At 60.7% G+C, this 56,239-nt stretch carries 54 protein-coding genes (1 of these 54 cut by a window edge); 22 read left to right on the top strand and 32 right to left on the bottom strand.

Annotated features, from left to right (window positions below; all coding sequences use genetic code 11):
• Positions 1-537, top strand: partial view of a cytochrome c oxidase subunit 3 gene (locus BFQ03_RS03155; RefSeq protein WP_032862634.1) — the 3' portion only. It extends 351 nt beyond the left edge of the window; 537 of the gene's 888 nt are visible here — the last part of the coding sequence; its start codon lies beyond the left edge, outside the window; the stop codon is at positions 535-537.
• Between the two features lie 5 nt (positions 538-542).
• Here the strand turns inward: BFQ03_RS03155 and BFQ03_RS03150 are convergent, their stop codons facing one another.
• The gene (locus BFQ03_RS03150; protein WP_065942460.1) at positions 543-746 is read right to left on the bottom strand and encodes a twin transmembrane helix small protein; all 204 of its coding nucleotides are present in this window, start codon (positions 744-746) and stop codon (positions 543-545) included.
• A gap of 84 nt (positions 747-830) precedes the next feature.
• Here BFQ03_RS03150 and BFQ03_RS03145 point away from each other — a divergent pair, with 84 nt between their 5' ends.
• Genes BFQ03_RS03145 through BFQ03_RS03125 form a run of 5 tightly spaced genes read left to right on the top strand, consistent with a single transcriptional unit; the run spans position 831 to position 4,739 of the window.
• Positions 831-1,571: an SURF1 family protein gene (locus BFQ03_RS03145; RefSeq protein WP_065942459.1), complete on the top strand. Its 741-nt coding sequence runs from the start codon at positions 831-833 to the stop codon at positions 1,569-1,571.
• Positions 1,537-2,130: a hypothetical protein gene (locus BFQ03_RS03140; RefSeq protein ID WP_065942458.1), complete on the top strand. Its 594-nt coding sequence runs from the start codon at positions 1,537-1,539 to the stop codon at positions 2,128-2,130. The genes BFQ03_RS03145 and BFQ03_RS03140 overlap by 35 nt, the downstream gene beginning before the upstream one ends.
• A gap of 10 nt (positions 2,131-2,140) precedes the next feature.
• Positions 2,141-3,220, top strand: a complete 1,080-nt coding sequence (locus BFQ03_RS03135) for a COX15/CtaA family protein (protein ID WP_032862637.1) — start codon at positions 2,141-2,143, stop codon at positions 3,218-3,220.
• On the top strand, positions 3,208-4,107 hold the full coding sequence (gene cyoE / locus BFQ03_RS03130) for a heme o synthase (protein WP_032862638.1): 900 nt from the start codon (positions 3,208-3,210) through the stop codon (positions 4,105-4,107). The genes BFQ03_RS03135 and cyoE overlap by 13 nt, the downstream gene beginning before the upstream one ends.
• The gene (locus tag BFQ03_RS03125; protein ID WP_065942457.1) at positions 4,104-4,739 is read left to right on the top strand and encodes an SCO family protein; all 636 of its coding nucleotides are present in this window, start codon (positions 4,104-4,106) and stop codon (positions 4,737-4,739) included. Before cyoE ends, BFQ03_RS03125 begins: the two co-directional genes overlap by 4 nt.
• A gap of 157 nt (positions 4,740-4,896) precedes the next feature.
• Here BFQ03_RS03125 and BFQ03_RS03120 read toward each other — a convergent pair whose 3' ends face one another.
• Genes BFQ03_RS03120 through BFQ03_RS03110 form a run of 3 tightly spaced genes read right to left on the bottom strand, consistent with a single transcriptional unit; the run spans position 4,897 to position 7,402 of the window.
• Positions 4,897-5,670: a MetQ/NlpA family ABC transporter substrate-binding protein gene (locus tag BFQ03_RS03120; RefSeq protein ID WP_032862640.1), complete on the bottom strand. Its 774-nt coding sequence runs from the start codon at positions 5,668-5,670 to the stop codon at positions 4,897-4,899.
• A 50-nt stretch (positions 5,671-5,720) separates the two neighbouring features.
• A complete protein-coding gene (locus BFQ03_RS03115; protein WP_029290333.1) occupies positions 5,721-6,395 on the bottom strand; it encodes a methionine ABC transporter permease in 675 nt (224 codons plus the stop codon).
• Positions 6,395-7,402: a methionine ABC transporter ATP-binding protein gene (locus BFQ03_RS03110; RefSeq protein ID WP_032862641.1), complete on the bottom strand. Its 1,008-nt coding sequence runs from the start codon at positions 7,400-7,402 to the stop codon at positions 6,395-6,397. The genes BFQ03_RS03115 and BFQ03_RS03110 overlap by 1 nt, the downstream gene beginning before the upstream one ends.
• 193 nt (positions 7,403-7,595) lie before the next feature.
• Between BFQ03_RS03110 and katE the strand changes: the two genes are divergently transcribed.
• Positions 7,596-9,809 carry a catalase HPII gene (katE, locus tag BFQ03_RS03105; RefSeq protein ID WP_275656691.1) on the top strand — a complete coding sequence of 738 codons (2,214 nt, stop codon included), beginning with the start codon at positions 7,596-7,598 and terminating at the stop codon, positions 9,807-9,809.
• Between the two features lie 114 nt (positions 9,810-9,923).
• Here katE and BFQ03_RS03100 read toward each other — a convergent pair whose 3' ends face one another.
• From BFQ03_RS03100 to zur, 4 genes are read right to left on the bottom strand one after another with little or no spacing between them, the layout of a single operon-like run.
• Positions 9,924-10,643, bottom strand: coding sequence for a PA5502 family lipoprotein (locus tag BFQ03_RS03100; RefSeq protein ID WP_032862643.1), 720 nt, complete (start codon positions 10,641-10,643; stop codon positions 9,924-9,926).
• A gap of 37 nt (positions 10,644-10,680) precedes the next feature.
• Positions 10,681-11,469: a zinc ABC transporter permease subunit ZnuB gene (gene znuB, locus BFQ03_RS03095; protein ID WP_029290341.1), complete on the bottom strand. Its 789-nt coding sequence runs from the start codon at positions 11,467-11,469 to the stop codon at positions 10,681-10,683.
• The gene (znuC, locus tag BFQ03_RS03090) at positions 11,462-12,247 is read right to left on the bottom strand and encodes a zinc ABC transporter ATP-binding protein ZnuC (protein WP_065942455.1); all 786 of its coding nucleotides are present in this window, start codon (positions 12,245-12,247) and stop codon (positions 11,462-11,464) included. Before znuC ends, znuB begins: the two co-directional genes overlap by 8 nt.
• Positions 12,247-12,741 (bottom strand): zinc uptake transcriptional repressor Zur, encoded by a 495-nt coding sequence (zur, locus tag BFQ03_RS03085; protein WP_174553319.1) that lies wholly within the window; start codon positions 12,739-12,741, stop codon positions 12,247-12,249. The genes znuC and zur overlap by 1 nt, the downstream gene beginning before the upstream one ends.
• Positions 12,742-12,787: 46 nt before the next feature.
• On the opposite strand from zur, the gene BFQ03_RS03080 reads away from it, so the two are divergent.
• Positions 12,788-13,717 (top strand): zinc ABC transporter substrate-binding protein ZnuA, encoded by a 930-nt coding sequence (locus BFQ03_RS03080; protein WP_065942454.1) that lies wholly within the window; start codon positions 12,788-12,790, stop codon positions 13,715-13,717.
• A gap of 107 nt (positions 13,718-13,824) precedes the next feature.
• On the opposite strand, the gene BFQ03_RS03075 is transcribed toward BFQ03_RS03080, so the two are convergent.
• Together BFQ03_RS03075 and BFQ03_RS03070 are read right to left on the bottom strand one after the other, a co-directional pair.
• A complete protein-coding gene (locus tag BFQ03_RS03075; RefSeq protein ID WP_065942453.1) occupies positions 13,825-14,778 on the bottom strand; it encodes a homoserine kinase in 954 nt (317 codons plus the stop codon).
• A gap of 56 nt (positions 14,779-14,834) precedes the next feature.
• On the bottom strand, positions 14,835-15,125 hold the full coding sequence (locus BFQ03_RS03070) for a DUF2782 domain-containing protein (RefSeq protein ID WP_017528747.1): 291 nt from the start codon (positions 15,123-15,125) through the stop codon (positions 14,835-14,837).
• Between the two features lie 74 nt (positions 15,126-15,199).
• On the opposite strand from BFQ03_RS03070, the gene polA reads away from it, so the two are divergent.
• On the top strand, positions 15,200-18,001 hold the full coding sequence (polA, locus tag BFQ03_RS03065) for a DNA polymerase I (protein WP_065942452.1): 2,802 nt from the start codon (positions 15,200-15,202) through the stop codon (positions 17,999-18,001).
• A gap of 272 nt (positions 18,002-18,273) precedes the next feature.
• On the opposite strand, the gene yihA is transcribed toward polA, so the two are convergent.
• Entirely contained in the window at positions 18,274-18,915 is a 642-nt protein-coding gene (yihA, locus tag BFQ03_RS03060) for a ribosome biogenesis GTP-binding protein YihA/YsxC (RefSeq protein ID WP_065891259.1), read from the bottom strand.
• A gap of 192 nt (positions 18,916-19,107) precedes the next feature.
• On the opposite strand from yihA, the gene BFQ03_RS03055 reads away from it, so the two are divergent.
• From BFQ03_RS03055 to BFQ03_RS03030, 6 genes are all read left to right on the top strand, one after another.
• Positions 19,108-19,398, top strand: coding sequence for a c-type cytochrome (locus BFQ03_RS03055; RefSeq protein ID WP_032862651.1), 291 nt, complete (start codon positions 19,108-19,110; stop codon positions 19,396-19,398).
• A 46-nt stretch (positions 19,399-19,444) separates the two neighbouring features.
• Positions 19,445-20,059 (top strand): c-type cytochrome, encoded by a 615-nt coding sequence (locus BFQ03_RS03050; RefSeq protein WP_032862652.1) that lies wholly within the window; start codon positions 19,445-19,447, stop codon positions 20,057-20,059.
• A 187-nt stretch (positions 20,060-20,246) separates the two neighbouring features.
• On the top strand, positions 20,247-20,882 hold the full coding sequence (gene dsbA / locus BFQ03_RS03045) for a thiol:disulfide interchange protein DsbA (protein WP_032862653.1): 636 nt from the start codon (positions 20,247-20,249) through the stop codon (positions 20,880-20,882).
• Positions 20,883-20,892: 10 nt separating this feature from the next.
• On the top strand, positions 20,893-21,771 hold the full coding sequence (locus BFQ03_RS03040) for an endonuclease/exonuclease/phosphatase family protein (protein WP_032862654.1): 879 nt from the start codon (positions 20,893-20,895) through the stop codon (positions 21,769-21,771).
• Positions 21,768-23,831 carry a diguanylate cyclase gene (locus BFQ03_RS03035; RefSeq protein ID WP_065942451.1) on the top strand — a complete coding sequence of 688 codons (2,064 nt, stop codon included), beginning with the start codon at positions 21,768-21,770 and terminating at the stop codon, positions 23,829-23,831. The genes BFQ03_RS03040 and BFQ03_RS03035 overlap by 4 nt, the downstream gene beginning before the upstream one ends.
• Before the next feature lie 89 nt (positions 23,832-23,920).
• Positions 23,921-24,697, top strand: coding sequence for an N-acetylmuramoyl-L-alanine amidase (locus BFQ03_RS03030; protein WP_065942450.1), 777 nt, complete (start codon positions 23,921-23,923; stop codon positions 24,695-24,697).
• 64 nt (positions 24,698-24,761) lie between these two features.
• Here BFQ03_RS03030 and BFQ03_RS03025 read toward each other — a convergent pair whose 3' ends face one another.
• Together BFQ03_RS03025 and algB are read right to left on the bottom strand one after the other, a co-directional pair.
• Positions 24,762-26,549 (bottom strand): KinB sensor domain-containing domain, encoded by a 1,788-nt coding sequence (locus BFQ03_RS03025; RefSeq protein WP_032862657.1) that lies wholly within the window; start codon positions 26,547-26,549, stop codon positions 24,762-24,764.
• Positions 26,550-26,559: 10 nt separating this feature from the next.
• On the bottom strand, positions 26,560-27,906 hold the full coding sequence (gene algB / locus BFQ03_RS03020) for a sigma-54-dependent response regulator transcription factor AlgB (RefSeq protein ID WP_032862658.1): 1,347 nt from the start codon (positions 27,904-27,906) through the stop codon (positions 26,560-26,562).
• A gap of 396 nt (positions 27,907-28,302) precedes the next feature.
• Between algB and BFQ03_RS03015 the strand changes: the two genes are divergently transcribed.
• The 5 genes from BFQ03_RS03015 (at position 28,303) to BFQ03_RS02995 (ending at position 32,662) form a co-directional block, all read left to right on the top strand.
• Positions 28,303-28,587, top strand: coding sequence for a hypothetical protein (locus BFQ03_RS03015; protein ID WP_065942449.1), 285 nt, complete (start codon positions 28,303-28,305; stop codon positions 28,585-28,587).
• A 78-nt stretch (positions 28,588-28,665) separates the two neighbouring features.
• Positions 28,666-28,830 (top strand): DUF1328 domain-containing protein, encoded by a 165-nt coding sequence (locus tag BFQ03_RS03010; protein ID WP_003170804.1) that lies wholly within the window; start codon positions 28,666-28,668, stop codon positions 28,828-28,830.
• Between the two features lie 2 nt (positions 28,831-28,832).
• Positions 28,833-29,300 (top strand): inhibitor of vertebrate lysozyme family protein, encoded by a 468-nt coding sequence (locus BFQ03_RS03005; protein WP_032862660.1) that lies wholly within the window; start codon positions 28,833-28,835, stop codon positions 29,298-29,300.
• 706 nt (positions 29,301-30,006) lie between these two features.
• A complete protein-coding gene (gene gltP / locus BFQ03_RS03000; protein ID WP_032862661.1) occupies positions 30,007-31,338 on the top strand; it encodes a glutamate/aspartate:proton symporter GltP in 1,332 nt (443 codons plus the stop codon).
• A gap of 94 nt (positions 31,339-31,432) precedes the next feature.
• Complete coding sequence (locus BFQ03_RS02995) at positions 31,433-32,662, top strand: nucleoside recognition domain-containing protein (RefSeq protein WP_032862662.1); 1,230 nt, start codon at positions 31,433-31,435, stop codon at positions 32,660-32,662.
• 92 nt (positions 32,663-32,754) lie between these two features.
• On the opposite strand, the gene BFQ03_RS02990 is transcribed toward BFQ03_RS02995, so the two are convergent.
• The 19 genes from BFQ03_RS02990 to BFQ03_RS02900 all read right to left on the bottom strand — a co-directional run bounded on the left by BFQ03_RS02990 (position 32,755) and on the right by BFQ03_RS02900 (position 53,453).
• Positions 32,755-33,366, bottom strand: a complete 612-nt coding sequence (locus BFQ03_RS02990; RefSeq protein WP_065942448.1) for an ABC-type transport auxiliary lipoprotein family protein — start codon at positions 33,364-33,366, stop codon at positions 32,755-32,757.
• On the bottom strand, positions 33,363-34,301 hold the full coding sequence (locus BFQ03_RS02985; protein WP_032862666.1) for an MlaD family protein: 939 nt from the start codon (positions 34,299-34,301) through the stop codon (positions 33,363-33,365). The genes BFQ03_RS02990 and BFQ03_RS02985 overlap by 4 nt, the downstream gene beginning before the upstream one ends.
• Before the next feature lies 1 nt (position 34,302).
• The gene (locus tag BFQ03_RS02980; RefSeq protein ID WP_032862667.1) at positions 34,303-35,106 is read right to left on the bottom strand and encodes an ABC transporter ATP-binding protein; all 804 of its coding nucleotides are present in this window, start codon (positions 35,104-35,106) and stop codon (positions 34,303-34,305) included.
• A complete protein-coding gene (locus BFQ03_RS02975) occupies positions 35,103-36,257 on the bottom strand; it encodes an ABC transporter permease (protein ID WP_065942447.1) in 1,155 nt (384 codons plus the stop codon). The genes BFQ03_RS02980 and BFQ03_RS02975 overlap by 4 nt, the downstream gene beginning before the upstream one ends.
• A gap of 55 nt (positions 36,258-36,312) precedes the next feature.
• Complete coding sequence (locus BFQ03_RS02970; protein ID WP_065942446.1) at positions 36,313-37,344, bottom strand: DUF5924 family protein; 1,032 nt, start codon at positions 37,342-37,344, stop codon at positions 36,313-36,315.
• Positions 37,345-37,416: 72 nt separating this feature from the next.
• Positions 37,417-38,799 (bottom strand): M16 family metallopeptidase, encoded by a 1,383-nt coding sequence (locus tag BFQ03_RS02965; protein ID WP_065942445.1) that lies wholly within the window; start codon positions 38,797-38,799, stop codon positions 37,417-37,419.
• Positions 38,800-39,089: 290 nt separating this feature from the next.
• Complete coding sequence (locus BFQ03_RS02960) at positions 39,090-40,748, bottom strand: Na/Pi cotransporter family protein (RefSeq protein ID WP_032862671.1); 1,659 nt, start codon at positions 40,746-40,748, stop codon at positions 39,090-39,092.
• Positions 40,749-41,039: 291 nt separating this feature from the next.
• Positions 41,040-41,807: a TerC family protein gene (locus BFQ03_RS02955; protein ID WP_032862672.1), complete on the bottom strand. Its 768-nt coding sequence runs from the start codon at positions 41,805-41,807 to the stop codon at positions 41,040-41,042.
• Between the two features lie 65 nt (positions 41,808-41,872).
• Positions 41,873-43,180 carry a CitMHS family transporter gene (locus BFQ03_RS02950; RefSeq protein WP_032862673.1) on the bottom strand — a complete coding sequence of 436 codons (1,308 nt, stop codon included), beginning with the start codon at positions 43,178-43,180 and terminating at the stop codon, positions 41,873-41,875.
• 377 nt (positions 43,181-43,557) lie between these two features.
• Positions 43,558-45,519 carry a DUF7844 domain-containing protein gene (locus BFQ03_RS02945; RefSeq protein ID WP_065942444.1) on the bottom strand — a complete coding sequence of 654 codons (1,962 nt, stop codon included), beginning with the start codon at positions 45,517-45,519 and terminating at the stop codon, positions 43,558-43,560.
• The gene (locus BFQ03_RS02940) at positions 45,516-45,836 is read right to left on the bottom strand and encodes a DUF2388 domain-containing protein (protein ID WP_032862675.1); all 321 of its coding nucleotides are present in this window, start codon (positions 45,834-45,836) and stop codon (positions 45,516-45,518) included. The genes BFQ03_RS02945 and BFQ03_RS02940 overlap by 4 nt, the downstream gene beginning before the upstream one ends.
• Before the next feature lie 26 nt (positions 45,837-45,862).
• A complete protein-coding gene (locus BFQ03_RS02935; RefSeq protein ID WP_032862676.1) occupies positions 45,863-46,171 on the bottom strand; it encodes a DUF2388 domain-containing protein in 309 nt (102 codons plus the stop codon).
• Positions 46,172-46,351: 180 nt separating this feature from the next.
• Positions 46,352-46,672 (bottom strand): DUF2388 domain-containing protein, encoded by a 321-nt coding sequence (locus BFQ03_RS02930; RefSeq protein ID WP_032862677.1) that lies wholly within the window; start codon positions 46,670-46,672, stop codon positions 46,352-46,354.
• A gap of 330 nt (positions 46,673-47,002) precedes the next feature.
• Positions 47,003-47,218 carry a DUF1127 domain-containing protein gene (locus BFQ03_RS02925; protein WP_007911656.1) on the bottom strand — a complete coding sequence of 72 codons (216 nt, stop codon included), beginning with the start codon at positions 47,216-47,218 and terminating at the stop codon, positions 47,003-47,005.
• 318 nt (positions 47,219-47,536) lie between these two features.
• Positions 47,537-49,030 carry an acetyl-CoA hydrolase/transferase family protein gene (locus BFQ03_RS02920; protein ID WP_065942443.1) on the bottom strand — a complete coding sequence of 498 codons (1,494 nt, stop codon included), beginning with the start codon at positions 49,028-49,030 and terminating at the stop codon, positions 47,537-47,539.
• A 180-nt stretch (positions 49,031-49,210) separates the two neighbouring features.
• Positions 49,211-50,647, bottom strand: a complete 1,437-nt coding sequence (locus BFQ03_RS02915) for an NAD(P)(+) transhydrogenase (Re/Si-specific) subunit beta (RefSeq protein ID WP_032862679.1) — start codon at positions 50,645-50,647, stop codon at positions 49,211-49,213.
• Positions 50,644-50,967: an NAD(P) transhydrogenase subunit alpha part 2 gene (locus tag BFQ03_RS02910; RefSeq protein WP_065942442.1), complete on the bottom strand. Its 324-nt coding sequence runs from the start codon at positions 50,965-50,967 to the stop codon at positions 50,644-50,646. Before BFQ03_RS02910 ends, BFQ03_RS02915 begins: the two co-directional genes overlap by 4 nt.
• A 15-nt stretch (positions 50,968-50,982) precedes the next feature.
• The gene (locus BFQ03_RS02905; RefSeq protein WP_065942441.1) at positions 50,983-52,104 is read right to left on the bottom strand and encodes a Re/Si-specific NAD(P)(+) transhydrogenase subunit alpha; all 1,122 of its coding nucleotides are present in this window, start codon (positions 52,102-52,104) and stop codon (positions 50,983-50,985) included.
• Positions 52,105-52,553: 449 nt separating this feature from the next.
• Positions 52,554-53,453 (bottom strand): LysR family transcriptional regulator, encoded by a 900-nt coding sequence (locus tag BFQ03_RS02900; protein WP_032862681.1) that lies wholly within the window; start codon positions 53,451-53,453, stop codon positions 52,554-52,556.
• Between the two features lie 157 nt (positions 53,454-53,610).
• On the opposite strand from BFQ03_RS02900, the gene BFQ03_RS02895 reads away from it, so the two are divergent.
• Positions 53,611-54,792 (top strand): acyl-CoA dehydrogenase, encoded by a 1,182-nt coding sequence (locus BFQ03_RS02895; RefSeq protein ID WP_029290432.1) that lies wholly within the window; start codon positions 53,611-53,613, stop codon positions 54,790-54,792.
• 13 nt (positions 54,793-54,805) lie between these two features.
• A complete protein-coding gene (locus tag BFQ03_RS02890) occupies positions 54,806-56,026 on the top strand; it encodes a CaiB/BaiF CoA transferase family protein (protein WP_032862682.1) in 1,221 nt (406 codons plus the stop codon).
• Positions 56,027-56,239 lie beyond the last annotated feature (213 nt).

The raw sequence follows: 56,239 nt of genomic DNA, 5'->3' as shown, positions 1-56,239 counted from the left end.
TTGGCCGGTGAAGGCTCCAAGGGCATTGCGCACATGCTGTGGCCGAATTTCGAGTTCGCCTGGCCGTTGCTCAACAACCCGGACCCCAAGCTGTTCCCGGCGCCTGAAGGCACCATCAGCCCGTGGGGCTTGCCGCTGGTCAACACCATCTTGCTGGTGAGCTCCAGCGTGACCATCACCATCGCCCACCACGCCTTGCGCAAGGGCCATCGCGGCGCGCTGAAAATCTGGTTGGCGCTCACCGTGTTGCTGGGGGTGGCGTTCCTCGGGTTCCAGGCCGAGGAATATATCCACGCCTATAAAGAGCTCGGCCTGACCCTGGGCTCCGGGGTGTATGGCGCGACCTTCTTCATGTTGACCGGGTTCCACGGTGCCCACGTAACCATCGGCACGATTATTTTGTTCGTGATGCTGATGCGCATCCTCAAGGGGCATTTCAATGCCGAGCACCAGTTCGGCTTTGAGGCGGCCAGTTGGTATTGGCACTTTGTGGATGTGGTGTGGATCGGTTTGTTTTTCTTTGTCTACGTGCTGTAGCGGGTTTACCAGGGCGCGTGGGACACCAGCTGGCCGCTGAAGAACCCCCAGGTGATCAGCACCAGGGTAATCACGGCCAGCACCACGCGCACGGTCAAGGCAGTGACAAGACGATTGGAGTGGCCTTCGTCCTTGACCAGAAAGAACAAGCCACTGAACAGGCTCACAACGGTAGCGATCAGCATCAGGGCAATAGCGGCTTTGAGCATGGTCAGGCTCCAGGGCTCTTTTTTTGAGGGGCGGGCAATGAGATTCAGTATAGCCAGCGCTGCATCGATCTTCGCGGCAACGCCATGAAACGCTTTCGCCCCGGGATTGCGCCGACGCTGGTGGTGCTCGTGCTGCTGCCGTTGATGGTGTTTCTCGGTTTCTGGCAACTGTCCCGTGGCCAGGAAAAACAGGCGCTGCTCCAGAGTTACGCCGAGCGCCGGGCGGCACCGCCTATCAGTGTTGAACAGTTGGATGCGGTGGCTGATCCGGCCTTTCGCCGGGTGCAGTTGCGCGGGCAGCTCGACGCCAGGCACAGCGTATTACTGGATAACCGCATGCGTGACGGCAAGGCCGGCGTCGAGTTGCTGCAACCCTTTCATGACCAGGCCAGCGGCCAGTGGCTGTTGCTCAATCGAGGCTGGCTGGCGTGGCCGGATCGACGCACGCCGCCGGCCTTCACCACGCCCGACCAGCCTTTGAACATCAACGCCTGGGTGTATGTCGCGCCAGGCGAGACGTTCCAGTTGCATGCCGACCCGGCAGCCGCGCAATGGCCGCGCTTGTTGACGGCGCTACATCCACAGGCGCTTTGGGCTGAGTTGGACCGTAGCGGGTTTGCCTTTGAACTGCGGGCCGAAGCCGGCCCCGCGACCTATGAAACCCAGTGGTCGGTAGTGGCCATGGGGCCGGAAAAACACGTGGGGTATGCCGTGCAGTGGTTTGCCATGGCGCTGGCGCTGCTGGGTCTTTACCTCTACCTCGGATGGCACAACGCAAGGGAGAAGCACCATGGGAGCGGCCATGAATCCACTCAACATGTCTGATACGCCAGCAGCGCCCAACCGGCGCAAGGGGCGCTGGCAATTGATCCTGATCCTGATGATGGTGATCGGCCCGATGGTGCTGGCGACCCTGATGTACAAGTGGCAGTTCTGGGTGCCGGACAATCGCAGTGATCACGGCGAGATGATCGGCAATGGCCAGACCCGTGCCGATATCGGTGTGCAGGCTGACGAGGACCGCTGGCAGCTGTTGGTGACGGCGCCTGCGGCCTGCACTGCCGATTGCCAGCAATTGGTCTACCTCGCGCGCCAACTGCAGATCGGCCTGGGCCGTGATGCGTCCCGCGCCAGTCATGCCTTGGCCAGCGCGCAGCCCGTCAGCGCCGAATACGAGACCAAGCTGAAAGCCGAATACCCGCAGTTGCAGCGTTTCCCCCTGGACCTGCCGACCTTCAAGCAAAACGCTGCCGCGCCCGGCGATGCCCAGCTGTGGATCGTCGACCCCCACGGCAACCTGGTGCTGCGCTATGACGCACGGGTCAAGGGCAAGGACTTGCTCAACGACCTGCGCCACCTGCTGAAACTGTCGAATATCGGATAAGGGCATCGTCATGGCCAAACCTGGATTTCGCCTCGCGTTGTTTGCCACGTTGCTGGCGCTGATTGTCGTGCTGCTTGGCGCCTACACCCGCCTGACCCATGCCGGCCTCGGTTGTCCGGATTGGCCGGGCTGCTACGGCTTTATCAGCGTGCCTAAAAGCGAGGCCCAGTTGGCCCATGCCGAGTTGCATTTCCCGGACACGCCGGTGGAGGCCGACAAAGGCTGGAACGAGATGATCCACCGCTATGCGGCGGGCACCCTGGGGCTGCTGATCGCGTTGCTGGCCACCCGCGCCTGGACCCATCGCCGGCATCCGGGGCAGCCCTTGAAGCTGCCGCTGTTCCTGCTGGCGGTGGTCTTCGCCCAGGCGGCCTTTGGCATGTGGACAGTGACACTCAAGCTCTGGCCGCAGGTGGTCACCGGGCATTTGCTGGGTGGGTTTGCGACGTTGAGCCTGCTGTTCTTGCTGACCCTGCGTTTGTCCGGGGTGTTGCCGGCGCTGATCGTACCCAGGCGCTTGCAGTACTGGGCCACGGCTGGCTTGGTATTGGTGATCGGGCAGGTGGCCCTGGGTGGTTGGGTCAGCTCCAACTATGCGGCGGTGGCCTGTATCGACTTGCCGACCTGTCATGGGGAGTGGTGGCCGGCGGCGGACTTTGCCAATGGCTTTCACCTGACCCAGCATATCGGCCCCAACTATCTGGGCGGGCAACTGGACAGCGACGCACGCACGGCGATTCACCTGACCCATCGCATGGGCGCGCTGGCGGTCACCGTGGTGCTGCTGGGGCTGGCCTGGCAGCTCAAGGCGGTGGGCATGACGCGCCTTGCCGGGTTGCTGCTGGTGGCGCTCGCGGTACAGATCGGCCTGGGCCTGAGCAATGTGTACTTTCATTTGCCGCTGCCGGTGGCAGTCGCCCATAACGCCGGCGGTGCTGCGTTGTTGCTAACCCTGGTTTTGGTCAATTACCACGCCCGTACCAGCCTGGTCCGGGTCCGCCATCAAGTGCCGTTCGGTTGGCGCTTCAGCCCGCGTAAACACGTTTCGGGCCTGACCACCCTTAAAGGAGAGATGCCATGGCGACCTTGATTGGCGAGCGTCACAGCCAGGCGATCTGGCGTGACTATTTGGAGCTGACCAAGCCCAAGGTGGTGGTGTTGATGCTCATCACCTCGCTGGTGGGCATGTTTCTCGCCACCCGCGCCGGTGTGCCGTGGACGGTGCTGATCTTTGGCAACCTGGGGATTGCCCTGTGTGCCGGTGGCGCGGCAGCGGTCAACCATGTGGTGGATCGACGGATTGACGCGGTCATGGCGCGCACCCATAAGCGGCCCCTGGCCGAGGGGCGGGTTTCGCCGGCCGCCGCGCTGACCTTTGCCCTGGCGCTGGCCGTGGCCGGGCTGGCGTTGCTGCTGGCGTTTACCAACCCATTGGCGGCCTGGCTGACGCTGGCTTCGTTGCTGGGCTACGCGGTGATCTATACCGGCTTTCTCAAGCGCGCGACACCGCAGAACATCGTGATCGGCGGCCTGGCTGGCGCCGCGCCGCCTTTGCTCGGGTGGGTGGCGGTCACCGGCCATGTCAGCGCCGAGCCACTGTTGCTGGTACTGATCATCTTCGCCTGGACCCCGCCGCACTTCTGGGCCCTGGCCATTCATCGCAAGGAGGAATACGCCAAGGCCGATATCCCGATGCTGCCGGTGACCCACGGTGAGCACTACACCAAAGTGCATATCCTGCTCTACACCTGCGCGTTGCTGGCAGTGAGCCTGATGCCCTATGTGATCCATATGAGCGGGCTGTTGTACCTCGGTTGCGCACTGGTTCTGGGCGCGCGCTTTCTGCAATGGGCCTGGGTGCTGTACCGTGGCAGTCGGCCGCACGCGGCGATCAATACCTTCAAGTACTCTATCTGGTACCTGTTCCTGCTATTTATCGCCCTGCTCGTAGACCACTACTTATTGTTGAACCTATGACTCGAACTCAAAAAACTGTCTTTATCCTGGTGGCCCTGGTGGCGTTGATCATGGGCCTGACCGTCAACAAAGTACTGTCCGGCAAGGACCAGGGCGACCCGACGGCGCTGATCGACGCAGGCATTATCCTGTTGCCGCAAAGCCGCCAACTGCCGCCCGTGACCATGACCAACCAGGACGGCCAGCCAGTGCTGGTCAATGAGTTGAAGGGAAAGTGGAGTGTGCTGTTCTTCGGTTATACCTTCTGCCCGGACATCTGCCCGACCACCCTCGCCCAACTGCGCCAGATCAAGAGCGAGCTGCCCAAGGACGTGGTGGATAAGCTGCAGGTGATCCTGGTCAGCGTTGATCCGCATCGCGATACCCCGACGCAGCTCAAGCAATACCTGGGCTACTTCGATCCGCAATTTGCAGGCCTGACCGGCGCGAATGTGGAGGATGTGCAGAAGGTGTCGAATGCGGTGAGCATTCCGTTCATTCCAGCCGATACCAGCAAGCCGAACTATACGGTCGACCATAGCGGCAACCTGGCGCTGATCGGCCCGGATGGCACCCAGCGTGGGTTTATCCGCGCGCCGTTGAACAACCAGAAGCTGGTGGCGCAGTTGCCGGGGTTGTTGCAGCGCAACTAGTTCTGGAGCAAATCCAGCCGACAACACAGATCAACTGTGGGAGCTGGCTTGCCTGCGATAGCGTCAGGTCAGCCAGCCTTTTGGTCGCTGATCCACCGCTATCGCAGGCAAGCCAGCTCCCACATTCGATCTCCAGTGTTTTGGAGACAGTGCTCGATCAGAACGCCGGCAGAATCGCGCCTTTGTACTTCTCGTTGATGAATTTCTTCACTTCTGGGGTGTGCAGGGCTTTGACCAGCTTTTGCACCGCGTCCGAATCCTTGTTGTCCTCACGGGTCACCAGGATGTTGACGTAAGGCGAGTCGCTGCCTTCGATCGCCAGGGCATCCTTGGAGGGATCCAGCTTGGCTTCCAGGGCGTAGTTGGTGTTGATCAGCGCCAGGTCGACCTGGGTCAGCACGCGCGGCAGGGTGGCGGCTTCCAGTTCGCGGAATTTCAGGCCTTTTTCGTTGCCGGTGATGTCCTTGATGGTCGACAGGATATCGGTCGGGTTCTTCAAGGTGATCAGGCCCTTGCTGGCCAGCAGCAACAGCGCGCGGCCGCCGTTGGTGGCGTCGTTGGGGATGACCACGTTGGCGCCGTTTGGCAGCTCGGCCAGGGTCTTGTACTTGCTGGAGTACGCGCCCAGGGGTTCCAGGTGCACGCCGGCCACACTCACAAGGTGAGTGCCCTTGGCCTTGTTGAACTCATCCAGGTACGGCTGGTGCTGGAAGAAGTTGGCGTCCAGGCGCTTCTCGGCCACTTGTACGTTCGGCTGCACGTAGTCGGTGAACACTTTGACCTTCAGGTCCACGCCTTGCGCGGCCAGGGCCGGCTTCACGAATTCAAGGATCTCGGCATGCGGCACCGGTGTGGCGGCGACCGTCAGGGTCTCGGCGGCATGGGCGGAAAACGCGGCAACCGCGGCGAAAGCAACCAGTAGTTTTTTCATCCAACAAGCTCCTTGTTCGGGCATCTGCCGGCGGGGGCCGGCAATGGCCGTTATTTTCGTGAGTAGTGTGTCACCAGCTTATCGCCGATGGTTTGCAGAATCTGTACCAGCACAATCAACATCACCACGGTGACGACCATCACGTCATCCTGGAAACGCTGGTACCCATAACGGATCGCCAGGTCGCCCAGGCCACCGGCACCCACCACACCCGCCATGGCGGTGTAGCCCACCAGGGCAATGGCGGTCACGGTGATTGCTGCAATGATGCCGGGCTTTGCCTCGGGCAGCAGCGCCTTGGTGATGATCTGCCGGGTGGTCGCGCCCATGGCCTGGGTCGCCTCGATGATGCCGCGATCGACCTCGCGCAGGGCGGTTTCCACCAGCCGGGCGAAGAACGTCGAAGCGCCTACCACCAGCGGTGGAATGGCGCCGGCGACACCCAGCGAAGTGCCCGTGAGGAACACCGTCGTCGGGATCATCACAATCAGCAGGATGATAAACGGCAGGGAGCGGATGGCGTTGACCACGAAGGCCAGGGCGGCATAGGTGGTTTTCTGCTCCAGCAACTGCCGTGGGCTGAACAGAAACAGCAGGATGCCCAGCGGCAGGCCCACCAGTACGGTGAAAAACAGCGAGGTGCTGAGCATCAGCATGGTGTCGCTGGTGGCCACCCAGATATCAGCCCAGTCGACGTTGTCGAAATAATGCAGTAACACGTCCATTAACGCAGGACCTCCATGTGCACATCGGCTGCGGTAAAGCGTGCGAATGCCGCTTCCATGTCACCGCCGGTGATGGCCAGGGTCAGTTGCCCGTAAGGGGTATCTTTTATGTGGTCGATGCGACCGGCAAGGATGCTGTAGTCCACGCCCGTTTCGCGGGCTACGGTACCCAGCAGTGGCGCGTAGGTCGCTTCGCCCTGGAACGTCAGGCGTACGATGCGCCCAGGTACATGGGCGAAGACATCACGCTGCTCGCCTTCATCGACTTGCTCGGCTTCCTGCACGAACCGTTTGGTGGTCGCGTGCGTGGGGTGCAGGAACACCTGGGCAACCGGGCCTTGCTCGACGATCACACCGGCATCCATCACCGCGACCTGGTCGCAGACACGGCGGATCACGTCCATTTCATGGGTGATCAACACGATCGTCAGGTTCAGCTCGCGGTTGATCTCGGCCAGCAGTTGCAGGACCGAGGCGGTGGTCTGCGGGTCAAGGGCGCTGGTGGCCTCGTCGCACAGCAGGATCTTGGGCTTGGTGGCCAGGGCGCGGGCGATGCCGACGCGCTGCTTCTGGCCGCCGGACAACTGCGCCGGGTACTTCTTGGCGTGGTCGGCCAGGCCGACACGGTCCAGTAGTTCGGCCACGCGTGCATCGATCTCGCGGCGCGACAACTCGCCCGCCAGGGTCAGCGGCAGCGCGACGTTGTCGGCGACGGTCTTGGAGGCCAGCAGGTTGAAGTGCTGGAAGATCATCCCGACCTGTTGCCGGAAACGGCGCAGGCCGTTGGCATCCAGGGCGGTGACTTCTTCGCCGTCGACCTTGATCTGGCCGCCCGAAGGTTCTTCCAGACGGTTTATCAGGCGCAGCAGAGTACTTTTTCCCGCACCAGAGTGGCCAATCAGGCCGAACACCTGGCCGTTCTCGACGCGCAGGCTGGTGGGGTGCAGTGCGGGGATATCCTTGCCGGCGACCCGGTAGGTTTTATGGACGTTATGAAACTCGATCACGTAGCGAACCTTGTGGGGCGCATTGAAAAGGGATCAGCGGTTAGCCGGGCGCGCATTTTAGCCTGTCCATCTAGTGTTTCTTAGCATTTATTTCGTATTCAACCAGTGATTTGGCAATAACGCGATCAAAGGTCATAAAAAAGGAACGGTCAAAAACCGTGTCAGTCACTACTTAGGCAACTCGACTTCCCAGGTGCCGTGCCTGGGGTTTTGCTCAAACGAGCCAGGGACCGCTCTGGCCTACGCAAACGAGGAGTTTTGTCTGATGAGTACCAAGAAACCCGCAAGGGCGGCCAAGAGCGAGCTTGCCGGCACCGATACCCTGGACCGTGGCAACACCAATGCCAAGCTGCAAAGCCTGGAAAAATTCCGTTCCGACGCCACTGGCCAGGCGCTGCGCACCAATCAGGGGGTGAAAATCTCCGATAACCAGAACAGCCTGAAGGCCGGCGCTCGCGGGCCTTCGCTGCTGGAAGATTTCATCATGCGTGAAAAGATCACGCACTTTGACCACGAGCGTATTCCGGAGCGCATCGTGCACGCCCGCGGTGTGGGGGCTCATGGTTACTTTCAATCCTACGAGAACCATTCGGCGCTGACCAAGGCCGGTTTCCTACGCGACCCTGGGCATAAAACGCCGGTATTCGTACGCTTTTCCACAGTGCAAGGGCCGCGCGGTTCGGGCGATACCGTGCGCGATGTGCGCGGCTTTGCGGTGAAGTTCTACACAGAGGAAGGCAACTTCGATCTGGTCGGCAACAACATGCCGGTGTTCTTTATCCAGGACGCCATCAAGTTCCCGGACTTTGTCCATGCGGTAAAACCCGAGCCCCATAACGAAATGCCCACGGGCGGTTCGGCTCACGATACGTTCTGGGACTTTGTGTCGCTGGTACCGGAATCGGCGCATATGGTGATCTGGGCCATGTCCGACCGGGCGATCCCGAAAAGCCTGCGCAGTATGCAGGGGTTTGGCGTGCACACCTTTCGCCTGATCAATGCCGAAGGCCAGTCCAACTTCGTCAAGTTTCATTGGCGTCCTACGGTGGGCACCTGCTCGTTGGTGTGGGATGAGGCGCAAAAACTCGCAGGCAAGGACACTGACTTCCACCGACGTGACTTGTGGGAGTCCATCGAGGGCGGTGACTACCCCGAGTGGGAGCTGGGGGTGCAGGTCATTCCTGAAGAAAACGAGCATAAGTTCGATTTCGATATTCTTGACCCGACCAAGCTGATCCCCGAAGAGCTGGTGCCGATCATGCCGCTGGGCAAGATGGTGCTCAATCGCAACCCGGACAACTATTTTGCCGAGACCGAGCAGGTGGCTTTCTGCCCTGGTCATATCGTGCCGGGTATCGACTTCTCCAATGACCCGCTGTTGCAAGGTCGGCTGTTTTCCTACACCGATACGCAGATCAGTCGTCTAGGTGGCCCGAACTTTCATGAGTTGCCGATCAATAGGCCAGTAGCGCCGTTTCATAACGGCCAGCGTGATGCGATGCACCGCTCCACCATCGACAAGGGGCGTGCGTCCTACGAGCCGAACTCGATCGATGGCGGCTGGCCGAAAGAAACCCCGCCGGCAGCGCAAGACGGCGGTTTCGAGTCCTACCCGGAGCGCATCGACGCGCACAAGATTCGCCAGCGCAGTGAGTCTTTCGGCGATCACTTTTCCCAGGCGCGCCTGTTCTTCAACAGCATGAGCCAGCACGAGCAGGAGCACATCATCGCGGCCTACAGCTTTGAACTGGGCAAGGTCGAGCGTGAGTTTATCCGGGCGCGCCAGGTGAATGAGATCCTGGCCAATATCGATCTGGGACTGGCCAAGCGCGTGGCGCAGAACCTGGGCCTGCCAGCGCCGAAAAAAGGCACCGTGCCGGTGCGCAAGACTGCGCCAGAGCGCTCGCCGGCCTTGAGCCAGGCCAACCTGCTGTCGGGGGATATCAAGACGCGCAAGGTGGCGATCCTGGCGGCCAACGGTGTTGATGGTGTCGCGATTGCTGCACTGAAAAAGGCGCTGGCCGCGCAAGGTGCCCATGCCAAATTGCTGGGGCCGACCTCGGCGCCGGTGACCACCGCAGACGGTAAGAGCCTGGTGGTGGATGCTTCGATGGAAGGCTTGCCGTCGGTCGCGTTCGACGCAGTGTTTGTGCCGGGTGGGGCGAAGTCGATCCAGACGTTGAGCGGTGATGGCGTGGCGTTGCATTACCTGCTGGAGGCGTACAAGCATTTGAAGGCGATTGCGTTGGCCGGTGAAGCGAAGCAGTTGCTGGGCGTGTTGAAGCTGGAAGCGGATGCGGGGTTGATTGTTGGCGGGGATGCCAAGGCGTTGAAGGCGTTTTTTGTGGCAATTGCCCAGCATCGGGTTTGGGAGCGCGAGCCTCGGGCCAAGGCGGTTCCAGCCTGATCTTGTAGGAGCCAGCTTGCTCGCGAAGACCGCCAACGATAGCGCAGGGCTGTCAGTTAGCCTGCGGTGGCTATTGGTTTTTCGCGAGCAAGCTCGCTCCTACAGGGGTTGGCGTCAGTCCGCCTTGCGCGGAATCAGCACAACCTGGGCCGGAATATGCTTGAGGATCTGCCGGTGGATCTTCAGGTCGTAGCCTGAGTCGAGGCGTTTCACCCGCTTGGTCAGCAGCGTGTTCAGCCACGGGTAATCCTCGGTGCGCGGCACCTGGATGCTCACATCACACTGGTAATTCACCACATCGGTGGCGATGGCATCCAGTTGATGGCGCAACTCCTGAATATCCGTGAGGTTCAGCGCAACCGTGGTGCTCTCGGCAGTGGGGTCGATCACCTTGGCCGGTGGCTTGGCTTCGGCGGCCTTGAGGGCGGCTTCGGCTTTATCCAGCTCGGCCTTGCGTGCGTGGGCGATGGCGCTGTTGACCCCACCCGTCAGCGCTGGCGCCTTGGGCATCAAGGCGCGGGCGCGGCTCAGGGCGGTGGCGGCGGCGTTGACATCACCTTTTTGCAGGACGATCTGGCTGCGCTGCAAATAGGCTTCGGCCAACTGACGTTGATAAGGCTCCAGGGCCGGGTCGTCGGGCGACTGGGCCTGCAACGCAGCCAGTTGGTCCTCGGCGGTGGCCAGCTCGCTGCTGGCCAGGTTTTGTTCCAGTTGTGCAATGGCCGCAGCGCGCGCATCCGGAACCTCAGGGGCGACGGGCGGGGTGCTTTGGCAGGCGCCCAGCAGCAGGGAAAATGCGGCAAGGAGCAGATAACGGGAGGTGAACGGCTTCATTCCTGCGACTCTCTAATTGCGCAAAAAGCGAGCAAGTCTACACCCCTCGACGGGGCAGGACAAAACTCAGCAGAAACAGTGCGGCGGCCGTGACCACAATCGACGGCCCGGCCGGGGTGTCCTTGAACCAGGACAGCGCCAGGCCGCCACACACGGCAAGCATCCCCAGCAGACTGGCGCCGACCGCCATCTGTTCCGGCGAGCGTGCATGACGCTGGGCGGCGGCGGCGGGGATGATCAATAGCGACGTGATCAACAATACGCCGACAATCTTCATTGCGACAGCAATCACCACGGCAATCAGCAACATCAGGGTCATGCGCAGTGCTGGCACAGGCAAGCCTTCGACGGTGGCCAGTTGTTCGTGGACGGTAATTGCCAGCAGCGGGCGCCACAGGGCCACCAACAGGATCAATACAGCAGCGCTGCCGCCGAGAATCCAGGCCAGGTCCGTGGGGCTGATCGCCAGCAGGTCGCCGAACAGATAGGCCATCAGGTCGATACGCACTTCGTGCATAAAGCTCAGGACTACCAGGCCCAGGGACAGCGTGCTGGGCGCGAGGATCCCCAGCAGGGTGTCCGACGCCAGGGGCTGGCGCTGTTGCAGGGTCACCAGCAGCACGGCGAGCAGCAGGCAGCCGACGGTCACTGCGATGGTCGGGCTGACGTCCAGCAAAAAGCCCAGGGCCACGCCGAGCAGGGCCGCGTGGGACAAGGTATCGCCAAAGTAGGCCATGCGCCGCCAGACCACGAACGAGCCCAGCGGGCCCGCCACCAGCGCCAAGGCCAAGCCTGCGAGCAGGGCGTAGAGCAGAAAATCAGCCATGCTTGCAGCTATCTCCGTGGACGTGGGTATGAGGGGCAGTCGGATCGGCAACCACGGCGCCATGCAGGTCATGGGCATGGTCGTGATGGTGGTGATAAATCGCCAGGCTCTGGGCGTTCTTGCCGAACAGCTCGACGAAGGCCGGGTCGCCGCTGACCTGTTCCGGGTGGCCGGAGCAGCAGACGTGGCGATTGAGGCATACCACCTGGTCAGTGGTGCTCATCACCAGGTGCAGATCGTGGGACACCATCAGCACGCCGCAGCCATGGCGGTCGCGCAGGCGGGTGATCAGGCTGTACAGCTCGGCCTGGCCGGCGACGTCGACGCCCTGCACGGGTTCGTCGAGTACCAGCAGCTCAGGTTCGCGCAACAGGGCGCGCGCCAGCAGGACGCGCTGCATTTCACCGCCGGAGATGCTTTGCACCGGGCTGTCGATCACCTGTTCGGCGCCGACTTCCTTGAGCGCGGCCAGGGCCCGGGCGCGATCCACGCCAGGCACCAGGCGCAGGAAGCGCAGCACCGACAACGGTAAAGTCGGGTCGACGTGCAATTTTTGTGGCATGTAGCCGATGCGCAGCCTGGGCTTGCGCCAGACACTGCCGCTGTCGGGCTTGAGCAGGCCCAATACCGCACGCACTAGCGTGGTCTTGCCGGCGCCGTTGGGGCCGATCAGGGTCACGATCTGCCCTGGCTCGACGCTCAGGTGAATGTTGTCCAGCACGTTCTGGCCGGCGAACGAGACCCCGACCTGTTCCAGGCGGATTAGCGCAGTGCTCATCAAGCCCCCTGGCAGCCCGAGCAGATACCCACCACTTCGACGGTCTGCCCTTCGACCCGAAAGCCCACATCGCTGGCGCTCTTGATAATCGCGTCGCTGATGCTTTTTTGTTCAAGTTCGATGGCGGCGTGGCATTCGCGGCAGATCAGGAACTGGCCCTGGTGCGCATGCTCCGGGTGATTGCAGCCGACAAAGGCGTTCAACGAGGCGATGCGGTGCACCAGGCCGTTTTCCAGCAGGAAGTCCAGCGCACGGTACACCGTCGGCGGCGCGGCGCGGCGGCCGTCCTGCTCGCTGAGCACGCCGAGAATGTCGTAGGCGCCCAGCGGTTTGTGGCTCTGCCACACCAGTTCCAGCACCCGCCGGCGCAGGGCCGTCAGGCGCAGGCCTTGGCGTGCGCACAGGGCGTCGGCCTCTGACAGTGCGGTGTGTACGCAGTGAGAGTGGTCGTGGGGACGGCTGGCAAGCGGTGTTTTAGGCATGAGCGGCGACAGATTTTTGTGAGAGACGTTATTATGTTACCCGTTCCTGCCGCCTTGAGTGCTCATCGTGTCCCGACTTTTTCCCGTTTTTGTCGTATTTGTCACCAGTTTGTTCGTCATCGGTGCTGCTCAGGCTGAGGTTCGGGTGCTGACCAGCATCAAGCCATTGCAGTTGATTGCCGCCGCAGTGCAGGACGGCGTGGCGGTTCCAGAGGTTTTGCTGCCGCCGGGAGCGTCGCCGCATAACTATGCGCTGCGCCCTTCCGACGTACGGCGTGTGCAATCGGTGGAACTGCTGTATTGGATCGGCCCCGACATGGAAGGCTTTCTGCCACGCGTGCTCAAGGGCCGCCGCTTGCCGACCGTTGCGGTGCAGGAGCTGGCGGGTCTGAAATTGCGGCATTTCGCCGAAGATAACCACTCCCACGCCGAAGAAGCCGACGAGCATGATCACGATCATCGCCCGGGCAGCCTGGATGCTCACTTGTGGTTGTCGCCGGTCAATGCGCGGGTGATTGCGGCGAAAATGGCGGCGGACTTGAGCGCGGCCGATCCGGCCAACGCAGCGCGCTACCAGAGCAACCTGCAAGCCTTCGACGGCCGCCTGGATGCCTTGGATGTGCGTCTCAAGGCGCGCCTGGCGGGGATCGCCGGCAAGCCTTACTTCGTGTTCCACGAAGCCTTCGATTACTTTGAAGACACCTATGGCCTCAAGCACACCGGTGTATTCAGCGTGGCTGCCGAAGTGCAACCCGGCGCCCAGCATGTGGCGGCGATGCGCACGCGCCTGCAAGAAGTAGGCAAGACCTGTGTGTTCAGCGAGCCGCCATTGCGCCCACGCCTGGCCGAGACCCTGGTGGCGGGCCTGCCGGTGAAGCTGGCGGAGTTGGATGCGTTGGGCGGCTACACCCCGGCCACCGCTCAAGGCTATGAACAGTTGCTGGAGAAGCTGGGCAATGATTTGGCAGGGTGCCTGGAATCACTGTAGGCACACCGCAAAACCCATGTGGGAGCGGGCTTGCTCGCGAATGCGGTGTGTCAGCCAAGTAGCGGGTGACTGACACAATGCCATCGCGAGCAAGCCCGCTCCCACATTTAGAGGGCGAGTGGCAGCTGGATCGCAACCTGCTGGCGCTGCTCCAACCGCTGCTGGAGCTCCCGTGGATCGTGAATCAACACGTCCTGCCCGGCAAACGACTCTGCCGCAATCAGGCGTGACAGCCAGAACCGTACACACGCGACCCGCAACATCGTCGGCCACAGCTCGGCTTCCCTGGCGCTGAACGGTCGCAGTGCTGCATACGCCCCCAGCAGCGCGCGGGCGCGGTGGCCATCAATCACGCCGTCAGCGTCCGAGCACCAGTCATTCAGGGCAATCGCCACGTCGTACAGCATCGGCCCGGAACAGGCGTTGTAGAAGTCGATCAACCCGGTCAGGTGAGTACCTTCGAACATCGCGTTGTCACGAAACAGGTCGGCGTGGATGTTGGCGCGGGGCAGCGTGAGGATGTGTGCCTTGTGCTGCTGGATTTCATCCAGGGCCGCTTGCAACAGGTTCTGTTGCGCTGCGTCGAGGTGCGAGATCAGTTGCGCGCCTTCGTCGAGCATCCAGTCCAGCCCTCGATCGGTCTTGCGTTCCAGCACCTTGTCGCCCTGGGTGGCCAGGTGCAGGTGAGCGAGCAGTTCACCCACCTGCACGCAATGCTGGGCGTTGGCGTCCTGGATGTGCTTGCCCGCCAGGCGCGGTTGCAGCAGCGCCGGCTTGCCCGCTAACTCACGCAGGGCCACGCCGTCAGTGGTGCGCAAGGCGTAAGGCACGGGCAGGTCGGCGTCGTGGAGCACGTCCAGCAATTGGATGAAGAACGGCATTTCGTCCACGGGGCCGCGTTCAACCAGGGTCAGGACAAATTCGCCCTTTTCCAGGCTGATAAAAAAGTTGGTGTTTTCGCTACCCGCGGCAATCCCCTGGAAGTCGAGCAGGCGGCCGAGCCCATAAGGGGCGAGAAAGGTTTCCAGCTCGGGCCGAGCCAGGGGGGTGAACACAGACATGGTTAAAACTGCCAGTACGGGCGCCGCGGGCCGCGGCGCCGATTAAAATTAAGAAATCATTTCCATTCGAAGATCTTCCATGACGGGATCAGCATATCCGGCTGGTCCGAGCGGATGAAGTTCGCATCGGTTCCGTCTGCGCGCACCAGGAAATACGGGGGCGCGCCTTTCGGGGTTACCTTGATTGCATACAGGAAGCCATTTTGGCGGTATTCCTGGATGGTCTTGTCGCCTTCCGTGCGAATGGTGACTTCCGGATCCCCCGAGGGAGCGTCGTCTGCCGCCATGGCAGCCATCGGAGCGAGTGCAATCAAGCCGGTCAACAGCAGGCGATTGAATGTACGCATGATAACCTTGTCCCTTTGTTGTCATTGGTCCGGCTATTCTAGCGCCTGACCCGCCGAAAAGGTTGATCCTGCTCATGAGCCAAGCCCCCCTCGTCCTGGTGGACGGTTCTTCATATCTGTACCGCGCCTTCCACGCGCTGCCGCCGCTGACCACGTCCAAAGGCCTGCCCACCGGTGCGGTCAAGGGCGTGCTGAACATGCTCAAAAGCCTGCGCAAGCAGTACCCGGGCAGCCCGTTCGCAGTGGTGTTCGACGCCAAGGGCGGGACATTTCGCGATGACATGTACGCCGAATACAAGGCCAATCGCCCGAGCATGCCCGATGACATGCGCGTGCAGATTGAGCCGCTGCACCAGAGCGTGATTGCCCTGGGCTTCCCGCTGCTGTGCGTCGAAGGCGTTGAAGCGGATGACGTGATCGGCACCCTGGCCCGCAGCAGCGCAGCCGCTGACCGCCCGGTGGTGATTTCTACCGGCGACAAGGACATGGCGCAACTGGTCGACGGGCACATTACCTTGGTCAACACCATGACCGGTAGTGCGATGGACATCGACGGCGTTAAGGAGAAATTCGGCGTCGCTCCCGAGCAGATCATCGATTATCTGGCGCTGATGGGCGATTCCTCCGATAACATCCCGGGGGTTCCAGGGATTGGTCCTAAGACCGCATCGGGCCTGTTGGTCGGTGTGAACGGCGGCCTGAAAGAGCTTTACGAGCAGCTCGATATTGTCCCGACCTTGCCGATCCGTGGGGCCAAGACCCTGCCGGCCAAGCTCGAAGAGCATAAAGAGATGGCGTTCCTGTCCTACCAGTTGGCGACCATCAAGGTCGACGTGCCACTGGATGTCGGCCTGGAAGACTTGCACCTGATCGAGCCGGATCGCGAGAAGCTGCTGGAGCTGTACACCCTGCTGGAATTCAAGAGCTGGATCGATGAGATTCAGCGCGATGCCAAGCGGGTCGAACTCAAAGCCGCTGCCGACGCCGCGCCGGTGCAGTCCTCGGCTGAGCCTGAGGCCGCAGAGACGCAGGCCCCGGTCGAAGCGCAGTACGAAACCATCCTCGACCAGGCCCGCTTTGACGTCTGGCTGAAAAAGCTCAATGACGCGAAGCTGTTTGCCTTCGATACCGAAACCACTGGCGTCGATGCCCAGCAGGCGCAACTGGTAGGGGTTTCGTTCGCCGTGCAGGCCAATGAAGCGGCCTACATCCCGCTGACCCACTCCTACATCGGCGTACCCGAGCAACTGGACCGCGATACGGTACTGCTGGCCTTGAAGCCGCTGCTGGAAGACCCGCAAAAGCTCAAGGTGGGCCAGCACGCCAAGTTCGACATGAATATCCTGGCCAATTGCGCCATCGGCGGCGACCCGGCGCGGGGCATCACCGTACGTGGCATCGCCTTCGACACCATGCTCGAATCCTACGTGCTGAACTCCACCGCGACCCGCCACGACATGGATAGCCTGGCCAAGAAGTACCTGGAGCATGACACCGTCAGCTTCCAGGACATTGCCGGCAAAGGCGCCAAGCAGCTGACCTTTGACCAGATTCCCCTGGAGCAGGCAGGCCCCTATGCTGCCGAAGATGCCGATGTGACCCTGCGCCTGCACTTGGCATTGCACGCACAACTTGCGGCGCTGCCGAGCCTGGCCAGTGTACTGACGGATATCGAGATGCCGTTGGTGCCGGTGCTGGCGCGGATCGAGCGCCAGGGTGCCCTGGTGGATGCCGCGCTGCTGGGCGTGCAAAGCATCGAGCTGGGCAACAAGATGATGGAACTGGAGCGCCAGGCATACGAGATCGCCGGCGAGGAGTTCAACCTCGGTTCACCCAAGCAGTTGGGGGCGATCCTCTACGAAAAACTCGGGCTGCCGGTGTTGAAGAAAACCGGTAAGGGGCAGGCCTCGACCGCCGAGGAAGTATTGGCCAAGTTGGCTGAAGATGACTTCCCGCTGCCTAAGGTACTGATGCAGTACCGCAGCATGAGCAAGCTCAAAAGCACCTACACCGACCGCTTGCCTGAGCAGATCAACCCACGTACCGGGCGCATCCACACCTCTTACCACCAGGCCGTGGCGGCCACCGGGCGTTTGTCGTCCAGTGATCCGAACTTGCAGAACATCCCGGTGCGCACCGCCGAAGGCCGGCGGATCCGCCAGGCATTCGTCGCGCCCAAGGGCTACAAGCTACTGGCGGCGGACTATTCGCAGATCGAACTGCGGATCATGGCGCACTTGTCCAAGGACGAGGGCTTGCTGAACGCGTTCCGCGACAACCTGGATGTGCACACGGCTACGGCGGCCGAAGTGTTCAAGGTCGAGTTGGGTGAGGTCACGTCCGACCAGCGCCGCAGCGCCAAGGCGATCAACTTCGGCCTGATCTACGGCATGGGCGCGCAGAAACTGGGCAAGGATATCGGCGTCGATACCAAGACGGCCAAGGCCTATATCGATGTGTACTTCGCCCGCTACCCGGGGGTGCGTGAGTACATGGAGCGCACCCGCGCCCAGGCTTCCGACCAGGGCTATGTAGAAACCCTGTTCGGGCGCCGCCTGTACCTGCCGGACATCCACTCCAACAAGCCGCAGGAGCGCGCAGGCGCAGAACGTACCGCGATCAACGCGCCGATGCAGGGCACTGCCGCCGATATCATCAAGAAGGCGATGGTCAAGGTCGACAACTGGCTGACAGAGTCGGGGCTGGATGCCAAGGTCATCCTGCAGGTGCACGATGAATTGGTGGTCGAGGTCCGTGAAGATCTGGTGGCTGAGGTCAGCGAGAAGATTCGTGAGCACATGAGCAGTGCTGCGAAGCTGGATGTGCCGCTGCTGGTTGAGGTCGGGGTGGGTGATAACTGGGACGAAGCGCACTGATCATCTGGCATTGCTGCGGCATGAGGTCGCAGCAATGCCTATAGATCGGAAACGGCTGAAGGTTATTTCCAATAGTTTTTCCGTGGCGCCGGAACTTAACCCATGAAACGTCACTCAGAGTTACTGAATGGGTGGTGAAGCCCTTCAATGCTCCTATGTTGTGTTAAGTGTTGGCAGATATCTGGACCCCGCCCTAGCGGTCCGGAGTACTTAGATCCCGAACTTCCCCTCCCCATACGAAGTTCGGGATTTTTTTTGCCCGCAACAAAGTGTCACTCAGCGATTTCTGCACCTTTGTCCGCCAGCTCCATCCAGCCTGCCAGCACGGTATAGGCGTCTTCCAGGCCCAGGCGCTTGGGCGCCGAGAACAGCTGGATCGTGATCGCGTCACCCCAACCTTTGCGGATTTCGGCCTGCACTTTGAGCAGCGTGTTCTTGGCGGCGCCGTAGGTCAGCTTGTCGGCCTTGGTCAGCAAAATGTGCATCGGCATGCCGCTGGCGACGGCCCAATCGAGCATCAGCAGGTCGAAATCGGTCATTGGATGACGGATGTCCATCATCAGGATCAACCCTTTCAAACTCTCGCGACCACCCAGGTAGGCTTCCAGGTGACGCTGCCAGTGCAGCTTCAATGGGATAGGTACTTTTGCGTAACCGTAGCCCGGCAGGTCGACCAGACGCCGATCATCGTCTAGCTTGAAGAAGTTGAGGAGCTGTGTGCGGCCCGGGGTTTTCGAGGTGCGAGCCAGGCTGGCATGGGTCAGGGTGTTGAGCGCGCTGGATTTGCCGGCGTTGGAGCGCCCGGCGAAGGCCACTTCAAAGCCTTCGTCGTCGGGGCATTGGTCGACTTTGGCGGCGCTGAGCATGAAGGTGGACTGTTGGCACAGACCGAGGATGGGGTTCTTGAGTTGCATGGGATTTCCGATGTGGGCGGTGCCGGGAATGGGTGCGGCAAGTAGTGTCGTTCCCGTTTCAGTAGCGCCAGTATATAATGCCGCAGATTTTGTGTGTGCTTTGTCCCAGCGAAGGATGAAGTTCACGGGAGCGATAGACCTTTATTGCGCATTAGAACGCAAAACGCTTCCAAACCCTGAAAAGGTCGACGTATGACCAGGTGGCTGCTAGCTGTCGGTGTCCTGATACCACTTTACAGTGCTCAGGCTACACAGGATCCGGAAGCTGTGTACAACCGCGTTTGTGCGGCTTGCCATGCCGGACAGTTGCCAACGGCCCCCAAGCGGGGTGACCAGGCAGCCTGGGCGCCGAGACTGGCGCAAGGCATGGAGACGCTGGTGCAGCACGTGACCGAGGGTTTCAAGGCGATGCCGCCGCGTGGTTTGTGCATGGAATGCCGTGCCGAGGATTACCAGGCCATCATTCTTTTGATGAGCGAGTAGACCCGGTCCATAACTCTATAACCTTTAGCCGTAATTGGATTAGCTGATGAACAAATTGATCGTGAGTCTGCTGTTGACCTTGGGCATCACTGGTGTTGCCCATGCTGCAGGTGACGCTACTGCTGGCCAGACAAAGGCCGCCGTATGTGGTGCCTGCCATGGACCGGATGGCAACAGTCCGGCGCCCAACTTTCCAAAACTGGCGGGCCAGGGTGAACGTTACCTGACCAAGCAGATGCACGACATCAAGGACGGCAAGCGCACGGTTCTGGAAATGACCGGCTTGCTGACCAATCTCAGTGATCAGGACCTGGCGGATATCGCGGCGTATTACGCCAGCCAGGCCGGCAGTGTCGGTGCGGCGGATCCAAAAATCGTTGCCCGTGGTGAAGCACTGTTCCGTGGCGGCAACCTCGAAAAAGGCCTGCCAGCCTGTACCGGTTGCCATTCCCCGGATGGTTCGGGTAACGCGGCTGCCGGTTTCCCGCACCTGGGTGGCCAGCACGCCCAGTACATCGCCAAGCAACTGACTGATTTCCGCAAGGAAGAGGCCGGTCGTGCCAACGATGGCGATGCCATGACCATGCGTACCATCGCCCGTAAGCTGAGCGACGAAGACATTGCGGCGGTGTCCAGCTACATCCAGGGCCTGCATAAGTAAGGCGCGGATGACCTGACGTTGCCCGCGCAACGTTAACGCTCGATTAATCCGTCGATGCAAGCATAAAAAGGGTGGCTCAGGCCGCCCTTTTTTGTGGCCGCTACCGTTACACTAACGAACTCATGCCCGTGTAGACCTGTCATAAAAAAGGTCGCGCGAGGCGACTTTATTTGTCCAGGAGTAAAGCATGCGTAATCTGATCCTCAGCGCCGCTCTCGTCACTGCCAGCCTGTTCGGCATGACCGCACAAGCCGCCGACGTGCCGCTTGAAGCGGGTAAGACCTATGTTGAATTGGCCAATCCTGTGCCGGTTTCCGTGCCAGGCAAGATCGAAGTCGTAGAGCTGTTCTGGTATGGCTGCCCGCATTGCTATTCCTTTGAGCCAACCATCAATCCTTGGGCCGAGAAGCTGCCGTCGGATGTGAACTTCAAGCGTATCCCTGCCATGTTCGGCGGTCCTTGGGATGCCCACGGCCAGATGTTCCTGACCCTGGAAGCCATGGGCGTGGAGCATAAGGTCCACAACGCAGTGTTCGAAGCGATCCAGAAACAAGGCAAGCGCCTGACCAAGCCTGACGAAATGGCCGATTTCCTCGCCACCCAAGGCGTGGACAAGGACAAGTTCCTCGCCACTTTCAACTCCTTTGCCATCCAGGGCCAGATCAAGCAGGCCAAGGAACTCGCGCAAAAATATGGCGTGCAAGGCGTTCCAACCCTGATCGTCAACGGCAAATACCGCTTTGACTTGGGCTCCACCGGCGGTCCTGAAGCGACCCTGAACGTTGCCGACCAGTTGATCGCCAAAGAGCGCGCAGCCAAGTAAGGGGCTCGCCATGCGTCGCTGGGGTACCGAACGCGTCGTTGGCCGGCATGATCCGCAGGTCAACGAACATCACCTCGCGTCCACCGGCCTGCCGGCGGACAGCCGGCTGCGCTTGCTGAGCTTCAATATCCAGGTTGGCATCAGTACCGAGAAATACCGTCATTACCTGACCCGTGGCTGGCAGCATTTGCTGCCCCACAATGGTCGGGCCGGCAATCTGCAAAAGATTGGCGACCTGCTGGGTGACTTCGACCTGGTGGCCCTGCAGGAAGCCGATGGTGGCAGCCTGCGTTCGGGCTACGTCAATCAGGTCGAGCATCTGGCTCAGCTGGGTGCTTTTCCCTACTGGTACCAGCAACTCAATCGCAACCTCGGGCGACTGGGCCAGCACAGCAATGGGGTGCTCAGCCGTCTCAAGCCCTGGGTGATCGAAGACCATCCCCTGCCGGGCCCGAAAGGGCGCGGGGCGATCCTTGTGCGTTTCGGCGAGGGCCCCGAGGCGCTGGTAGTGGTCATGATGCACCTGGCGCTGGGCGCACGTACCCGGACCCTGCAACTGGCCTACATCCGTGAGCTGATTGGCGGATACAAGCACCAAGTGCTGATGGGGGACATGAACACCCATGCCAGCGACCTGCTGCAAAATTCTCCATTGCGCGATTTGGGGCTGCTGGCGCCGCAGGTCGAAGCCACTTTCCCCAGTTGGCGCCCGCAGCGCTGCCTAGATCACATTTTGTTAAGCCCGACCCTGACGCTGGAACGCGTGCAGGTGCTGGCGCAACCCATTTCCGATCACCTGCCGGTCGCGGTAGAGATTCGTCTGCCGGGTTCGCTCACGGCTGATGCATTACCCGCGCTGAGCCCCGGCCTTCGCGGACCCCTTGCATGAGCGACGACGCCCAGCGCTGGAAAGAAAAATACCTGTTAAGCATCGAGCAACAAGAAAAGCTCGAACGCCGTTGGGCTGCGCGCCTCGACTTGCTGCGCCGTGGGCTGGTGCGCAGCACGCTGGCGGCCGAGGGCACGGACCGGGCCGTCGACCAGTGCATGAAAGAGATGCGCGATGTGGTGCGCACCGATGACATGGACGCTGCGCTCGCTGCGTTGTTGCCGCGCCTGGAAAAGGCCGTGCTGGACTCCGAGCAGCGCCGTGAGACACGGGTTGATCAAATCAGTACCGCGCTGACCGCGCTGGTCGCGCAATTGCAGGCGCTGCCGTTGCCCCGGGAAGTCAGCCGCCCGTTGAAGAGCTTTGCCAAGCAGTTGGACAGCCGCGTCGGCCAGGCACGGGAGATTCCCCTGCTGCTCAGTGAGTTGAGCAGCCTTCAAGGGCAGGCCCTGAGCAATCTTGAGTCCGATGATGAGCCTGCTCGCCCGGGTCTGTTGCAGCGTCTGTTTGGCGGCAAGGAGCCGGATGCAGAAGTCGCGACGGTTGAACCCCGCGTTTCTCCGCCCTCGCGGCCAACCCCGGCGGTTGCCGCAAGTCCGGTTGCCCAGGTGGTTGAGGATGCTCCCGAGCTGGCCCAGGCCCTGCGAGCCTTTGCGCCACCAGCCCAGGCCTCGCAGCCGGCAGTGCTTGAGGCGGCACCTGCACCCATTGCCATTGAGTCCCGGGTCGTCGATGTCGATGAGCGTGTGGTACCGCTGCCTCAGGTCTACGCTCCCCGCTTATCGCCGGTCGAAATGCCTGCTGTCGCGGCCCAGGCCCCGGAACCGTCTCGGCCTGTGGAGGTGAGTGTTACGCCGCCACCTGAAGGTGCGGCCGCTGCGGCGGTAGTTGCCCCCCAGGCTCCGCCGCAACCTACGGCGATCGGCAGTCTGTCGTTGCCGCCGGTGCTGGATGACGAGCCGGCTGAAGTCGATCCCGAGGCGCTGTACGCCTTGCCCGACTCGCCTGAGCCGTCCTACAGCTCCGTAGCCAAACATATCGAAGACACTCTGCTCGGCCTGCTGGGCGACCTCGACCTACCCGAGCATCACCGGCCCCAGGCGCAAGCCATGCGCGAACGCCTGGCCCACGGGCTGAACTGGTACGAGTTGCTGCCGATCCTCGATGACCTGGCGGTATTGATGCTGGCCATCACCGACAGTGGCCAGCATGAGTTTGAAGCCTACTTAAAGCGCCTAAACGAGCGGCTGGAAGCCTTCCAGAGCAATTTGCAGGCGGCCAGCGACGGGCACGCTGACAGCCGCAGCGCCGCGCGCGAGATGGATACGCAAATCCGTGAGCAGATGGATGGCTTGCAAAGCAGTGTCCAGGAAGCGGCTGATCTTGATGACCTCAAGCAAGTGCTGGAAAGCCATCTTGAGGGGCTGCTGGGCGCCATGGACGAGCATCAAAAGCAGCGTGACCAGCGCGAACATGAAGTGGCCGAGCGGTTGCAGGGGTTGGCCGAACGGGTGGCGAGCATGGAGCAGGAGGCCCAGGGCTATCGCGATCACCTTGAGGTCCAGCGCCAGAAAGCGCTGATCGACCCGCTCACCGGCCTGCCCAATCGTGCGGCCTGGAGTGAGCGCCTGGAATACGAGGTCAATGCGTGGCATCAACAGGGCAACAACCTGTCACTGGCGATGCTGGACCTGGATCACTTCAAGCGCATCAACGACGGCTACGGCCATCTGGCGGGCGACAAGGTGCTGAAGATCATCGCCAATGTGTTGAGCAAGCGCTTGCGAGCGACAGATTTCATCGCGCGGTTTGGCGGTGAGGAGTTTATCCTGCTGATGCCGGATTCGGCGTTGGGCGATGCGCTGGAGCTCGGCGAGCGCCTGCGGGCGGCCATTGAGGCGTGTCCGTTTCACTTCAAGGGCGAACGGGTGACCATCACCATGTCCATTGGCATGGCGCAGTTTCAGCCCGGCGAGCGCAGCGACCTGGCCCTCAAGCGCGCGGACGAAGCCTTGTACCGGGCCAAGGCGGCGGGGCGCAATCAGGTGCAGGCGGCCTGAAAAGTTGTTCCATTTTGTAAGCCGGCCGCTGATCGGCAAACGATACGTTACACTGTTGCATTATCGTCTTTAGCGTACCGTCTGTTGCCATGAAATTTCTCGTTGCTGCTCTTCTGTTCCTCACACTCGCTGGCTGTGCAAGTGGCCCGCGGCTGAATACCAGCCACCCGTCGGTGAACTTCGATAATCGTATCCAGTTCGTCGTCCTGCACTACACCGCTACCAGCCTTGAAGGTTCGCTGGCGCTATTGACCAAAGGCCAGGTCAGCAGCCACTACCTGATTGGCGATGATGCACGCGCGACCATCTATAAGCTGGTGGATGAAGACAAGCGCTCCTGGCATGCCGGAGAAAGTGAGTGGATGGGGCGTACCTGGCTCAACTCCAGCTCCATCGGCATCGAGATCGTCAACCCGGGCTACCGTGATACACCCACCGGGCGTGTCTGGTATCCGTACTCCGAAGCGCAAGTCCAGTCCCTGGTGACCTTGCTCAAGGACATCAGCCAGCGCAACCGGATCAACCCGAAGTTCATTATCGGTCATAGCGATATCGCCCCCGGTCGCAAACTTGATCCGGGCCCGCTGTTCCCGTGGAAGCGCCTGGCGGATGAAGGCCTGGGGATCTGGCCCGAGGCTCAGGCGGTCGCGCGGTATCAGGCGCAGTACGCTGTACAGCTACCGAGCATCACCTGGTTCCAGGAAGAGTTGGCACGCTTGGGTTATTCAACGCCGCAGACCGGCGAGCTGGATGTGGCAACGCGGCGTGTGCTGGCCGCCTTCCAGATGCGCTTCCGGCCGGTGTTGTTTGATGGCACACCGGATGCGCAAAGCGCAGCGATCCTGAGGGTATTGAACCACCGCTAAGGTATTTAAGAGCGGCGAGCAATGCATGTGGGAGCTGCCCTTGAGTGGCGTGCCTGACTGATAGTTACAGCGGCAACGCCATATAGAACTGCGTGCCCTGCCCTGGCCGGGAATAGACCCCCATGCGGCCGCCGTGCAGCTGCACGATCTCCTTGCACAGCGCCAGCCCCAGGCCGGCGCCACCTTTCTTGCGGCCTACCTGGACAAAAGGTTCGAAAATCCTGCCCTGCTGGCCGTAGGCGATGCCTTCGCCGTTGTCCTCGACACTGATGATCAGCCGTTCGCCATGGCGACGCGCTTGCAGGCGAATCTGCCCGCCGTCACTGGTGTGGCGCAGAGCATTGCCGAGTAGATTGTCGAGCACCCGCTCCAATTGCGCCTGGTCGGCATGCAGCCTGGGCAGTTGCGCCTGCGCTTCTACCACCAGCTCGATGTTTTGCGCATTCGCCAGCTCGGCAAAGCGCGTGCGGGCCTGTTCAAGCAGCTCGTTGATGTCGCAAGGCGCCAGAGTGAGTTTTTGCAGGCCGTTTTGGTAGCGGGAAAAGTTCAGCAAGTCATTGATCAGTTGCATCAAGCGCTGCATTTCTTCGTTGACCGTATTCAACAGGTCGGCTTCGCGGGACTCAGGGGGGAATTTCGCCCGTTCCTGGAACAGGCCGAATGCCATATGCATGCCCGTGACTGGCGTACGCAGTTCGTGGGAGGCACGCAACACGAATTCACTGCGCACTCGCTCGAAGGCCCGTTGCTCGGTCACGTCATGCAACACCATCACCGCGCCGAGGATGTGCCCCTCGTGGTGGCTGACGGGCGTCATGCTGTAGGTCAGCAAGCGTGATTCGCCCTCGACCTCCACTTCAAGGTCGTCGGGTGCGCGTTCCAGGTTGCCGCCGCGCAGCACCAGATGCAGTTGCTCATCCAGTTCCGGGCGTTGCAGCGCTTCGCCCAGGCCCTCGCCCAGGCGGCTTTCGTCCCAGCCTAATTGGCGCTGGGCGACCGGGTTGAGGTGTTCCAGGCGGCCTTGGCGGTCGATCATCAGCAGGCCGTCGTCGATACTGTCGAGCACTGCCTGCAAGCGCTGCTGGCCGGCGAGCAATTCGTCGACATTCGTGGCCTGATGCTGGCGCAACGCTTCAGCCATGATGCCAAAACGTTTGGTCAACTGGTTCATTTCGGCTGCCGAAGAAATCGGCAAGGTGACATCAAAATTGCCCTGGCCGATTTTATCGGCCGCCTTGGCCAGGGCTTCGATCGGCCCGCCAAAGCGCCGGGCGATGCCGTGGGCGGTGATGAAACCGATGATCAGCACCGCCAGGCCCACCAACCCCAGCAGCCCGGCAATCCACAGCGCGCGTTCGCGCGACAGGCGTTCGGTCTCGTTGATGTTTTCCAGCGCGTTTTTGTGTTCGCTGATCAGCCCGTTGCGCAATACATTGAAACTGGTGGTCAGTTTTTGGTTATTGCGCAGGGAAGGCGGCGTATTTTCATTTTCCTCGAACGCGTCCAAAAACGTCAGGTAGTCGGCCTTGGCCTGAGTGAAGCCTGCGACCCTGGCGACACTCATTTCATGGGCGATGCCTTCGTCCAACAACTTGAAATACTGTTGGCGCGACGTATTCAGGGCGGCCGGGTCCGGCCGGTCGTTGAGCATCAAGATCAACTGGTCGCCCAGGGTCTGGCGTAGCTTGAGCCCCAGATCCAGGGTAATGAAGTTGCTGCGGATCAGGGATTCCTGAGCCTTGGCCATTTGCATGACACTCACCAGCCCCAGCAGCAGCCCAAGCAGGGCCACGGTGATCAGCGCAGAAATGCTCAGGAATAGCCGCGTGCGCAGTTTCATCGCCAGCTTCATAAGGTGCAGCTCACAGGTTGTATTGCTTGCGTTTGCGATACAGCGTCGAGGCATCGATGCCCAGGGTCTTGGCCGCCTGGTCCAGGGTATCGCTGGTGGCCAGCACGGCGCCGATATGGGCTTTTTCCAGTTCGTCCAGGCTCAACGCCGCGCCGATACGCGGTGAGTTGTTGGTCGGTTGCTCGGCCATCCCCAAATGGCTGATTTCGACCTTCTCCTGGGCACAGATGATGCTGGCGCGTTCCACGACGTTGCGCAGTTCACGGATATTGCCCGGCCAGCGGTAGTTGAGCAGTGCTTCGCGGGCCTCATCGCTGAAGCCGCGGGCTGGCCGCGCGTACTCTTTGACGAAGCGCGCCAGGAAACGGTCAGCGAGGGCGAGGATATCCTCGCTGCGTTCGCGCAGGGGCGGCAGGTGCAAGGTGATGACGTTCAAGCGATACAGCAAGTCTTCGCGAAAACGGCCGTCGCGCACCATGTCTTCCAAGTTCAGGTTGGTCGCCGCCAGGATGCGTACATCGGCGCGGCGGGTGACCGGGTCGCCGACCCGTTCATATTCCTTGTCCTGGATAAAGCGCAACAACTTGGGTTGCAATGTCAGGGGGAAATCGCCGATCTCGTCTAGAAACAGGGTGCCGCCGTCCGCCTGGTTGACCCGGCCGAGGGTGCTTTCGCTGGCGCCGGTAAAGGCGCCGCGACTATGGCCGAACAGCTCGCTTTCCATCAGCTCTGCGGTCAAGGACGGGCAGTTGATGGTGACGCAGGATTTCTTCGCCCTTTTACTCCAGCCATGAATCGCCCGGGCCAGTTCACCTTTACCGGTGCCGGACTCGCCCAGAATCAGGATATTGGCATCGGTGCCGGCCACTTGGCGGGCGGTCTCCAGCACCACCATCATCGAGGGGCTATGGGAGTCGAGGCCATCCTTGGGCTGGCGTACTTCACCTTCCAGCGCTTCCAGGCGTGCTGACAACTGGCGCACTTCCAGCTGCTTGGCGGTGGCCAGGCGCAATTGGTCCGGGCTGCAGGGCTTGACCAGGTAATCGGCCGCGCCAGCCTGGATCGCATCCACTGCCGTATCGACGGCCGAGTGCGCGGTGACAATCACCACGCGCATCCAGGGGGCCTGGATACGCATTTGTGCCAGCACATCCAGGCCGTTGTCTTCGCCCAGGCGCAGGTCCAAAAAGCACAGGTCGAACACCTGGCGTTGCAACAGGGCATCGGCCTGGGCCGCGCTGTTGGCAGTGGCTACGGTATAGCCTTCATCTTCCAGGCAGTAGCGGAAGGTGCGAAGGATTGCGGACTCGTCGTCCACTAAAAGAATGCGGCCTTGAAGCTCCTTGGCTGATTCCATCTGTCCCGCGCTCCTTAACATACGAATGAGTGATCTTGTTTAGTCCCAGAATAATCGGGCAAGTTGCATGGTTTATTCTGATTGATTCAAAGCCTTATCGCGCAGCTATCTGAGACCCTTCCTACTTATAGCCACGGGCAGCGCGTTTTTGACCCTTCTTGATGCTTCGGCAGTCCTGCCGGCCCTTTTGATCCCTTGATCCGACCACTGACCATCGTGCATTTCGCACGGTGAGGATAGGCGCATCGTGCAGGATGCTGTTAGGAAGAAACCAGGAGCTATTATAACTAGCTGATTTTATTGATTTTTATTCGCCGTAAAAACTGGCATGCACTCTGCACTACCTCTCCTACAAGCGTGATCAACGAACAAGACAGCATGCGGGAGAGATTCAGGATGACTCGCCAAAGCCTCAAGCCATTGCGTGTATCGCCACTGCGCCTTCAGCAGGGGCTGTTTGCCAGCCTCGCCTTGATGGTGACCTTGATCGGTGGTCAGCAGCTGCAGCATTGGCAGCAGAGCCCGCAGTCCGCCCCGCAGTTCGAGCGCACATCCATCACACAGACTCATTTTCGTTCGGTTGGCAGCAGCACCGCCGACGTGACAGCCCCGCGCATGATGGCGGTTGAACAGGACATCGCCCTGTATGACGAGCCTGTCCAGGAACGCTGGGTGTTCTAGGCATGAACCTGCCGCCCATTGGGTGCGACAGGGTGGCGACACAGCAGTCCTCTTTATAGATATAAAAGGAGAATCACCATGTTGAGTTGGGCAATCACATTTCTGATCATTGCCATTGTCGCTGCAGTCCTGGGCTTCGGTGGTATCGCGGGCACCGCCACGGGTATCGCCAAGATTCTCTTTGTCGTCTTCCTGGTGATGTTCATCGCTTCCTTCTTCTTTGGCCGTCGTGGTCGAGGCTGAACATGGTCAACTTGTCTCTCAAAACCCTGGCTGCCGCCCTGCTGTTGGGCGGTAGTGGCTTGGTCATGGCCGCCAATGACGGTCAGGCGCGGGCCAATGAACTGCTCAATGCCGATCCGCAGTACCGCGAAACCTGGCAGGGTGTGGTCAAGAAGGAAGAGCGCCTGCCTGAGTGGGTGATCAACCTGTCGGGCACGTCTGAGCAAATGAATGCCGTGACGGAAGACGGTGACGGGTATTTGGTAGGGCCGCTGTGTGAAACGGCCGATACCTGCCTGAATAAACGTTTGATCGTTGCGTTCAGCATGGATAAGGAAGATGCCTACGCGATGTTGGTCGAAGTCCCTGCCGGGCTGCCGGCGGACAAGTCGCCAACACGGCATGCGGACTATCGTTTCATCGGCAAGCCCGATGAAGGCATGCAGAAGTTGCTGATGGAGCAACTCAAGAAAGATCCGAATTGGTACTAGGCCCTTCTGTGGGCCTGCCCAACAGGGGAACAGGCCAAGTGTCTGTTTCTGTTTGCACCGCCGCCTGACGGCGATGCATGACCAGGGGGCCGGGTTGCTCTGATCAAGGGATCGGCGCGACCTACGGGTACAGGGAGTACCTGCGCAAGGGCCGGGTCAGGAGAAAAGCTGCGACGCAAGTCCGCAGGCCGTTATGGCCTGAGGGACTTGCGACGGGCTTGTGAGTCATCACACGGCACTTATGCCGCATATAGCTGTAAATTTCCTTTCTGCTTCATCACAACCATTTCGCGGTGTTACAGCACGACCATCTATCGAGAAAGTTTGCCCTCGGCCAGACGTGTTTTTCGATGGTATGCGTAGGAATTTTCAAGAGTTTTTCCCGCCTGGCAAAAAAATCGAAAATCCCTGAGCGAGCCTGAAATGGCAGGTTCACGGCATGTATGCCTGACAAAATGTCGCATTCGAACTGACCAAACAGACAGTTTTATTTAAAAAAACCCATGCCGATTCGGCATAGGGTAGGCGTTTACGGCATTAGACTATGCCCCCCCGCATCGGAATAGTTGCGCCTTTTTTCGCTTGCCAGTAAGCCATATCGGCCATCTGCGGTGACCTTCTACGGGGGCTGATGCTCACACTTTTTCGCTTCCGGGCGTTCCAGCTGGCGCATCTGCCTGAGTCCACTTGAAACAAGGGTAATGACATGAAGAAGGCAAAACTAAGCCTCGCCTGGCAGATCCTCATCGGTCTGGTGCTAGGGATTGCAATCGGTGCTGTACTCAACCACTTCAGTGCCGAAAAAGCCTGGTGGATCAGCAACGTGTTGCAACCGGCGGGCGATATCTTTATCCGCCTGATCAAGATGATCGTGATCCCGATCGTGATTTCGTCGCTGATTGTCGGAATCGCCGGTGTAGGGGATGCGAAAAAGCTCGGTCGGATCGGCGTAAAGACCATCGTTTACTTCGAAGTGGTCACTACCATTGCGATTGTGGTCGGTCTGCTGCTGGCCAACCTGTTCCACCCGGGGGCCGGCATCGACATGAGCACCCTGGGTACCGTGGATATCTCCAAGTACCAGGCGACTGCCGCCGAGGTGCAGCATGAGCATGCGTTCATCGAGACCATTCTCAACCTGATCCCGTCGAACATCTTTGCCGCCGTAGCCCGTGGCGAGATGCTGCCGATCATCTTCTTCTCCGTGCTGTTCGGCCTGGGCTTGTCGAGCCTCAAGCCAGACTTGCGCGAACCCCTGGTGACCATGTTCCAGGGCGTGTCCGAGAGCATGTTCAAAGTCACCCACATGATCATGAAGTACGCCCCTATCGGTGTATTCGCCCTGATCGCCGTGACCGTGGCCAACTTCGGCTTCGCCTCCTTGCTGCCTTTGGCCAAGTTGGTGATCCTGGTTTACGTTGCCATCCTGTTCTTCGCCTTCGTGATTCTTGGCCTGATCGCCCGCCTGTTCGGCTTCTCGGTGATCAAGCTGATGCGCATCTTCAAGGATGAACTGGTACTGGCCTACTCCACCGCCAGTTCCGAAACCGTGCTGCCGCGCGTGATCGAGAAGATGGAAGCCTACGGCGCGCCGAAAGCCATCTGCAGCTTCGTGGTGCCGACCGGTTACTCGTTCAACCTCGATGGCTCGACCCTGTACCAGAGCATCGCGGCGATCTTTATCGCCCAGCTGTATGGCATCGACCTGTCGGTCGGCCAGCAACTGATGCTGGTACTGACCCTGATGGTCACCTCCAAAGGTATTGCCGGCGTGCCGGGCGTGTCCTTCGTGGTGCTGTTGGCGACCCTGGGCAGCGTGGGCATCCCGCTGGAAGGCCTGGCGTTCATCGCCGGTGTCGACCGCATCATGGACATGGCGCGTACTGCGCTGAACGTGATCGGCAACGCCCTGGCCGTGTTGGTCATCGCGCGTTGGGAAGGCATGTACGACGATGCCAAGGGCGAGCGCTACTGGAACTCCCTGCCGCACTGGCGGACCAAGACTGTGCAGCCAGTGGGCGAGACCAGCCAGGGCTGATCGCGGCTGAAGTGAACAAACCCCGGTAAATCCGGGGTTTGTCGTTTCTGCCAGCCCCGCTATCATTCGCCACATATTTAAAGGGGTGTGACTGATGCTCAATGGCCTGTGGCTTGGTTTCTTTGTCGTGGCAATGGTATCGGCGCTGGCGCAATGGCTGGTGGGGGGTAACGCCGGGATCTTTGCGGCGATGGTGGAGAGTATCTTTGCCATGGCCAAGCTGTCGGTGGAAGTGATGGTGTTGCTGTTCGGCACCTTGACCCTGTGGCTGGGCTTCCTGCGCATTGCCGAGAAGGCCGGGATTGTCGAATGGCTGGCCAAGGCCCTTGGCCCGCTGTTCCTGCGGCTGATGCCGGAAGTCCCGGCCGGTCACCCGGCCATCGGCTTGATCACCCTCAACTTTGCCGCCAACGGCCTGGGCCTGGACAACGCGGCCACGCCCATCGGCCTCAAGGCCATGAAGGCGCTGCAAGAGCTCAACCCCATCCCCAACACCGCGACCAACGCGCAGATCCTGTTCCTGGTGCTCAACGCGTCCTCCCTGACCCTGTTGCCGGTGACGATCTTCATGTATCGCGCCCAGCAAGGCGCGCCGGACCCGACGCTGGTGTTCCTGCCAATCCTGCTGGCCACCAGCGCCTCGACCCTGGTGGGCCTGCTGTCGGTGGCGCTGATGCAGCGCCTGCGCCTGTGGGACCCGGTGGTGCTGGCGTACCTGATTCCCGGGGCGTTGGTGCTGGGCGGCTTCATGGCCTTGCTCGCGACCCTGTCGGCCACGGCCCTGGCGGGACTGTCCTCGATCCTGGGCAACCTCACGTTGTTTGGCCTGATCATGCTGTTCCTGCTGATTGGCGCGTTGCGCAAGGTCAAGGTCTACGAGGCGTTTGTCGAAGGCGCCAAAGAGGGTTTTGACGTCGCCAAGAACCTGCTGCCGTATCTGGTGGCGATGTTGTGTGCGGTCGGCGTGCTGCGTGCGTCCGGCGCACTGGAGTTTGGCCTGGAAGGGATTCGCCATCTGGTGGCCTGGACCGGCATGGACACGCGTTTTGTCGACGCCTTGCCCACGGCGATGGTCAAGCCATTCTCCGGCAGCGCGGCGCGGGCGATGCTGATCGAGACCATGCAGACCCAGGGTGTGGACAGCTTCGCGGCCCTGGTGGCGGCGACGATCCAGGGCAGCACCGAGACCACGTTCTATGTGCTGGCGGTGTACTTTGGCTCGGTGGGCATCCAGCGCGCGCGGCATGCGGTGGGGTGTGCGTTGTTGGCGGAGTTTGCGGGTGTGGTGGCGGCGATTGCGGTCTGCTACTGGTTCTTTGGCTAAGCTTTAGACCGCTATCGCAGGCAAGCCAGCTGCCACATTTGACTGTGTTCACAAATCAAAATGTGGGAGCTGGCTTACCTGCGATGAGGCCCTCAGCGTTTAGGTGCTGTATTGCCCTGCGCCACCACCCAATCCACTACCTGCTTGTTCAACTGGTCCCCGGCCACACCAAACCCGGCCACCACCGCCGGCACCTGGGTATCACTGACCGGCTGGCGCACTTCAAAGCGCTTGGCCGCCACGATCCGCTGGTCGCTGCCGCGTACCAGTCGCGCATCCAACCGAATCACCACCTCCACCGCGCTGCCCCGGTATTCGCTCTGGAAGGCCTGTAACTGTCCCCCCAGCTCGAAGTCCGCCTGCAGGTTGCTGTCATCGGTGCTCAGCAGTGCCACCCGGCCATCGCGCTGGAAACCATCCAGCAGGCGATTGCGCAACAGCACCGGCGCCGGATCGCTCCAGCGCGACAGGGCATAGCTGCTGATCAAGTCGCCCTGGGGCACCACGGCAATGCGCGGGCTGTCGAGGAACTCACTGGCTTGCGGCTTGGTCAGTCGCAACGACCAGGCCACCGGGCTGCCCGGCGTAGTCGCCTGGGCCGCCGGCAGTCGGTAGACGTTGGACGGGTCGGCCTTGGGCAGGATCGAGCAAGCGCTGACCAGGACCAGGGCTATTGGGGCGATCATTTGGTAAGCACGCTTCATGGCGTGAACTCCTTGTTCTTGTCGCTGCCCAGCAGATACCCGCTGGGGTTGGCCTCCAGGCGGCGGGAGATGGCACGCAACGATCCGAGGGTATCGCGCAGTTCACGCACGGCCGGAGCCAGTCCATTGAGACCCTGCATGCCACTGTTCAGGGAGTCCTTGTTGTCGTTCAACAAGCTGTTGATGGTCGCAGTGCTCTGTTCCAGGGAGCGCATGGCCCCTTCGGCGCTGCCGAACATCTGCTTGCCCTGGTCGTTGAGCAGGCCGTTGGCGTTGCGCATCAGCGCGGTGGTCTGTTCCAGGGTGGCGCCAGCCTGTTTGCTGACTTGAGTCAGTTGCTGCATCACCACCTTGATATCGCCACGTTGCTCGGCGATGGCCCCGGTGGTCTGTTCCAGGTGTGCCAGGGTGTTGCTCAGGCGCTCGACGTTGTCCGGCGAGAACAGGCGGTTGGCGTTGTGCAGCAGCAGGTTGATGCTGGTCATCAGGTCATTGCTGTTATTGAGCAGCCGGGCAATGGGCGATGGCGAGGCGGTGATCTGCGGCAGGTTGCCGTTCTTGCCCTTGAGTTCGGGGCTTTGCGGGGTGCCGCCGCTGAGTTGGATGATCGAGGTGCCGGTGATGCCGGTCAGCGCCAGCTTGGCCTGGGTGTCTTCCTTGATTGGCGTCTGGCCGGCCAGGCGGATGCGGGCCAGCACGCGGCGCGGGTCTTTCGGGTCCAGGCGCAGGCTGGTGACGTCACCCACCTTGATCCCGCTGTATTGCACCGCGCTGCCCTGGGACAGGCCGCTGACCGCTTCATTGAAGATCACTTCGTAATCCTGGAACGCGCTGTCGACGCTGGACTTGGCCAGCCACAGGCCGAACAGCATGGCGCCGACCACGACTATCACGCTGAACAGACCGATCATCACATGATGGGCTCGGGTTTCCATGTCATACCTCGTTGAGCTGTTGAGCGGCATCCAGTGCCGCACGGCCCCTAGGGCCATGAAAGTATTCGTGAATCCAGGCGTCGTTCGTTTGCGAGACGACATCAATGGCATCTGCCACCAGCACCTTTTTCTGTGCCAGCACCGCTACGCGGTCGGTGATGGTGTAGAGCGTGTCGAGGTCGTGGGTGATCAGCAGCACGCTCAGGCCCAAGGCATCGCGCAGGGTCAGGATCAACTGGTCGAATGCCGCCGCGCCGATGGGGTCGAGGCCAGCGGTCGGTTCATCGAGAAACAGAATGTCCGGGTCCAGGGCCAGCGCCCGCGCCAGGGCCGCCCGCTTGATCATCCCGCCTGACAGCGAAGACGGGTACTTGTCGGCCGCCGACAAGGGCAACCCGGCCAGGGCCAGTTTCACCGCTGCCAGGTGCTCGGCATCGGCGCGGCTCAGGCCGGCGTGCTCAATCAGCGGCAGGGCGACGTTTTCCGTGACTGTCAGCGAGGAAAACAGCGCGCCCTTCTGGAACAGCACGCCGAAACGCCGTTCCACCAGGGAGCGTTCATGCTCCGACAGGCTCGGCAGGTTCTGCCCAAATACCCGCACCTGGCCTTCACTGGGCTGGCGCAAGCCGATGATGCTGCGCAGCAGCACCGACTTGCCACTGCCCGAGCCGCCGACCACGGCGAGGATCTCGCCCTTGTACAAGTCCAGGTCGAGGTTTTCATGCACGCTCTGCGGGCCAAAGCGGTTGCACAGGCCACGGACCTCAATCACCGCCTCGGCGGGCGCTCGCGGTAAACGGCTCACCAGCCCATCTCCATGAAGAACAGTGCGGCCACCGCGTCGAGCACGATCACCACGAAAATTGATTGCACCACCGCAGAGGTGGTGTGGGCGCCGACCGATTCGGCGCTGCCGCTGACCTTGAAGCCTTCCAGGCAGCCAATGGCGGCGATCAGGAACGCGAAGAATGGTGCCTTGACCAGGCCCACCAGCAAATGCTGGACGCCAATGTCCGATTGCAGCAGCGACAGGAACATCGCCGGCGAGATATCCAGGGCCACGGCGCACACCACGCCACCGCCGATAATCCCCGAGATCATGGCAAGGAAGGTCAGCATCGGCAGCGCCACCAGCAGCGCGAGGACACGCGGCAGGACCAGCAACTCCATGGGGTCGAGGCCCATGGTGCGGATCGCGTCGATTTCTTCGTTGGCCTTCATCGAGCCGATTTGCGCGGTGAAGGCGCTGGCAGTGCGGCCGGCCATCAGGATCGCCGTGAGCAGGACACCGAACTCACGCAGGAAGGAAAACGCCACCAGGTCCACGGTAAAAATACTCGCGCCGAAACTTTCCAGCACAGTGGCGCCGAGGAATGCCACGACGGCGCCCACCAGGAAGGTCAGCAAGGCAACGATGGGCGCGGCGTCGAGCCCGGTCTGTTCGATGTGCGCGACCATGGGCGTCAAGCGCCAGCGCCAGCGCTTGGGCCGGAACACGCCGCGGGCAAAGGTTGCGAGGATCAGGCCGATAAAGCCGAGCAGCGTCATCGCGTCCTTCCAGACGGTGTCGACGGCACAGCCGATACGCGACAGCAGTTGGATGCCGACGCTCACTTGCGGTTCTTTGACCGGCACGCAGAAGTCGTTCAGGGAGCAATAGACGGTCTTGAGCAGCGCCCGGTCGGCGGCAGACAGGTTGCAGTCGGGGTGCTCGGCAGAGTGTTCGAGGCGCTCGGGCCCCAGTAACTCGACCAGCAACGATGCCCCGGCGGTGTCCAGCGCGCCCAGGCCGTTGAGGTCGACGTGGGTGCTGGCGTCGTACTGGCCGCCGAGGCTCGCCGACAGCTGTTTCAGGGCGCTGTAGTGGGCCAGCGTCCAGTCCCCGCTGACCCGCAGTTGGGGCGGTTGGGTGGACGCGTCCAGGTGGGCATTGCCTGCCGTTGTGCTACTGGTCATAAGCTCCGAGCTTGTTTGGCTATTCCACAATTGCTATGTAATAGCACGATCCGTCCTACTTTGGGGTGTCCGTTTGTGCGGTGTCGGTGACTTTAAAGCGCAACACGCCGATTACCTGGCCATCTTCGGTCAGCACCCGCACTTGCCAGCGGCCTACGGCATTCGCCGGGAAGTTCTGCTTGTGCGTCCAGGCCCGATAGCCTTCCTTGCGTCCGCCATGGATATCCAGGGCGATGCGGTCGACCTCTTTGCCGTTGAACTGCCACACATGATAGATGCGCTCGTCCAGCCCACGCGGCGCGTTGATCGCGGTGTAGGCATACAGGCCACTGCTGCGCAGTTGGCTGGCGCTGACCTCCTTGAGGTCGTCGCCTGGAGTGCGGTCCTGCAATTGGGTGCTGATCGCCACTTCGGTCATCCACAAGGTTGCCGGCGGCACCCAACTGCGCAGGAACCAGCCCGCGCAGCCAATCACCGCTGTGACGCCCAGCAGCATCAGCCAACCCTTGAGGCTGCGCAGTGGCAGGCTGACCGCCAGGCTTGGGATCGACAAGAGCATCGCCACGCCCAGCGCCAGCTTGTAACTCTGGGCGGTGGTCAGGTGCAGGATAATCGGCAGTGCGGTGAGCAAGGCGGCAAACAGGGTCAGGGTGTGCAGTGCCAGGAACAGCCAGCGTTTGGGCGCCAGCCATTTGTAGTACAGCGGGTCGGTAATCGACACCAGTGCGGCGGCGCCCAGCAAGCCGGTGAAGATCGACTGGCTGCTGTTCCAGGTGGTGGTGACAAAAAAGAACGGCAGGACAAAGAACAGGCTTTCCTGGTGGATCATCTGCGTGGCGTAACGCAGCAGCGGTTCGGGGATTTCGCGCTTGAACACCTTGCTGAACAACTGGGTGAAGCTGTTTTCCAGCATCAGCCACAGCCAGCTCACCAGCATGATGACCGCGATCCAACTGGCCATGCCTTGCTGGCGGTCCACCAGAATAAAACTGGCCACGCCGGAGATAAAACCGCCGAGTGCAATCACCCCTGGATAGCGCTTCATCAGTTCGAGGAGGCGCTGTATGAAATGGGTCAGATATGGCATTCGGCGGTTCACAGTCTTTGTAGGAGAAAATCCCAGACAGAATAACGTCTTAGCTCTCTGAGTGGCGTGTGATTACGCAATTGCTTTGCGATAACGGCGCACGCCAACTGCCACAAGCGCGATCAACCCCAACAGGCCCGCCGCGATCCAGCTCAAGGCGTCATAACCGAGTAGCGGTTTTTCGATGCGCCAGTAGCCGGGCTGGTTGAGCAACTGGCGCATGGCCTGGTTGGTTTGCTCCAGGCTGACGGTCTTGATGCGTTTGGCCGGATCGCTGAAGTGGCCGTCGCTGAAGTCACCCGCTGCGCCCCAGTAATAATCGGCCAGGGCGCTGTTGCCTTGTACTGCCCAGGCCTGGCGGTCGATGGCGGCCTGTTTCAGGCGAGCGAAGGTGGCAGGGTCGAGCCCCTCTTCAAGCAATCGCGCCTTGAGCGAGGCCAGCACCTGCTCGGCTTGCGCCAGGTTGTCGCGCTCAAGGTCGGCGTTCAGGCTCATGAAACCGACGCCGCCCAGCACTTCGCGTTCGCTCCACGGGCCGTAGGACAAACCATGCTGGAGCCGTAGTTGGCGATACAGCGCCCAATCCAGATAGTCCTTGAGCAGGTCGTAGGTGGCATCGTGCTGCTCGTCCAGTACCGGTTCGGGGAACAGCAGGTGCAGCTTGGCGCCATTGCCGACCCAGCCGCGGATCAGGTCGCGGTGGGTCGCCGCCGTGCCCTGGACTTGCGGTAATGGGCGATGTTCGCTGGGGTCTACCGGGTCGAGTTGGCCGTAGGTGCGCTCCAGATAGGCGGGCAGCAGTTTGTCGAGGTCGCCGACGATGATCAGCGTCATGTTGTTGGGGGCGTACCAGTCCTGGCGCACTTTTTCCAGTTGGGCGCGGGTCAGTGGGTTGACCTCGGCTCGCTCGGCGCACTTGAGGCCCAGTTCCACCGCCAGTTGATGACTGGCGTTATGGCCCAGGTCCTGGCGATCCAGCAGGCGTTGCAGGTGCGAGTAGTGGCCACCATCCTCGCGCTCCACCACCTGTTTGGCGGCGTTGATGGCGGCATCGCTCAGTTGGGTGCGGGTCAGGATGGCCAGCAACAGGTCCAGCACCTTGCGCTGGTTGCGCGCCGGGGCCTCGATGACGAAGGTGGTATCGGCATTGCTGGTGTAGGCGTTCCACTCGCCGCCCAGGGCCTGCATCTGTTCTTCCAGCTCGCCTTCGCCGCCGCCGTCGATCCCGCTGAACAGCAGGTGCTCCAACAGGTGTGGCAGCTCCTTGTCCTCGCAACTGAAGTCGTCCAGGCCAACGCCGACGACCAGGCGGATCGCCACGTGCCCGCGCTCGGTGCCCGGCTTGAGCAGCAACTGCAGGCCGTTGGGCAACAGGTAGCCTTCGACTTGCAAGCGATCAAAGGCAAAGGCGTGGGCCGAGCCTATGAGCAGGCAGGCGAATAGCAGGCGACGCATAACGGGGTTCCTGGCGGGTAATAACGGTTGAAGCTGGCTTTTTGTGGGAGCGGGCTTGCCCTAATGCCCGTCAGTTAAGCGGATTCTGCTTTCTGTAGGAGCGAGCTTGCTCGCGAAAAACTTACAGGCGCCGCATTCATTCAATAAGCACGCGTTATCGTTGACGTTTTTCGCGAGCAAGCTCGCTCCTACAGAAGGCGATGACCACTTAACTGACTGGCATTAGGGCAAGCCCGCTCCCACATTGGTCAGGCGATGTTTTTAACTGACTCCCGGGGCGTGCGGATCGTTCAAGGCGAATGGGTAATGTCGGCAATATTGTCCACCGCCAACGCACCGGTCTCGGAGGTTTCCAACACTACATAAGCACTGCTGCAAAACAACGAGTTCAGTCGTTTCATATCGGCAATCAGTTCCAGATGCAGGGAGCTGGTCTCGATGCTTTGCACGATCTTGCGTTGCAGGCGGCTGACGTGAGCGTGGGCCAGGCGCCGTTCCTGGGCGCGGAAGCGGCGCTTCTCGCGCAACAATTGCCGGGCACTTTCCGGGTCGGCACTGAGGAACACCGACAGACCCAGGCGCAGGTTGGCGATCAACTGACTGTGCAGGCCGGCCAGTTCTTCGAGCCCGACTTCGGAAAACGAGCGGCGCTGCGAGGTTTTCTGTTGCTGGACCTTGCGCAGCATGCGCTCGATCAAGTCGCCGGCCAGCTTGAGGTTGATCGACAGTTCGATGATCTCGGCCCAGCGCCGGCTGTCGTGCTCGCTGAGGTCTTCCCGGGGCATTTGCGCCAGGTAGAGCTTGATCGCACTGTAAAGCGCTTCGACATCATCGCTGAGGCTGCGCATTTCCTGGGTGATGGCCGTTTGTTTGCCGCGCAACACTTCGAGCATCGCGGTCAGCATGTTGTCGATCAAGTCCCCCAGGCGCAGGGTTTCCCGCGCGGCGTTGGCCAGGGCCAGGCTCGGGGTGGTCAGCGCCGTCGGGTCGAGATGGCGGGGTTTGGCCAGGCCGTTGGCCTCCGGACGTTCCGGCAGCAGCCAGGCACACAGGCGGGCCATGGGGCCGATGGTGGGCAGCAGGATCAGGCAGCGGGTGACGTTGTAGAGCAGGTGAAAGGTAATCACCATGCCCTGGGCGCTGTAGTCCAGGGTGTCCATCCACTGCACCAGCGGGTCCAGGACGGGAATGATCAGCAGCAGGCCAATCAGCTTGTACAGCAGGCTGCCGAGGGCCACTTGGCGACCGGCGGCGTTTTGCATGCTGGTGCTGAGGAATGCCAGTACGCCGCTGCCGATATTGGCACCGATCACCAGGCCGATGGCTACATGCAAGCCAATCACGCCAGCACCGGCCAGGGTTGCCGTCAGCAGCACGGCGGCCAGGCTGGAGTAGGAAATCATCGCAAACAGCGCACCTACCAAGGCATCGAGCAGGATGTCGCCGGTCAGCGAGGCGAACAGGACTTTGACGCCCTGGGCTTGGGTAATCGGCCCTGCCGCTTCGACGATCAGTTGCAGCGCGAGAATGATCAGGCCCAGGCCGATACCGACCCGGCCCATCTGCCCGGCGCGTGTTTGTTTGCGTGAAAGGAAGAAGATCACCCCGAGAAAAATCAGCAGCGGCGACAGCCAGGAAAGATCCAGGGTCAGCACCCGTGCCATCAGGGCGGTACCGACGTCGGCGCCGAGCATGGTCGCCAGGGCGGGCGTCAGGCCCATCAGGCCCTGGCCGACAAACGACGTCACCAGCATCGCCGTGGCGTTGCTGCTTTGCACCATGGCGGTGACGAGGATCCCGGCAATGAACGCCAGCCAGCGCCTGGCCATGTTCTGCCCGATGACCTGGCGCAGGTTGGAACCGTAGACCCGCAGGATGCCGGTACGGACGATGTGCGTGCCCCAGATCAGCAGGGTCACGGCGGAAAGAAGATTGAGCAGGGTCAGCATGCTCGGCCCCCTGTGTTGAGTCGTGCTCCAGCGGAGCAAAAAGTGCCGTGTGCCGTTTTGAGTTGTGTACTTAAGCTGTAGTTGGCGAACGGGCTGAGCGCCAGCATCGCATAGCTAAACTTGGCTTTGAAATAAAACTGTCATGAAATCAGCTTTTTGCAGGCGCCTGAAACGACTGTAGGAGCGAGCTTGCTCGCGAAGAACTCAAGGGCAGCGCGTGAAATCAGGCAGCACGCGTTACCGTTGACGTTTTTCGCGAGCACGCTCGCTCCTACAGGTGCAGCCCGCGGGTTACTGGCCCGGGATGTCCTTGCGCAGTTTCACTGGATCCTGCTGCTTTTTCTTTTTCGCGATAGCGCTACGCATCTTGATGTTGACCGCTTCTACCGCCAGCGAGAACGCCATGGCGAAGTACACGTAGCCTTTTGGCACATGCACGTCGAAGGATTCGGCGATCAGCACGGTACCCACGATCAGCAGGAACGACAGCGCGAGCATTTTCAACGATGGGTGCTTGTCGATGAACTCGCTGATGGTGCCTGCGGCCAGCATCATCACCAGGACCGCAACGATAATCGCAGCAACCATGACCGGTACGTGGGAAACCATACCCACGGCGGTAATCACCGAGTCCAGGGAGAACACGATGTCGATGATCGCGATCTGGATGATGGTGTAGATGAACTTGCCACCCTTGCCTTTCGGCTCGTCATGGGTTTCGTCTTCACCTTCCAGGGCGTGGTACATCTCCTGGGAGCTTTTCCACAGCAGGAACAGGCCGCCGAAGAACAGGATCATGTCGCGACCGGAAATACCCTGGCCGAACACCACGAACAGGTCGGCGGTCAGTTGCATGACCCAGGTGATCGACAGCAGCAACAGGATCCGGGTGATCATGGCCAGGGCCAGGCCGAAGATCCGGGTGCGCGCTTGCATATGCTTGGGCATACGGCTGACCAGGATCGAAATCATGATGATGTTATCGATGCCCAGGACGATCTCAAGAGCCGTCAGGGTGAAGAAGGCAATCCAGATCTCCGGATTGGTCAGCCATTCCATATGTGTTCCTTTGCGCGAGTGTTAGACCGCGCCGGCAAGAGGGCCGGCGCAGTGAGTTGTTACGATTATAGAGTGCTGAACAGCGGAAATGTGCCCAACAGCAATGCGGCGACCATTATGCACAGGCACACCAGCACTGCCCACTTCAGGGTGAAGCGCTGGTGATCGCCGAATTCGATACCGGCCAGGGCCACCAGCAGGTAAGTCGAAGGCACCAGCGGGCTGAGCAAGTGGACCGGCTGGCCAACAATCGAGGCGCGGCCCATTTCTGCGGCGGTGATGCCGTAGTGGCTGGCGGCTTCGGCCAGTACTGGCAATACGCCGTAGTAGAACGCATCGTTGGACATGAAGAAGGTGAACGGCATGCTCACCAGCGCGGTGATCACCGCCAGGTAGGGGCCCATGGCTTCAGGGATGACCGCCAGCAGGCTCTTGGACATGGCATCGACCATGCCGGTGCCCGACAGAATACCGGTGAAAATACCTGCAGCGAAGATCAGGCCAACCACCGCCAGTACGCTACCGGCGTGGGCGGCAACGCGGTCTTTCTGCTGTTGCAGGCACGGGTAGTTGACGATCATCGCGATACTGAAGGCCACCATGAACAGCACGGGCAGCGGCAGCAGGCCGGCGATCAGGGTGCACATCAGGGCCAGGGTCAGGGCGCCGTTGAACCAGATCAGTTTCGGGCGACGAGCATCCGGGAATTGCGAGACGCTGATTTCGCTGTGGTCGATCTCATCGCCTTGCAGATGCATGACGCCAAGCCGAGCACGTTCGCGCAGGCCGTACATATAGGCAATCACCAGAATCGCCACCACGCCGGCAGCCATGGCCGGGATCATCGGTACGAAAATGTCTGATGGGTCGACGTGCAGCGCACTGGCGGCACGCGCGGTCGGGCCGCCCCAGGGAGTCATGTTCATCACGCCACCGGCGAGGATGATCAGGCCGGCCATGATCCGTGGGCTCATGCCAATGCGGCTGTACAAGGGCAGCATGGCGGCCACGCAGATCATGTAGGTGGTGGCGCCGTCACCGTCCAGGGACACCACCAAGGCCAGCACGGCGGTGCCGACCGAGACTTTCAACGGGTCGCCCTTGACCAGTTTGAGGATCTTGCGCACCGCCGGGTCAAACAGGCCGGAGTCGATCATCAAGGCAAAGTAGAGGATGGCGAACATCAGCATTACGCCGGTGGGCGCCAGCTTGGTGATGCCTTCGAGCATCATCGGGCCGATCTTCGGCGCGAAGCCACCGAACAGCGCGAACAGGATAGGCACGATGATCAGGGCGATCAGCGCCGACAGGCGCTTGGTCATGATCAGGAACATGAACGTGATGACCATGGCAAAGCCAAGGAAAGTCAGCATAGGAATACTCCAGGCGTAGCGCGGCTAGGGAATGGCGAACCGGGTTGGGGTCAGCGCAGAACGAAAAGCGCGAGGCGTACGGGGGGAGTCGAGAAAAACAGGCGGGTACGAGCGGACATCAGAATCACCATTGTTGTTGTTAATTGGGCCCCTGGGCATAAAAGCGCTCAGGTTGGCCAACCGGTCTATTGCCGGTAGTGAGGGCGATCCTAATCGCGAAAGCTTTCAGCCAGCTTTCGTTGGGAAAACAGGTCATCAGGTGGATGAGGTTCACTGTAGGAGCGAGGTTGCTCGCGAAGGTCGTGAACGATAAGGCGCGTTTGCGGGGTAAACGCGGTGTTCTCGGGTTTTTCGCGAGCAAGCTTGCTCCTACAGTTTCAAGGCAGTTGCAGCCCGCCAGCGGCCTTGTGCAGCGCGCGCAGATGTTCGCCGACCTGCTTGAGATTGGCCTCGCACGCTGCAATTTCCGCCGCCCGTGCCGGTTCCAGCAGCGCCCTCACCTCTTTATCCAGGTCGCCGGTCAACGATTGCAGCTGTTTCTGGCGCAAGGCGCTTTCCGATTCCAGGCGTTGCCATTCCTTGGGTTGCGGCAAGCCATAACCGCTGCTGCCGAGCAACTCCGCCGGGCGGCTGAGGAAGCCACTGTTGGCGAGAATCTGCTGCAAGGTGGCATCGGCCTTGGCCATGCCGCCGTTCTTCAGCTCGCGGGCACCGAGGTAGCGTTGCTTGACCTCGTCCTGGGCAAGCATCAGTTGCTTGCGAAAGCTGGCCTGCTCCAGCAGCAGCAATGCGGCGCTGGTGCGCAGGTCGGCCTTGTCGAACCACGCCCTGCGTTGCTCGGCGCTCAAGGTCAGCCAGTCTTCGACTTGGGTCTGCGGGATCGGCAGATGCTTTTTCAGCACTTCGAACATCGCCTGGTAGCGCTCGCGGAAGGAGTCGAAGTGATAGCCCAGGCGCAAGGCCTCGCGGCGGTCGTCCAGCACGCTGGTGTCGGCCAGCCCACGGGCCTTGAGGACTTCCAGCAAACCGTTGGGGGTGATGTTGTCCAGGGCTGTCAGCCGTGGGTTGGCACTGCCGCTGCGCAGCAGTTTCAGGCCTTCTACTGCACAGTTGTTGGAGAGGAAGTAGTAATTGCCGTCGTAGCTCCAGTGCATTTCGGCGGCATGTTCGACCGTGTTGTTGATCTCCTGGCGTGTGAGGATCAGCGGTACGGAGGCCAGGCCGCGCAGTTCGGTCTTGGTGTATTCGTCGATCACCTGGGCCAGGGGCAGTACAAACAGGCGTGAAGGGTACTTGCCCACCAGGCCGTCCCAACTCGACAGCTGTACGTCACCGACGAATGCGCGGTAGGACAACACCAGGTGCTGGTCCAGGTCCAGGCGGCAATCCGGGCCACGGGGACGGCCCGGGGCACAGATCACCAGGCGCAGCATGCTGTGGCCCCAGCGGCTCACCAGGTTCTGGTTGGCTTCGGCCAGCAGGTAGTCGATAGCGTATACGCGTTCGGGATCGACCTGGCCCAAGGGCGTCTTGGCAAAATCGTTACCGGCGTTGAGGAAGGCGAAGGTGTTGGCGCAGGCGTCCTTGGCTGGCGGTGCCCAGCCGAAGTGTTCCTGGTAATAGCGATACAGTGCGGGCCGGCGGCAGGCGTAGCTCGGGTCGAGGAGGAAGTACTCCATGTTGACCGCGACGAATTCCTTGGGGTTGGTGATTTCGTACAGGTCCGGGCTGCGGGCCACTTGCCGGTTGTGTTGCTCGCGCTCGCCACGGCGGCCGACGTATTGCGGCCAGCCGGCGAGGTCGAGCAGGCGCGGGTCGTCGCTGAGGGTGAAGCGCCGGTCATTCTGGCCACGGCATTGATCGGGCAGGCCAATCAGGCCGGTGATGTTGTTCTGGCGGCTACAGCGCTGGATCAACGAGCGCTGGTCCCTGGGCCACAGGCGCGCGCGATCATAGATATGGGTCAGTTCATGCAGCACGGTGGCGAGCAATTCCCGGCGCACGGTGCCGTGGGGGCGCTGGGTCTGCTGGGCGGCGGCGGTGCCGTCAGTGAGGCTGGCCAGCAGCTTGCGATTGAGGTCCAGTTCGGACACTAGTGATGCCTGGCCATAGGCATTGGCGGGCATGTCATCGGTCCAGCCGACGTCGATGCGCCGATCCAGTTGCTCGATGAAGCGCGGCGGCAGTGCCTGCATGGCTTCATCCAGCAATGCCTGGCTGGCCTGCTGTTGGGCGGGGCTCAAACCGTCGGTCTTGAGCCGTAGCTGCAGGCTGGCCTGGGCGGCGCTGCTAGCCAGCAGTACCGTCGCAGCCAAGAGCCAGGCGGTGAAGCGCCTCACAATGCGAGGATGGCTTCGGCGAGGACCTGGTCGCTGGCGTCGCGGGCTTCTGGCACGCGGGTGCGCAGGGTATCGAAGGCGGCTTCCAGTTGCGCGCCACGGATATCGCCATTGCTGGCGACAAAGCTGGCGGCGTCATCGTGGGCTTCGCGCACGACTTTGGAGTCACGGATGGAGGTAGTGGTATCCGAAGTGAAATCAATGGTGCGGCCGAAGGCACGAACAATGATGTTACTGGTGGCCACCAGGGTTTGTGCCTGGGCGATATCTGCCAGCAAGAACAGGCCGAGAGCAGCTGCGATCAACGGGCGACGCATGGAATGACTCCAAAAGGTAAAGATGGTTATTGGACGAGAATTGCCTGGGCCAGTTCAAGGTCACTGGACTTAAGTTTTGGCTGGGCGCGACGCAGGTAATCCAGTGCGCTCTCCAACCGGGCGCCCCGCCATTGGCCATCTGTGGCAATGAACGCGGCAGCGTCATCCTGGGCTGCCAGTATCAGTTTCTGGTCGAACGGTGCCGACGTCACTTTACTGGTGGCATAGGCGCTGGCTACGAGGCCTTGGGTGGACAGATCAAAGGCCTGGGCCGAGTTGGCCCCGCACATGGCCAGCACAGTGGGAACAATCAACAAACGGTATGAAAAAACCATGGGACTCGACAACTGAAAACGAGCGCCAAGGCTAGCGCAATGCCCGGGCGAGAGCCAGCGAGCAGTACTGCAGGAGCGAGCTTGCTCGCGAAGATCGCGAACGATAACGCGGGGTTTACTGCTGAAACGCTGCGCGCTCAGGTTCTTCGCGAGCAAGCTCGCTCCTACAGTGAGTCAAGGTCAGATGGCCAGGATCGCCTGGGCCAGTTGCGCGTCGGTGGCGGTGTTGAGTTGTGGGGCTTGCTGGCGGATCTGCGCCAGGGCGCTTTCCAGCTTCACGCCACGGATGGCGCCTTCGCTGGCGACAAAGCTGGCGGCGTCATCACGGGCGGCGCGCACGACCTTGTTGTCGCGCAGGGACGATGTGGCATCGGAGGTGGCGTCGGAAGTGGCTTTCAGCGCGCCGACAATCGAGTCGGTGGTCACGATCAAGCTGGTAGCGCTGGCGTTGGCAGCGACGGCAAGCAAAGCGGCAGCGCTCAACAAACGAAGACGGGACATAGGGTGACTCCTGTGTATGAAACGAAGAAGGTGACGCACGACTGATGACGCGATAGTAGCTGGCGCCCATCTGTTCGGGTAGTGCGTGATAGGAAGTCGTTGCCCGGCAGGGCAATTTAACCGGTACAAATTGGGAGTATCTCGATTGTACCTATTAACTGTTATGTTTTTTAAACTGTACTGGTTTGCGTGACAAGGAAGGCTGCCAAGCCGATTTTTCAGCCGCCCAGAAACAACAAAACCCGCCTCCGGTTACCCGGGGCGGGCTCTGCTACAACAATTCGGGGTGCTGGCGGTGGACCCTACAGGTCGGGGCCAGCGGGCGCTAAATCAGCGCCAGAACGGCTTGCTCAGCTCTTCGTAGCGTTGAGCTTCGCTGATCCCGGCATCGGCCAGCAAACGCGAGTCCAGACGAGCCAGTTGATGGCGGCTGGAGATGCGGCGCTGCCACAACATCAGGTTGGCGATAACGCGCAGAGGCAGGGAAGCTTGGGTGTTTACAGCTTTATCTTCGAAGAACAGTTCGGAACTGAGTGTACGTTCCATGATGACATCCTTCCGCTTGTGGCGGGATTAGGTAGTGGTTTAACTGATGCCAATGATCCTCCTCCGGCGCAAGACTCTCTAGATACAGTTCACCTGTATTGTGAGGGGCCAGTTAACTGTTTATAGCGGCTGTACTGTACGGAAATGGGGCAACTGTACCTGTCGGCACTTTATTGGTGCGTTTTAGGTGTTTTTGAGAAGGTATGTAGGGTTTTACGGTAGGAAATGACCGGTACAGCAGTACAGTTTTTTTCAAAAGTGCGGTAATCAGATCCGGGCGAATGAAACTGTATTTGCATCAGCCCGGATCTGTATCAATCAGCCTTTGAGCATATGCCCGGTTTCTTCCAGATTGATGTGCCAGCTCAGGGCATCCCGCAGGATATGTGGCGTGTGTCCACCGATGGCGCAGGCGGCGGTGAAGTAGTTGTTCAGCGCCTCGCGGTAGTCAGGGTGCACACAATTGTCGATGATCACCCGTGCGCGCTCCCGTGGCGCCAGACCGCGCAGGTCGGCGAGACCGATCTCGGTCACCAGGATGTCGACGTCATGCTCGGTATGGTCGACATGGCTGACCATCGGCACCACGCTGGAAATCGCCCCGCCCTTGGCAATGGACTTGGTGACGAAGATCGCCAGGTGCGCGTTACGGGCGAAGTCCCCCGAACCGCCAATGCCGTTCATCATCCGCGTGCCGCAGACGTGAGTGGAGTTGACGTTGCCGTAGATGTCGAACTCCAGCGCGGTGTTAATGCCGATGATGCCCAGGCGGCGCACCACTTCTGGGTGGTTGGAAATTTCCTGCGGGCGCAGCACCAACTTGTCCTTGTAGTGCTCCAGGTTGCCGAACACGTCGGCATTGCGCCGCTCCGACAAGGTGATCGAGCTGCCGGAGGCAAAGCTCAGCTTGCCGGCATCGATCAGGTCGAAGGTCGAATCCTGCAACACTTCGGAGTACATGGTCAGGTCTTCGAACGGCGACTCGATCAGGCCGCACATCACCGCGTTGGCAATGTTGCCGATCCCGGCCTGCAGCGGGCCGAGCTTGTTAGTCATACGGCCGGCGTCGACTTCCTGCTTGAGGAAGTTGATCAGGTGATTGGCGATCCATTGGGTGTCGCTGTCAGGCGGCGTCACCGTGGAGGCGGAATCAGCCTGGTTGGTGATGACGATGGCGACGATCTTCTCTGGCGGGATCGGGATCGCGCTGCTGCCGATGCGATCATCCACCTTGACCAATGGGATCGGTGTGCGAGTCGGGCGGTAGGTCGGGATATAGATGTCGTGCAGGCCTTCCAGGTTCGGGTTGTGCGCCAGGTTGATCTCGATGATCACCTGTTTGGCAAAAATCGCGAAGCTGGCCGAGTTGCCCACGGACGTGGTCGGCACGATATGGCCTTGTTCGGTGATGGCCACCGCTTCGATCACGGCAATGTCCGGCAGCTTGAGCTGGTTGTTGCGCAGCTGTTCGACGGTTTCCGACAGGTGTTGGTCGATAAACATCACTTCGCCGGCGTTGATGGCCTTGCGCAGGGTGCTATCGACCTGGAATGGCATGCGGCGCGACAACACGCCGGCTTCGGTCAGTTGCTTGTCCAGGTCGTTGCCCAGGCTGGCGCCGGTCATCAAGGTGATTTTCAGGGGCGAGGTCTTGGCACGTTCGGCCAGGGCGTGGGGCACAGCCTTGGCTTCACCGGCGCGGGTAAAGCCGCTCATGCCGACGGTCATGCCGTCCTCGATCAGGGCGGCAGCATCAGCGGCGCTCATGACCTTGTTCAACAGCGAAGGCAAGCGGATACGATCACGGTACATGGATTGTTATCTCGGGCAACGGAGGCAAGGTGGGCAGTCTAGTGATTTCAAAGGCGTTCGTCCCGCTACCATGGTCGAATGCCAGGTCGCGATTTAGAGCCTTTGGTCGGGTTTTTCCCGTTAATAAAAAACCCCAGCCTACGGGAGGCCGGGGTTTCGGGTATTGCGCTGGAGCAGTGTTTATTCGACGGCCTTGACCATGTCTTCGATGACCTTCTTGGCATCGCCGAAGACCATCATGGTCTTGTCCAGGTAGAACAACTCGTTATCCAGGCCGGCGTAACCGCTGGCCATCGAGCGCTTGTTGACGATGATCGTCTTGGCCTTGAAGGCTTCGAGAATCGGCATGCCAGCGATCGGCGATTTCGGATCGTTCTTGGCGGCCGGGTTGACCACGTCGTTGGCGCCGAGCACCAGCACCACGTCGGCCTGGCCGAACTCGGAGTTGATGTCTTCCATCTCGAACACCTGGTCGTAAGGCACTTCGGCCTCGGCCAGCAGTACGTTCATGTGGCCAGGCATACGACCGGCGACCGGGTGGATCGCATACTTCACGGTGACACCGCGATGGGTCAGCTTCTCGGTCAGCTCTTTAAGTGCATGCTGCGCCCGTGCTACCGCCAGGCCATAGCCCGGCACGATGATCACGGTGTCGGCGTTGGTCAGCAGGAAGGTGGCGTCGTCGGCTGAACCGGACTTCACCGGGCGCGCTTCTTTCGAGCCCGCTGGCCCTGCCGCATCCGGCGCGTTGCCGAAACCGCCGAGCAGTACGTTGAAGAAGGAGCGGTTCATCGCCTTGCACATGATGTACGAGAGGATCGCGCCGCTCGAACCGACCAGGGAGCCGGCGATGATCAGCATCGAGTTGTTCAGCGAGAAGCCGATACCTGCCGCAGCCCAGCCGGAGTAGCTGTTGAGCATCGACACGACTACCGGCATGTCGGCGCCGCCAATCGGGATGATGATCAGCACACCCAGCACAAAGGCCAGGGCCAGCATCACGGCGAAGGCGCTGAGGTTGCCGGTGAACATGAACACCAGGCCCAGGCCCAGCGTGGCCAGGCCCAGCACCAGGTTGAGCTTGTGCTGGCCGCCGAACTGTACCGGTGCGCCCTGGAACAGGCGGAACTTGTACTTGCCCGACAGCTTGCCGAAGGCGATGACCGAACCGGAAAAGGTAATGGCACCGATGGCAGCACCGAGGAACAGTTCCAGACGGTTGCCCGCAGGAATCGCATCGCCCAGTTGCTTGACGATGCCCAGCGATTGCGGCTCGACCACTGCGGCAATGGCAATGAACACCGCGGCCAGGCCGATCATGCTGTGCATGAAGGCGACCAGTTCAGGCATCTTGGTCATTTCTACGCGCTTGGCCATGATCGAACCGGCGGTGCCGCCGATCAGCAGGCCGACAATCACGTAGCCGATGCCGGCAGTGGCAAGTTCTGCACCGAGCTTATAGATGAGGCCAACGGTGGTGAGCACTGCCAGGGCCATGCCGAGCATGCCGAACAGGTTGCCGCGGCGTGACGTGGTCGGGTGCGACAGGCCTTTGAGGGCCTGGATGAAACAGATCGACGCGATCAGGTAGAGCGTCGTTACCAGATTCATGCTCATGACTTTTGCACCTCTTCTTTAGCCTTGGGCGCTTTCTTCTTGAACATCTCAAGCATCCTACGGGTAACCAGGAAGCCGCCGAACACGTTTACCGCTGCCAGAGCCACGGCCAGGGTGCCCATGGTCTTGCCCAGCGGCGTGACGGTGAGCGCGGCCGCAAGCATGGCGCCAACGATCACGATCGCCGAGATTGCGTTGGTCACCGCCATCAGTGGCGTGTGCAGCGCGGGGGTGACGTTCCAGACCACGTGATAACCGACATAAATCGCCAGCACGAAGATGATCAGGTTGTAGATACCGGGGGAGATAAGCTCTTCCATCGTCTGAATCCCTGCTTAGGCGTTTTTGCGGATGACTTGGCCGTCGCGGCACATCAGGCACGCGGCGACAATGTCGTCTTCGAGGTTGATTTCAAACTGCCCTTCCTTGGTGAAGACCAGCTTCAGGAAGTCCAGCAGGTTGCGCGCATACAGGGCCGACGCATCGGCAGCGACGGCACCGGCAAGGTTGGTCGGGCCGCAAATGGTCACGCCGTTTTCCACCACCACCTGGTCGGCGACGGTCAGCGGGCAGTTGCCACCTTGGGCGGCGGCCAGGTCGATCACCACAGAGCCTGGCTTCATCTGGGCGACGGTTTCGGCGCTCAGCAAAGTCGGGGCCTTGCGACCCGGAATCAGGGCGGTGGTGATGACGATATCGGCTTGCTTGGCGCGCTCATGCACGGCCAGGGCCTGGCGCTGCATCCAGCTGGTGGGCATGGGGCGTGCGTAGCCGCCGACGCCAACAGCGCATTCGCGCTCTTCATCGGTCTCGTAGGGCACGTCGACGAACTTGGCGCCGAGGGACTCGATCTGCTCCTTCACGGCCGGTCGTACGTCGGACGCTTCGATGACGGCACCCAGGCGTTTCGCTGTAGCGATAGCCTGCAGGCCAGCCACGCCGGCGCCGAGGATCAGCACGCGAGCGGCTTTTACCGTACCGGCGGCGGTCATCAGCATGGGCATGAAGCGCGGGTAGTGATGAGCCGCCAGCAACACGGCCTTGTAGCCGGCAATGTTGGCCTGGGACGACAGCACATCCAGGCTCTGCGCACGGGAGGTACGCGGGGCGGCCTCCAGGGCGAAGGCGGTGATGCCATGTTCGGCCAGTTGGGTGATGGTTTCGTTGCTGAACGGATTGAGCATGCCCACCAACACGGTGCCGCTTTTAATCAGCGTCAGTTCGCTGTCGCTGGGGGCGACCACCTTGAGAATCAGCTCGGCGCCAAACGCGTCGCTGGCACTGCCAATGGTTGCGCCTGCCGTTTCATAGGCACTGTCCACGACACTGGCTTTGATGCCTGCACCGCTTTGTACAGTGACCTTATGGCCCTGGCCGATCAGCTTCTTGATGGTTTCCGGGGTTGCAGCAACCCGCGTTTCACCGGTCTGGGTTTCGAGAGGAACACCAATGTGCACGTCAAATCTCCTGCATGATCTTTTTGCTTTTGATTTTTGTAAAAAGGCCAGTGCACCGCGAGTGGCACAACTGGGGCGGCCGATCAGCACGACCCCGCTGAAATGACAGCAGGGCGCGGCATTTTGCAGGCGAACTTTACGGCCTTCAAGGGATTATGACGGGTGACGAAAAATTAACTACAAGTCACCCTGTGACTGATTGTCGCAATGTGCCGGAATAACCTCTTTAAATACAAGTGTTTAAAGGGTTGTGGCGGGAAAAGTCGATTTTTGCAATCGCCAACATGAATAGTGGGTCATGGGTGCTGAATAACCGCTGAAGAGCTGACAGTCATTGGCTTGCAGGCGGTTTAAGATGCCATCGGTACAGTCTGTCAAAAGGCGACATATACTTATATCTGTAGGGCTGATAATTATTTGACTACAAGGTCAACAAAGTGCGAAAGCGTTTAAAACTGGTGGCTGTAGCGCTGCGCCTGGTCAATCAGCCAGTCTCGAAAGGCGTGTAATGACGCAGACTCTACCTTTTTCTCCGGAATCATCAGGTAATAAGCCTTGGTGCTGGTCAGCGCCTGTGGGTTGGCAATCACCAACTGTTTCTCGCTCAGCTCCCGTTGAATAAGGAAAGGCGGGATCAGCGCAATCCCCATGTCATGCATGGCTGCCTGGGACAGCATGGAGAATAGCTCGTAGCGTGGGCCTGTCATGTCCCGAGGGATGTTCAACTGCTGGGCGTTGAACCACTGGCGCCAGGCATAGGGGCGAGTGGTTTGCTGCAGCAGCGCCAGTTCGGCGATCTCCTCTGCGCTGAAGTACGAGCGGTTTTCCAGCAAGCGTGGGCTGCATACGGGGACCGGGTTTTCGCCCATCAGGCGGTGGGATTCGGTGCCGGACCAGTCGGCATCGCCGAAATAGATCGCGGCGTCGAAGTCCGTGTCGGCGAACAGGAATGGACGGGTACGGTTAGTCAGGTTGACTGTGACTTCAGGGTGTTGCTGCTGGAAGTCCTTGAGGCGCGGGATCAGCCACTGGGTGCCGAACGTGGGCACCACCGCCAGTTCGATCACATTGGCGCCTTGCTGGCCCATCACCGACAGGGTGTCGCGCTCCACGGCGTCCAGTTGCATGGCCACCCGCCGACTGTAGGAAAGCCCCGCTTCCGTGAGCTTTACCCCACGTCGTGAGCGACGAAACAGTTCGACACTCAAAAACTCCTCAAGGCCGGCGATCTGCCGGCATATCGCGCCCTGAGTGATGGAAAGCTCGTGCGCAGCCTTGGTAAAGCTCTCGTGGCGGGCAGCCGCTTCAAAACTGACGAGGGCTGTGGTGCTGGGGATTTTCCTGCGCATGTACCGTACCCTCACAAATAAAAGGCAGTTTTGCCCTTCTCAATCGTTACGGAGTGAGAAATTAGCACAAGCCTATGCAAAAACCTCGTTTGCCCTCCTCGCCTGCTCGGCCTAGGCTCCATGCACGACTTTTGATTTACTTCGCGAGGGCTCACTCATGGGCGGTAAGGCAAGCTTCAACTGGATCGATCCCCTGCTGCTGGATCAACAGCTCACCGAAGAAGAGCGCATGGTGCGCGACAGTGCTGAGCAATTTGCCCAGGACAAGCTGGCACCACGTGTGCTTGAAGCCTTCCGCCATGAAAAGACCGACCCCGCGATTTTTCGTGAGATGGGCGAGACCGGCCTGCTGGGTGCGATGATTCCCGAGCAGTACGGCGGCAGTGGCTTGAATTACGTCAGCTACGGCTTGATTGCCCGTGAAGTGGAGCGCGTCGACTCCGGCTATCGTTCGATGATGAGCGTGCAGTCCTCCCTGGTGATGGTGCCCATCAATGAATTTGGTACTGAAGCGCAAAAACAGAAGTATTTGCCCAAGTTGGCCTCGGGTGAGTGGATTGGTTGCTTCGGCTTGACCGAGCCCAACCACGGTTCGGACCCGGGCGCGATGATTACCCGTGCGCGCAAGGTGGATGGTGGCTACAGCCTGACCGGCAGCAAGATGTGGATCACCAACAGCCCGATTGCCGATGTGTTTGTGGTCTGGGGCAAGGACGACGCCGGCGACATTCGTGGTTTTGTCCTGGAGAAAGGTTGGAAGGGGCTGAGTGCGCCGGCGATTCACGGCAAGGTCGGCCTGCGAGCTTCGATTACCGGCGAAATCGTCATGGATAACGTGTTTGTTCCCGAAGAGAACATCTTCCCGGATGTGCGCGGCTTGAAAGGTCCGTTCACTTGCTTGAACTCAGCGCGCTACGGCATCTCTTGGGGCGCTTTGGGGGCGGCGGAGTTCTGCTGGCACACCGCGCGCCAGTACACCCTTGATCGCCAGCAGTTCGGGCGCCCATTGGCGGCTACCCAACTTATCCAGAAAAAGTTGGCCGATATGCAGACCGAGATCACCCTCGCCCTGCAAGGTTGCTTGCGTCTGGGGCGCATGAAAGATGAAGGCACGGCGGCGGTCGAGATCACCTCGATCATGAAGCGCAATTCCTGCGGCAAGTCCCTGGATATTGCCCGCATGGCTCGCGACATGCTCGGTGGCAACGGCATCTCCGATGAGTTCGGAATCGCCCGGCACCTGGTCAACCTGGAAGTGGTGAATACCTACGAAGGCACGCATGACGTTCATGCGCTCATCCTCGGGCGCGCCCAGACCGGTATCCAGGCGTTCTATTAATAGGAGTGTGACCATGGGCGCGCTATCGCATCTGCGGGTACTGGATTTGTCACGGGTGCTGGCGGGGCCTTGGGCCGGGCAGATTCTTGCCGACCTTGGCGCTGAGGTGATCAAGGTCGAGCGGCCCGGCAGTGGTGACGATACTCGCGCCTGGGGGCCGCCCTTCCTGAAGGATGCGTATGGTGAGAACACCAGCGAAGCGTCCTACTACTTATCGGCCAATCGTAATAAGGAGTCGGTGACGATCGACTTCACCCGGCCGGAGGGGCAGAAGCTGGTCCGGGACCTGGCGGCGAAGTCGGATATCTTGATCGAGAATTTCAAGGTGGGCGGCTTGGCGGCATATGGCCTGGACTATGAGTCGCTCAAGGAGCTCAACCCTGAGCTGATTTATTGCTCTATCACCGGGTTTGGCCAGACGGGGCCTTATGCGGCGCGAGCGGGCTACGACTTCATGATCCAGGGATTGGGCGGGTTGATGAGCCTGACGGGGCGGCCCGAGGGTGATGAGGGGGAAGGTCCGGTCAAGGTGGGTGTGGCGCTCACCGATATTCTGACCGGGCTTTACTCTACGGTGGCGATTCTGGCGGCTATGGCGCACCGCGACCATGACGGTGGTGGCCAGCACATCGATATGGCGTTGCTGGACGTGCAGGTTGCCTGCCTGGCCAATCAGGCGATGAATTACCTGACGACTGGGGTATCTCCCAAGCGGTTGGGTAATGCGCATCCGAATATCGTGCCGTATCAGGATTTCCCCACGGCTGATGGCGACTTCATCCTCACCGTGGGCAATGACAGCCAGTTTCGCAAGTTTGCCCAAGTCGCTGGGCAGCCGCAGTGGGCTGATGACTCGCGGTTTTCCACCAATAAGTTACGGGTGGCCAACCGGGCGGTGCTTATTCCATTGATTCGCCAGGCAACGGTCTTCAAGACCACTGCCGAGTGGGTGGCCCAGCTTGAGCAGGTCGGTGTGCCCTGTGGGCCGATCAATGATTTGGCGCAGGTGTTTGCCGATCCTCAGGTGCAGGCGCGTGGGCTGGCTATAGAGTTGCCTCACCCGCTGGCAGGCAAGGTGCCTCAGGTGGGGAGCCCCATACGATTGTCCAAGACACCGGTGGAGTATCGCAGTGCGCCTCCTCTATTAGGCGAGCATACGGATCAGGTGCTCCGACAGGTGCTGGGATTGAGTGCGACCAATGTGGCTGCTTTGAAAGAGGCAGGCGTCATTTGAGGTGCTTCTTCTATATAGAGGGTTTTGGCGGGCTGGCATATGAAAGGCTGGGTGTTTTTTAATCGATTCTAAGTAATTGATAGAAAAGCAAAATAAGGGGTTGACGGCAGATTCTGGAAGTCTATAATTCGCCCCACTTCCGGCGCAGTCGAAACGGAAAACTCCTTGGTAAACAATGAGTTACGCAGTTTTCGGCAGCAGGTTGCTTCAGTT

It is taken from the genome of Pseudomonas sp. 25 R 14 (genome assembly GCF_900004755.1).
In the GTDB taxonomy this organism is placed as follows: Bacteria; Pseudomonadota; Gammaproteobacteria; order Pseudomonadales; family Pseudomonadaceae; genus Aquipseudomonas; species Aquipseudomonas brenneri.
This window is presented reverse-complemented; position numbering and strand designations above follow the sequence as displayed.

Coding starts and splice junctions, on each gene's coding strand:
- BFQ03_RS03150 (WP_065942460.1), bottom strand. CDS start 746: ATGCTCAAAGCCGCTATTGCCCTGATGCTGATCGCTACCGTTGTGAGC.
- BFQ03_RS03145 (WP_065942459.1), top strand. CDS start 831: ATGAAACGCTTTCGCCCCGGGATTGCGCCGACGCTGGTGGTGCTCGTG.
- BFQ03_RS03140 (WP_065942458.1), top strand. CDS start 1,537: ATGGGAGCGGCCATGAATCCACTCAACATGTCTGATACGCCAGCAGCG.
- BFQ03_RS03135 (WP_032862637.1), top strand. CDS start 2,141: ATGGCCAAACCTGGATTTCGCCTCGCGTTGTTTGCCACGTTGCTGGCG.
- cyoE (WP_032862638.1), top strand. CDS start 3,208: ATGGCGACCTTGATTGGCGAGCGTCACAGCCAGGCGATCTGGCGTGAC.
- BFQ03_RS03125 (WP_065942457.1), top strand. CDS start 4,104: ATGACTCGAACTCAAAAAACTGTCTTTATCCTGGTGGCCCTGGTGGCG.
- BFQ03_RS03120 (WP_032862640.1), bottom strand. CDS start 5,670: ATGAAAAAACTACTGGTTGCTTTCGCCGCGGTTGCCGCGTTTTCCGCC.
- BFQ03_RS03115 (WP_029290333.1), bottom strand. CDS start 6,395: ATGGACGTGTTACTGCATTATTTCGACAACGTCGACTGGGCTGATATC.
- BFQ03_RS03100 (WP_032862643.1), bottom strand. CDS start 10,643: ATGAAGCCGTTCACCTCCCGTTATCTGCTCCTTGCCGCATTTTCCCTG.
- znuB (WP_029290341.1), bottom strand. CDS start 11,469: ATGGCTGATTTTCTGCTCTACGCCCTGCTCGCAGGCTTGGCCTTGGCG.
- znuC (WP_065942455.1), bottom strand. CDS start 12,247: ATGAGCACTGCGCTAATCCGCCTGGAACAGGTCGGGGTCTCGTTCGCC.
- BFQ03_RS03075 (WP_065942453.1), bottom strand. CDS start 14,778: ATGTCTGTGTTCACCCCCCTGGCTCGGCCCGAGCTGGAAACCTTTCTC.
- BFQ03_RS03070 (WP_017528747.1), bottom strand. CDS start 15,125: ATGCGTACATTCAATCGCCTGCTGTTGACCGGCTTGATTGCACTCGCT.
- polA (WP_065942452.1), top strand. CDS start 15,200: ATGAGCCAAGCCCCCCTCGTCCTGGTGGACGGTTCTTCATATCTGTAC.
- yihA (WP_065891259.1), bottom strand. CDS start 18,915: ATGCAACTCAAGAACCCCATCCTCGGTCTGTGCCAACAGTCCACCTTC.
- BFQ03_RS03055 (WP_032862651.1), top strand. CDS start 19,108: ATGACCAGGTGGCTGCTAGCTGTCGGTGTCCTGATACCACTTTACAGT.
- BFQ03_RS03050 (WP_032862652.1), top strand. CDS start 19,445: ATGAACAAATTGATCGTGAGTCTGCTGTTGACCTTGGGCATCACTGGT.
- dsbA (WP_032862653.1), top strand. CDS start 20,247: ATGCGTAATCTGATCCTCAGCGCCGCTCTCGTCACTGCCAGCCTGTTC.
- BFQ03_RS03040 (WP_032862654.1), top strand. CDS start 20,893: ATGCGTCGCTGGGGTACCGAACGCGTCGTTGGCCGGCATGATCCGCAG.
- BFQ03_RS03035 (WP_065942451.1), top strand. CDS start 21,768: ATGAGCGACGACGCCCAGCGCTGGAAAGAAAAATACCTGTTAAGCATC.
- BFQ03_RS03030 (WP_065942450.1), top strand. CDS start 23,921: ATGAAATTTCTCGTTGCTGCTCTTCTGTTCCTCACACTCGCTGGCTGT.
- BFQ03_RS03025 (WP_032862657.1), bottom strand. CDS start 26,549: ATGAAGCTGGCGATGAAACTGCGCACGCGGCTATTCCTGAGCATTTCT.
- algB (WP_032862658.1), bottom strand. CDS start 27,906: ATGGAATCAGCCAAGGAGCTTCAAGGCCGCATTCTTTTAGTGGACGAC.
- BFQ03_RS03015 (WP_065942449.1), top strand. CDS start 28,303: ATGACTCGCCAAAGCCTCAAGCCATTGCGTGTATCGCCACTGCGCCTT.
- BFQ03_RS03010 (WP_003170804.1), top strand. CDS start 28,666: ATGTTGAGTTGGGCAATCACATTTCTGATCATTGCCATTGTCGCTGCA.
- BFQ03_RS03005 (WP_032862660.1), top strand. CDS start 28,833: ATGGTCAACTTGTCTCTCAAAACCCTGGCTGCCGCCCTGCTGTTGGGC.
- gltP (WP_032862661.1), top strand. CDS start 30,007: ATGAAGAAGGCAAAACTAAGCCTCGCCTGGCAGATCCTCATCGGTCTG.
- BFQ03_RS02995 (WP_032862662.1), top strand. CDS start 31,433: ATGCTCAATGGCCTGTGGCTTGGTTTCTTTGTCGTGGCAATGGTATCG.
- BFQ03_RS02990 (WP_065942448.1), bottom strand. CDS start 33,366: ATGAAGCGTGCTTACCAAATGATCGCCCCAATAGCCCTGGTCCTGGTC.
- BFQ03_RS02985 (WP_032862666.1), bottom strand. CDS start 34,301: ATGGAAACCCGAGCCCATCATGTGATGATCGGTCTGTTCAGCGTGATA.
- BFQ03_RS02975 (WP_065942447.1), bottom strand. CDS start 36,257: ATGACCAGTAGCACAACGGCAGGCAATGCCCACCTGGACGCGTCCACC.
- BFQ03_RS02970 (WP_065942446.1), bottom strand. CDS start 37,344: ATGCCATATCTGACCCATTTCATACAGCGCCTCCTCGAACTGATGAAG.
- BFQ03_RS02965 (WP_065942445.1), bottom strand. CDS start 38,799: ATGCGTCGCCTGCTATTCGCCTGCCTGCTCATAGGCTCGGCCCACGCC.
- BFQ03_RS02960 (WP_032862671.1), bottom strand. CDS start 40,748: ATGCTGACCCTGCTCAATCTTCTTTCCGCCGTGACCCTGCTGATCTGG.
- BFQ03_RS02955 (WP_032862672.1), bottom strand. CDS start 41,807: ATGGAATGGCTGACCAATCCGGAGATCTGGATTGCCTTCTTCACCCTG.
- BFQ03_RS02950 (WP_032862673.1), bottom strand. CDS start 43,180: ATGCTGACTTTCCTTGGCTTTGCCATGGTCATCACGTTCATGTTCCTG.
- BFQ03_RS02940 (WP_032862675.1), bottom strand. CDS start 45,836: ATGCGTCGCCCGTTGATCGCAGCTGCTCTCGGCCTGTTCTTGCTGGCA.
- BFQ03_RS02935 (WP_032862676.1), bottom strand. CDS start 46,171: ATGGTTTTTTCATACCGTTTGTTGATTGTTCCCACTGTGCTGGCCATG.
- BFQ03_RS02930 (WP_032862677.1), bottom strand. CDS start 46,672: ATGTCCCGTCTTCGTTTGTTGAGCGCTGCCGCTTTGCTTGCCGTCGCT.
- BFQ03_RS02925 (WP_007911656.1), bottom strand. CDS start 47,218: ATGGAACGTACACTCAGTTCCGAACTGTTCTTCGAAGATAAAGCTGTA.
- BFQ03_RS02920 (WP_065942443.1), bottom strand. CDS start 49,030: ATGTACCGTGATCGTATCCGCTTGCCTTCGCTGTTGAACAAGGTCATG.
- BFQ03_RS02915 (WP_032862679.1), bottom strand. CDS start 50,647: ATGAGCATGAATCTGGTAACGACGCTCTACCTGATCGCGTCGATCTGT.
- BFQ03_RS02910 (WP_065942442.1), bottom strand. CDS start 50,967: ATGGAAGAGCTTATCTCCCCCGGTATCTACAACCTGATCATCTTCGTG.
- BFQ03_RS02900 (WP_032862681.1), bottom strand. CDS start 53,453: ATGCGCAGGAAAATCCCCAGCACCACAGCCCTCGTCAGTTTTGAAGCG.
- BFQ03_RS02895 (WP_029290432.1), top strand. CDS start 53,611: ATGGGCGGTAAGGCAAGCTTCAACTGGATCGATCCCCTGCTGCTGGAT.
- BFQ03_RS02890 (WP_032862682.1), top strand. CDS start 54,806: ATGGGCGCGCTATCGCATCTGCGGGTACTGGATTTGTCACGGGTGCTG.